Here is a 57,322-nt window from a genome sequence, read left to right on the forward strand (position 1 = left end):
AGGTGCACGGCAGCCAAGAAGTTCCTGGCAAGTTTGTCGTAGCGAGTTGCGACACGCCTGAAATCCTTGAGCCGGCAGAAACAGCGCTCGATAACATTGCGCCCTTTGTAGGCGCGTTTGCTGAAGGTGTGGAGGGTCACCCTGTTGGATTTGTTTGGAATGACGGGCTTTGCGCCGCGATTGGCGATTTCGGCGCGAAAGCCGTCGCCATCGTAGCCTTTGTCCCCAATGAGGGCAGACATGGGCGGCGCGAGTTTCAAAAGGGCCGGCCCTGCGGCAATATCTGCGTCTTGTCCCGGAGTGAGATGAAATGCGCAAGGTCTGCAATCAGGGTCGCTCAGCGCGTGGATTTTCGTGGTCCGCCCACCGCGCGAGCGTCCGATCGCCTGTTCATGCTCCCCCCTTTTCCACCGCTCGCCGAGCGATGCGCCTTGATCGAGGTGGAGTCGATGGACAAGGTCACGCCATCCTTGCCGCAGCGGGCGAGCGCTTCAAAGATCGCCTGCCAATGTCCGCGCTTAGCCCAGCGATTGAAACGATTGTAGATCGTCGTGTAAGGACCATAGTCGGGCGGGCAATCGCGCCAGCGTGCGCCGCACTGAAGCATGTGAATGATACCGCTGATGATGCGTCGATCGTCATCGCGCGCCGGGCCGGTCTGGTTCGTTGGCAGATGCGGCTCGATCTGAGCCCACTGCTTGTCGTTCAGCCAGAACAGCCCTTTGCGCACCGAAGTCCCCCATCCCGAATCAACTTGGTGCGAAGGAATCAGAGATCGCTAATTAGGTACAGACCCTAGTATCTTGGGCGAATGAAAATCTTGAAGCGCCAGAGATGATGGCCATCGCCTTCATTCCAGAAGAACATCGAGATCCAAAAAATCCTGCTAAATACACTGTGGGACCGGGTCCCAAGCTGCGCGAGGCGCTTGCAAAGCTGCCCGCTGAGCCCGATCCAGCTTCAGGGAAGACCTAAGCGATAATCCCTCCAATGGAATGGGCATAGGCATCGAGCGCCTCTCGCTTCTCTTCGGCATACTGGTGCTTGTTGTACCGGCGCTGTAGCCCTTGGGCCATGTGCCCGAGAACGGCGTCGCGGACCTCCTGCGCAAAGCCCAGCGAGGCGAGGCGGGTCTCGCACGTGACGCGGAAATCATGGATGCGGTACGGCGCCTTGACACCCGAAACTTCGTCCAGCTGCGTCTTGGCCTTGCTGAAGCCCGACACCGGCGTCGTCCCGTTCGTCGTGAACAAGTAGCCGTCCCGCTCGGGCAGGGTATCGACAATTGCCATGGTCGCATCGGAAATCGGCACGAGGTGGTCGCGCTTCGACTTATATCGACCGGACGGCACCTCCAGCAGGCGCCTGCCAACGTCAAGCTCGGAACGTTGTGCTGCAGCCCAGTCGCCGCGCCGTTGCCCGGTCAGCATCAGCAGCTGGTAGATCGGCCCGAAGGGATAGCCCATCTCGCCCGCGCCGCGCCAAATCTGCCGCAGCTCGTCGTCCGTAAGCGCCCGGCCCGCCTCGTAGTTGGCGCTTAGGTCGCGTCGCCGCAGCCCGTCTAGCGGGTTGGAGTGCACGAGCTCGCGGTCGATGCACCAGTTAAAGAAGCGGGACAGGTTCTTTCGAACCTCTCGGGCCATGCCATTGCGGCCCTCCTCCACCATCGTGTCAAGCAGCGCATGGATGTCGGTACGGCGGATGCTCTGGAGCGGTCGATTGCCCAGCAGCGGCCGGCAATGTAGGCGGAGGGTGCTCTCGACCGCCTGCCAGTTCTTGATGTTGGGCTTGAGTTCCGCCTCCACGAACCGGTCGCTGGCCCAGGCGAACGTCGTCAGGTTGTTCTCCCGCTGAGCTTGGCGAGGATCGCGGCCCTCGCTGGCAGCCTGGAGCGCCTGCCGCGCTTTGTCGCGGGCCTCTCGCAATGCGATATGCGGCCACGTGCCCAGGGTGATCCGGTGCGCCTTTCCGGTCAGCAGCCTGCCGCTGGGCGACACCCCGCCCTCGCCCGGAACCTTGAAGATGACGCTGAACGACTTAAGGCCGCTCGGCCTAACCCGCAGGAATAGCCCAGGGCAGAGTTCGTCCTCGAAGGCGATGTCACCGCTAGGCGCTGCCTCTCGGCGGTCGTATCGCAGCTGTTCGAGGAAGAGGTCGTTAAAACGCTGGCGGGGCACTGGGCTTACTCCGGGGAAACGAGGGGAAACGAACCCTCTCCCGGATAGCCCAAAACGCGCAACATTACGTCTCGTTTACTGTAAGTTGAGGCTTCCGAAACTCTTCACACGGGAGAGGTCCAAGGTTCGATCCCTTGTGCGCCCACCATCCGTCCTCCTGAACCATCCAGTTTCGGGCAATCCGGACAGCTGGCGTCGCCGTCAGGGCTTGCCGAGAGCGTTCCATCAAAAAATCGAAAAACAACCCCATGCACAGTAGCCGACGTCAGTCGGATCAATGGGTTACGCCTTTTCCGAAATCGGATTTGACTTGTCGGGCAAAACAGGGGCAGGATGGCACGATCAGGTAGGGCTCACCGGGCGACCCGGTCGGTCGTACCTGAACGGGTCACTCGCCATGGCAGACCTTGGCGGTTGGTTGCATCGGCCTGCATTCAACGCTCGCGGAACGCCCGGGCAACCTGGTCCAGGAGTGGCTTGGTGAAATACGACAAGACGCTGCGGTCGTAGGTCTTGGCAAAGACTTCCGCCGGCATGCCGGGCACAAGCTTGACAGTGCCGAGCCGTGCCAGCTCCTCGGGCATTATCGAGACACGTACCGTGTAATAATTCTGACCCGTACGTTGATCCGACGTCACGTCGGCGGAGATACGGCTGACCTTGCCCTCGATCTCCGGCGTCGTCCGCTGGTTGAATGCAGAGAATCGCAGGCTTGCCGATTGGCCGACATACAGCTGGTCGATGTCGGCCGGAGAAACCTTGGCTTCCACCATCAACAGGTCGGCTTCCGGCACGATCAGCATGACGGGATCGGCCGGGCTGACCACGCCGCCGACCGTATGGACATTGAGTTGATGAACCACGCCATCTTGCGGAGCGCGTATGTCAACCCGTCTCAGCTGATCTTCGGCCGTCACCTTGCGCTCGATGAATTCGCCAATCTTGCCGTCAATCTCGCGCAACTCCTTCGCAACCTCGCTGCTGAGGTCTTGGTCGATCTGCAGGATCTGCAGCTCGATTTCGGTGACCTTGCCCTGAACCTGGGCCGTGGAGGCGATCGACTGCGCCAGTTCGCCCTTGAGACGCGCGGCTTCGCGTTCCAAGAGGGTAAGACGGTTTATCTGGACCAGATTCTTCTCCCAGAGGCCGCGCACTCCGATCAGCTCGCGCTGGATCAATTCGATCTCCTCCGCCTTGGCTTGCTGCAAAGCCGCATAGCCGCGGATTTCATCCTCGAGCTGCGCGATCCGCTGGCGAAGCTGGGCTTTCTGGCCGCGACGCGCGGTGGCGCGCAACTCGAACAGCTTGCGTTCGCTGCCGATCGCCGCAACGAATTCCGCAGAAGCGTTGTCGAGCAGTTCCTGCGGGATGACCAGATTGTCGGCGCCGTCTCGCTCGCTGGCAAGACGAGCCTTGCGGGCGCGCATCTCATCCAATCCCTTGGTGTAGATGGCGAGGCCGGCACGCAGGGCGGTTTCGTCGAGCCGCACCAATGTCTCACCGGCACGAACATGGTCGCCTTCGCGAACCATCAGCTCTCCGACGATACCGCCGGTGAGATGCTGGACTTTCTTGACATTGGAATCGACGACCACCGATCCAGCAGCGGTGACCGCTCCCGACAGCTCGGTCGTGGCGGCCCAGCCGCCGATCCCGCCGGTCAGACCCGCCGCCAGAACGACGCCGGCGAGCAGATGATGGCGCATGCTGCGATCTTCGCCATATGTCGCGGTGGTCATGTGGATGCGGCCGGTTGAGGAACGACAACCTTGAACGGAGCGCCAGGCGGCCCGGCTTCCCGCCTTGCCACCAGCGACTGCACTTCCTCCTTGGACCCGAACGCCTGCTGCCTGCCATGGGTCATCGTCATCACGAAGTCCACGGCAACCAGCGCGCTGGAGCGATGCGCGACGATGACGACAACGCCGCCTCGAGCCCGAACGGCGAGAATTGCGCGAGTCAGCGCCTCCTCGCCCTCGATGTCCAGATTGGAATTGGGCTCGTCGAGCACGACCAGGAAAGGATTTCCATACAGCGCGCGCGCGAGCGCCACGCGCTGTCTTTGCCCCGCCGACAATAGCGAGCCCTGCTCGCCAATCTGGGTGTTGTACCCATCGGGCAGGCTGACGACGAGCTGGTGGACGCCGGCGGCTTCGGCAGCGGCAAGGATCTGCTCCATCGAAGCATCAGGTGCAAACCGTGCAATGTTCTCGGCGATGGTCCCCTCGAACAATTCGACGTCCTGAGGCAGGTATCCGATGTGATTTCCAAGTGCGTCAGGCGACCATTGCTCGAGCGATGCACCGTCGAGCCGGATAACACCGCGTGATGGCCGCCATGCGCCGACAAGGGCGCGCACCAGCGAGGATTTTCCCGAGCCACTGGCGCCGACAATGCCAAGCCCGCTGCCTGCCTTCAGGTGAAAGCTGATATCAGCAACCAGGATCTTTTCCGATCCAGGGGCGGCGACGGACAACTTGTCCACGACGAGGAATCGCGTTGGAGGCCGCAGAGGCAGTTTATCGGCGGACACCGGCAACGCCGACATGAGCCCGGTGAGGCGCTGCCAGCTTTGGGCCGCGGCGATGAAATTCTTCCAGTTGCCGATCGTGACATCCACGGGAGCAAGTGCGCGACCCGTCAGGATGGAACTGGCAATGATGATCCCCCCGGATGCCTCCTGTCGAATGACGAGGTAGGCCCCAACCCCCAGCACGGCCGATTGCAGCATCATGCGCAGCATCCGTCCCGTCACCCCGAAGCCTCCCGAGATGTCGTTGGCGATCCTTTGCTGCCTGCGATGAGCATCGCCCAGCTTGCGCCATCGCTCCAGAAACCTGGAGGACATCGACATGGCAATCAGGACTTCCGCATTGCGACGACTGGCTTCCGCAAGGCGGTTGCGTGCAGCGGCATAGCTCGACGCCTTCCGGACGGATTGCCGCGACAGCCGATCGGTGACCAGCGTCAACATCACCAGCATGAGCGCGCCGCCGAGGGCTGTCGCGCCAATCAGCGGATGGAAAGCAAAGCAGATGGCGAGGTAGAATGGCAACCAGGGCAGATCGAACAGGGCAGGAAGACCAGAGCCCGACATCACCGATCGCACCGTGTCGACGTCGCGGACCGGCTGCAGTCCGTCTCCGCCACCGCGTGTGCGAAGCGGAAGGCGAACCACCAGATCGTAGATGCGGTCACTGATCCGCCAGTCGATCTGGTTCCCGATGCGAACCAGCATTCGACCGCGAACCACTTCCAATGTGCCCTGAAAGAAGAACAGCAAGGCCGCGATGATCGTCAGGCCGGCCAGCGTAGATACGCTGCGGCCAGGCAGCACGCGATCATAGACCTCAAGCATGTAGAGGGAGCCGGTCAGGCTGAGGATATTGATCAACCCGCTGAAGGCTGCGATGCCCACCAGGGCCGTGCGGCACGATCGAAGTGCGGCGCGCAGCTCCGATCCTGCATCCGTGGAAACGCCTGCTTGCGTAGCCAACATCACACGCAATGACTCCGCAGCTTACGATGTGGTGATTGTCTCGAACTGATCGCCCCTTCACCGCAGAAAGCGATGAAACGGCTTCTAACTGTCGATGACTCATGACAGACGTTTGACAGCGACAGAGGTGCCGGACTTGGAGTCCGGCACCTCCACAGAGCAATAGCCTCGTCGGGCAACTTGGCGTCAGACGAGATATTGGTGGATCAGTTGCAGCTGGCCGCCTTCGACGAGCTCCCCTCCCACATTGAGGTGAGACTGGGTGTCGATCAGGTAGACGTTTTCCCCGGCATTGCCGAGGATATGCGTGACGTCGATGACGCCTGATGCCTCTTCGTCCTGGGTCAGGAAGTTTGCACCTCCCGTAACGAAGCGGCTTGCGTCGTGCTGGGCAAGCTGTGTGAGCGCGTCGGTCGCAGGATCGTATTGCCACACCTTGCCGAGATGGGCGTTGTTGCCGACGTCCTCGCAAAGAATGACTTTGCCGTGAGAATCGACGGCGACGTTGTCAAGCATCTTCTGGCCTTCGCTGCCGTTGAGCAGCAGCTTGATGGTGCCGCCGAGCTCGGGGTGCGACGCGTCGGTAAAGTCCAGCGCCCACAGCTGGCTTGGCGCGTTGAACGCATTCGTCGTCACGAAGTAGAAGCGGTTGGGATTGAGGGTGTCCCATGCGCCGTCCTCCGGCCGCAGGAAGCTCGTCACACCCGCAGTTTCGCTGTCCGCGTCGATTTGCGCGCCGGTTTTGCCGCTGACGTCGCCGAGGTCAATCATGGTGAAGGCGGACTTCTCGTCGGCACCCAGCGGGCTGGTGCTGCTCGGCGCATTGTTCGCGTAACCCTCGAAGTCGGTCACGTGAACCCCGAGCAGATGGCCGCCAGTCAGCCCGGCCTTCTCGATGGCATTTCCGGTCGACTGTTTGGTGCCGGAATAGAAGTAGACTTGGCCGTTCTGGCCGTCATCCATCATGCCGACGACGGTCTTGTCTCCCGTGTGCGCATTGGCGACCACGTTCTCGTAGGCCATGTTGCCGAGCCAGGCCAGCTCGTAGCTGTTCCCGTCCTGAGGGCCGCCGACAATATGCGCAAAGGCTCGCCCCTCGACGCCACCCTCTTCACCATTGAGATACAGCCTGCCGTCGAAGCCGAGCCCCGTCTGCGCGTTGTAGAACGCGCCCGAATCGGCAAGATCCGCGGAACAGAACCGGTTGAACGATACGGGGCTGTTGCCGGTGCTGTGGTCGACATAGTTGCCGCCCTCGTACATCCAGACGTCATGGATGAGGTCCTTGCCCGACAGGACCTGCAGCGTCGTCTTGTCAATGACCCACTCCGACACGAACGCGCCGGTGCCGCCATGAGCGCGGGCAATGCCCGCCGCCGAGGGAAGTTCATGGTTCATCAGCACGGTGAAGGTGCCATCGCCATTGTCGAACGCGCCGAGGCCGTCCGGAATGCCGGCCATCTTGTAGCCGTTCACGCTGTCGCCGGTCGTCAGCAACGACTCGGTATAAACGTGGGAATCGCTGCTGAGCAGGTAGGGTGTCTGTGAGCTCGACGCGCCCTTCACCTCATCGGAAACAATGAACTGCTCGGCGTGAAGATCAGAAATGCGGGCATGCTCGATGATGAGCGCGTCGCCATTGCCGAGATCGATCTGAACTTTGTGGCCGATCTGGCGCGCGGAATTGATCAGCGCCTGAAAGGACGGAATGTTGAAGTCGCGGACGTCGATGCGATCGCCGGAATCGAGATGCTGGATCGTGTCCACACCCATGCCCTTCCGAAGCAGGAACTTGTCGTTGCCCTGATCTCCGTCCAGTTGGTCTCGGCCTGCGCCGCCAAGGAGCAGATCCCGGCCGCGGCCGCCATGCAGGTCGTCATTGCCGTCGCCGCCGATCAGGACGTCATTGCCGCTTTCGCCGAACAGCGCATCGTTTCCCTTACCGCCGTCGATCCAATCATCGCCGCGACCGCCGAAGACGGTGTCATTGCCGAGGCCGGCATCGATGGTATCATTGCCACGGAAGCCAAGAATGATGTCGCCAAGGTCCGACCCCGCAATGATGTCGTCTCCGTTGGTTCCGAACTTGATTTTCTTGAACGGACCGATGTGGCGATCGCCGTGGTGATGGTGTGACATGCTTTGCTTCCTGGCTTTTGGCTTGGTACTGGCACGAACGCTCCGTTAACCAACGGCTGTGACGTTGACGCGACATCGAGATGACGAGGACGATGCCCGCGTTCGATTCGAATTGTGCCATTCCGCTCTAATGAGCCATCAGGACAGGCAGATCCGCATGCTCCATGATATAGCTGGTCGCCCCGCCGAAGATCATTTGCCGCAGCCGGGTGCGGGTGAAGGCTCCCTTGATCAAGAGATCGCAGCCTTCAGCTCTCGCGGCATCGAGGACCGCCTCTCCGGTCTCGCGGTTCTCCAGTTCAACCCTTCTCACCTGGGCTGCAATGTCATTGTACCGCAGTTGCTGAACGATCTGATCGGCAGACGGTCCTGCTACCCCCTGGCCGCCAATGACGGTTAGCACCGATACCCTTTCGGCCGCACGAAGCAGCGGCATGGCAAATGCGTTTGCCCGAGCCTGCTCGGTACTACCATTCCAGTGGATCATGATGTTCGTCGCGATGCTTCTTGGTGCATTGGATGGCGTCAGGAGCACGGGCCTGCCGCTCTCAAACAGCGCGGATTCAATCGCGCGACGGTGAGGGCCCGCAGCATCGACGTCGGACCGTGCCATCACGATCAGATCGAAAGCGCGCCCATAAGTTCCGACAAAGTCTTCGCCCTCAGGCGCGGTCTCCAGCCAGCCGAAGCATGGTCCACGCGATCCCGCAATGGCTCGAGGAATATCGTGCTTCAACATGAATGCTTCGAAAAAGTTGCGCATGTCGTTCAATTCGGCTTCGGTCTTGACTTGATACGAATCCAAAAGGATGCCGGTGGCCAATTCCGCGGCTACATATTGAGGGATGCCGAACCGGAGCGGAAAGCCCTCGATATAGGCGCCGGAACGTTGTGCGAGACCTACGACGACATCGAGCGTGGATGTCATCATCGGAATGTTTCGAAGCGGGACCAAGAGCGTCTTCATTTTGAACCCCCGGTGTTTGCGGTGAACATTGACGCAAGATGCCTAGTTTCGCTTGGGACGGCGTGCCACGCGTGCTGACGATACAAACTCCGCGAGAAAACGACCGGCGCGCAGATCACGTCGGAACTGCCGGCGGAATGGTGCCTCGACATCGGGTTCATCGTCGACGACATTATTTGACCGCTCAACTGCTGCCTCCGGTCTGCAATGGTGCCGCCAGCGTACGTGGCAGCGTAATGATGAATTCCGTATGATCGCCAGGCTCTGTATCGACCTCGATGCTGCCGCCATGTTGCTTCACAATGACGTCGTGGCAGATTGAAAGGCCAAGCCCGGTACCTTCACCTGCGGGCTTGGTGGTGAAGAATGGATTGAATATTTTCTCCCTCACGTCGGCCGGGATGCCCGTGCCATTATCGCGAATGCGGATTTCGACGGCGCCGCCGAGGTTTGTGGTCGTCGCGCGCAGCCTTGGCTCGAAGCCGTCGCCGGCGGCGTCCTTCTGCTTGCTAGCCGCGTAGAAGCCATTTGAAATGAGGTTGAGGAACACCCGTGTGATTTCCTGCGGATACAGCTCGATCGCCCCCGCACTGGGATCGAGATTCCTTTCGAGCTCGATGTTGAAACCCGCCTTTTCAGCGCGCGCTCCGTGATAGGCAAGGTTGAGACTTTCCTCAACGATGGCGTTGATGTCGGTCGAGCGGCGCTCGCCAGAACCCTCGCGCGAGTGCAGAAGCATATTCTTGACGATGGAATCGGCGCGCTTTCCGTGCTGCACGATTCTCTCCAGATTGCCTTGTAGCATGCGTATCAGCGCGTCGATGTCCTGCCTTGCTGCCTCGCCGAGAGCGGCCGAGCGCAGCCCGTCGCCGAGTTCGTCAATCAGCTCGGAGGAAAGCGCAGCGAAATTGTTGGCGAAATTGAGCGGGTTCTTGATCTCATGTGCAATGCCGGCGGTGAGTTGCCCGAGCGAGGCAAGCTTCTCGGTCTGGATCAACCGATCCTGCGCGTTTCGCAATTCCTCGAGCGATCGCGACAACTCCATAGTGCGCTCGCGCAGTTCATTCAGCAGGCGTGCATTCTCGATCGCGATCACACCCTGGTGCGCGAAATTGGACACGAGCTCGATCTGCTTGTCCGTGAAGGGCTTAACTTCCTGGCGGAAGATCGCGATGGTGCCGATCAGTTCGTCTTCCTTGAGCATGGGCACGATGACGAGGGTCCTTGCGCCAGCAAGGTCGGCAAGCGCGCGAACGTCGGGGTTGCCTTCGATATAGGGCGGCTGCGTCCTGATATCGTCGATATGAACCGTCTGGTGAGTCTTCTCGACGGTGCAGAGCCCGCTCGCGGGATGCGGGCGAATGCTCTGGTGCAGCCGGGTCTCGATATAAGCTGGCGGCGCGTTGTGCAATGCGACCGTACGAAAGCCGCCTTCCTCGTAGAGATTCATGGTGCCGAAGCCGGCGCCGCAGATCCGTGTCGCATTCTCCAGCATCTTGTGGAAGACCGGAGTCAATGAGCCTGATGAAGCGCTTATGATTTCCAGCACCTCCGAGGTTGCGGTCTGCCGCTCCAGCGATTCGTTCAACTGCTCGAACAGGCGCGCATTGCCGATGGCGATAACAGCCTGATCTGCAAAAGTCTGGAGCAGGTTGATCTGCTTCTCGCCGAATGGACGAACCTCCGTGCGACGTAGCACGATCGCTCCCATGGCCTCGCCTTCGCGCAACAGCGGCACACTCAAAACGGTCCGAACGTTGGAGCGAAGCGCATATTCGCGTCCTGTCGGGAATTCCTCCCCTTCGGGCCCAAGCAGATCATGCACGTGAACGGTGCGGCGGTCGATAATGGCCCGGCCGCTGGGCGATTGCGCACTGATCGATCGTCGGCTCCACACGACGGGAACTCGACCATGGTGCGCCTGGACGAGGATATCGTCGCCGTCCCTCAGAACGACGAGCGCATCGTATGCCTCGCAAAGCCCGCATGCGCTTTCCACGATCGCTTTGAGCGCCGGACCGACTTCAGTCGGCGAGGAAGCGATAACCCTCAGGATATTGGCGCTGCCGGTCTGGTACGTCAGCGCCTCGGATAGATCCCGCGTCCTGCTTTGCAATTGTTCGAAGAGCCGTACATTCTCGATGGCGATCACGGCCTGGTCGGCAAACGTGGCGACCAACTCGATCTGCTTTTCCGTGAAGGGCTGCACGCGCTTGCGGGCGATCACGATCGCGCCGATCGGCTCATTCTCGCGCAGGAGGGGAACGCCGAGTGCCGTGCGCTGGCCAGCCATGGTGATGGACTCGTGCAGGCGGTATTCGGGATCTGCAGCGACGTCGAGGATTTGCACGGGACGACGCTCGAGAACGGTCCGACCTGTGACCGTGCTCCTGCCGGGGGCAACCGGGTGAGCCTGCAGAAACGCGATGTATTCCTCGGAAAACCCTACCGCTGCTCCGGCCTGATATTCATCGCCTTCGCGGCGCATGATGAATGCCATCTCCGCTTCGCACAGCCTTGCCGCCGAATCGACCAGCGTGTTGAGTACGGCTTGCAGATCGAAGGTCGAGCGGCTGATCACCTTCAGCACATCGGCAGTCGCGGTTTGCTGCTGGAGCGATTCGGCGAGATCGCGCGTCTTCGCTTGGACCTCATCGAACAGCCGGACGTTCTCTATGGCGATGACGGCCTGGTCGGCGAAGGTCTGCAGAAGTTGCACATGATGCGGAGCGAAGGTACCCGGCTCGGCTCGCGTTACGCTGATCATGCCGATCACCTCGCCGCCGGTCGCGAGCGGAACGAACAACATGCTGCGAAAGCCGCGGGCGCGGGCGATGAACTTGATGTCGTTTGTCAGCGCTTCGGTATCGGGGGTCGGCACCACCTTACCGGTCTGCGTCCTTGCAAAACTCTCGAAATCGGCAATCGGCCGCGGAAACATCTTCTTCAATGCTTCATCGGCGGCGGAATTCGTCGGCGTGAACGCCGCCAAGTGGGCGGAGCCGTCGATGAAGCGGAATACGGTCGTCGAAAAGCCGCCGAGCAAGGCATTGGCGCGCCTCGCGATTGCATCGAATACCGGTTTCACCTCGGATGGCGAGCCGGCAATGATCTTGAGAATGTCCGCGGTGGCGGCCTCGCGATCTTGTGCGGCGCGCAATTCGGCGAGGAGCCGCGCGTTCTCCTGCTGCAAATCCGCCACAACGTCCTGAGGAAGCGCGGCCATGGTGAAAATCCACGTCGCCAGCCGGTTCGCAGCCGACGTCAAAATCCAATCAAGAAAGCATCCGGAATTATTCCACCATCAGGTGCTTCCGACCAGACCTATCGTGAGTTGATTTTCACTCGATTACGCGTCAGTTCGCCTCCGCAATGTGGCGAAGCGGCGAGTTCCGCAAATTGCCGCTGCGGGCCGACTTGTTTTGTGCCGGAGCGGAGCGCGGCGTGATCGTCGGCCTGCTCGCTGCCGCGGTGGCCGTGAACGACGAGCAGTATCGGAAATGACGCGCGGGCGCGATACACTGCGCATAAGAGGTCAGGAGGAGCAGCGCATGGCGACCATATTCATCACGGGCAGCACCGACGGCCTCGGCCGGGCGGCGGCGCAATCACTCCTCGATCAAGGTCACCGCGTGGTGCTGCACGCGCGTTCGGCGGATCGTGCCGTAGCGCTTGGCCAACTCACGTCGCGTGCCGCGGGGGTGGCGGTCGGCGATCTCAGAAGTGCGGCAGAGACGAGGAGCATCGCGGATCAGGTCAACGCGATCGGGCGCATGGATGCGGTCATCCACAATGCCGGCGTCTACACGCGGCCGAGCCGTGGCGCGACGCCGGAAGGCCATGCCGAGACCTTCGCCATCAACACGCTTGCGCCGTACATGCTGACGGCCTTGATCGAGCGGCCGGGCCGATTGGTCTATCTCAGCAGCGGACTGCACCGGGACGGAGAGGGTTCGCTCGGCGATCTCGACTGGAGGAAGCGGACTTGGGATGCGGCCAAGGCCTACGCCGAGAGCAAGCTGCACGTCGTCGCTCTGGCCTTCGCGCTGGCACGACGCTGGCCCGAGGTCCTGAGCAACGCCGTCGATCCCGGATGGGTCCGCACGAAGATGGGCGGCGCGGGCGCTCCGGTCGATATCGACACCGGACAACGAACCCAGACCTGGCTCGCGGTGAGCGAGGATTCCGCTGCCTTGGTCAGCGGACGCTACTGGCATCATCTCGCGCAGCAGCAGCCGGCCAGCGAGGCGGCCGATCGGAAATTTCAGGACCAGCTCATCGGTCAATTGAGCGAGCTGACGGGCGTCGAGCTGCCGGAGGTGTAACGCAGGATGTGATGAACACGAAACGCTGCAATGACGGAGGTGCGCTCCCTCTTCCGCAGGACTATCGCAAATGAGAGCTTTTCCGTGCGGCCATCCTTCGAGACGCCCGCTTGAGGCGGACTCCAATGAGATTGCTCCCGTCGATAGCGCCTTTTGCCGCGCGATCGTCGCCTGGCCCCGCGTCCCTACCCGATCGACAGGATCTCGATCTCCTGCGCGCCTGAGCCCACGACGTCTCCGACCGCCTTTGACATCAGCGACCTCGCAACCGGCGAGACGAACGAGATCGAGCCGGCCTTGGGATCAGCCTCGTCCTCACCGACGATACGGTAGGTCTGCACGCGGCCATCGGGGCGGCTGAAGGTCACGGTGCTGCCGAAGGCGACGATTTCGGTCGAGGTCGGATCGGGCATGACCTGAGCGGTGCGTAAGCGTTCGGTGAGATAGCGGACGTCGCGCAGCGGCACCGCCGACTGCCGGCGCTTCTCGTTGACGTCCTCGATGGCTTGCGCGGCTTCATAGGCCTGGCGCGCTTCGGCAAGCTGCGTCTGCAACGCCTTGAAGCCTGCCTCCGTGACGAGGTTCGGATGCGGTGAGATCGGGCGATCCGGCAACAGCGTCTCGGACGCGGTTTCGGCGCTTTCTTCCTTGGTGAAGGCGACGCTCAATTGAATATCCTGTCGAGCTGGTTGGATGGCGACGCCGTGTGCCGCCGCTGCCCGAGACTATATCTCAAGTTCGACGAAACGGCGGAGCTTGAAGACGAGGTCCGGAATCGCCTGGCGGAACCGGGTTGCGTTCTGGAAACTGGTCGAGAACGGCGCGAAGGTGAGCATGGCGTTCCAATTTCGATAGCCGTAGACCGTGACCGAGACGCCAGAGCTCGGGAAATCTTCCAGCTTGCGCAGCTCGCCGAGCACGAGATCGGCGATCGCCTCCGCCGGCAGCAGGCGCTTGCCGTCCCGCGTGGTCGCGATCTGCACAGGCGGCTCGACCGGTTTCGTGGCAGCCGGCGCGGCATCGGGCGCGTTCTCGGCTTTGGCCGCTGCCGGATCGGAGCTGGATGTCGGCCCCACTGCATCCGCCGGCACGATCGGCGGAACCTCGGCGGGCGGAGGCGGTGCAACACTGTCCGCGCGCTTGTTGCCTCCCAGGATGCTGCTGATCATGGCCACAAGGCCAGCATCCTTCACCTCGTCACTCATCATTCCCCCCGGCTTCGCCCTACTTTAGCACTGCTCTCGCAGACCGCCACCGCGGATGTGGGGCCGGAAGCCGCCCGGCCAAGACCGTCGTCGCACCACCGTCGATCCCGCTACTGCTTATCGAACGGAATGTATCGCTGATACTGCTTGGGCACTGAACTGCGGTAGCGCGCAGGCACGGTGCCGGTGTCGATCGAATGATCGATCTCCTGCTGCCGGGTCATCCTCTTCTTCGCCCGCTTCTTCGACGCGCTCTTCTTGGCGTCGGTCGGCTGGCTGGTATCGGTGGTCGCGCCCGGCGTGGTCGACGCGGCTGGCGCAGGGCTTGTCGCCGCAGGCGCGGTGGTCCCGCCGGCGGACGGAGTGGTCTGCGCCAGCACGAGCGACGATTGTGCAAGAAGCGCCAGCGCTGCGGTCGCACCGAGCAAATATGACCTTTGCATCAGAACCTCCAAATGACCTGACCCGAATGAGCAAAAGCGTAGGCCTCCGGGCATGGCGCGTGCAAGTCCGCAGACGGCAAATCCGTTCACGACAAGTCTGCACGATAGGCCGACAACCCGGTGGCGAACTGTGGCCGAGATCACATTGCTCGCCGCGGTTCGCATCATCATGCATGCGTGTTGAACGCGGCGGCCGCTGCGGACACCAAGACGAGCACGACGAAGTGTCGGACAAGTCCCGGAACACGTAGAATGAGCTGGTGTTCCTCATCCCCCGTTCTCGAAGGAGTCTGAAATGCGTCGCACCATCCTCACCCTGGCATCGCTCGCAGCGCTGATCGCCGTCGCATTGCCGGCGGCCCAGGCGCATCCTGCAAACGATCGATATTGCCTGCAGGGCCGCATGTGGGGCTATCCCGGCAACTGCCAGTTCGCGACCTATCAGCAGTGCCAGGCCTCCGCCTCCGGCACGTCGGCCTATTGCGGCATCAATCCGCGCTACGCGTTCGCGCCGCAGCGCTATTACTGACGTGACTGCGGCGTGCGCGCTGTCGCGCGCGCCGCCACAATCTTCCGGTGAAGACGATCGACCGAAAGCCCGGCGAGTCGTCACCGCATGAAGCTGCTTGCGCGCGGCGATGACGAGAATGTTATCCGTCATCGGTCCGGGAAGATTTTGCAAAGCGCCGCCGCAGCTTGCTCGCACCCCTCCGCTTCGGACAGCATCGACATCGCGCACAGTGTGAAGCGACGGCTTGTCGCACGCCGCAATCCCTGATCTAGCTTCGCCTGTATATTCTATTGCGAACAACTTTAGCTTTATTCGTGCCGTCGTGACTTTTCAGAGGAGGTGTTTTCAATGAGCAGCCGCCACGCAATTGTTCCGCGCGGATTGAACGCAACCCGTTCGCCGCTTTCGCAAGGCCGCTTCGGCCGCATGTTCCGCAAGCTCACCCCGGCAACGTTCGGCGTGAACGACGCCGACAATGTCGCGAACCTTTCGGCGCTCGCCGACAAGATGGTCGGCAAGTTCGACGCGCCCAAGGATGGACCGGACGCGGAGGAGAGCGGCATCCCCGCGCTCTACACCTATTTCGGCCAGTTCGTCGATCACGACATCACCTTCGATCCGGTCAGCTCGCTGACGAGGCAGCAGGATCCCGACGGGCTCGTCGACTTCCGCACGCCGTCCTTCGATCTGGACAACGTCTACGGCCGCGGGCCGAACGACCAGCCCTACATGTATGACGGCAACAAGTTCCGCCTCGGCGAGACGCTGAGCGGCGCGGGCGTGCCTGATGCCAACGACCTGCCGCGCTTCAAGGGCCGCGCGCTGATCGGCGATCCCCGCAACGACGAGAACAGCATCGTCTCGCAGTTCCAGGCCCTGATGCTGCGCTTCCACAACCGCATGGTCGACGACAATGACAGCCTGTCGTTCGAGGACGTGCAGCAGCGCGTCCGCTTCCATTATCAATACGTCGTGCTGAACGACTTCCTGCCGCGCATCGTTCACGCCAGCGTGCTGGACGAATTGAAGACCGCGGGCCGCTACGACCGCAGCAAGCTCGCCCACTACCACTGGAAGACCTATCCGTTCATGCCGGTCGAGTTCTCGGTCGCGGCCTACAGGCTCGGGCACTCCATGATCCGACCCGGCTACCGGCTGAACGATGCGGACAACATGCTGCTGCAAATCTTCCCCGATCCGAACAACCCCGACCAAAACGCGCTGACGGGGTTCCGCGCCATGGGCCCGGGGCGCGCCATCGACTGGGGCCGCTTCATCGATCTCGACACGCGCGCTTACGGCGTCGATGACGACGACACCAATCCCGAGAACAAGCGGCGGCTGCAGTTCGCCTATCGCATCGACGCATCGCTGGTGGACCCGCTGCGCAAGCTGCCGCCGGAGGTCGCATCCAATCCGGCGGCGCTGGCGCTGCGCAATCTCGAGCGCGGCTGGCGGCTCGGCCTGCCCTCGGGGCAAGCCGTCGCCAGGGCGATGAACGTGACGCCGCTGGCCGACGACCAGATCGTCATCGGCAAGGCCGTCGACGAGCCCGGCCCCGACGATCCGCAAACCAAGATCGCAAGCATTGCGAACGGCGTGTTTGCCGGCAATTGCCCGCTCTGGACCTACATCCTGGCCGAGGCGCGGCAGTTCCAAACCGCCGTGGCCATTCCCGCCACCGGCGCGCCGGCGGCCGGAATCAACACACCGCAGCTCGGCCCCGTCGGCGGTCGCATCGTGGCCGAGGTCTTCCTCGGCATGCTGTTCGGCGACAACTCCTCCGTGCTGTCACTTGACCCGCAATGGACGCCGGTGACGGGCCCCGGCTTCGCGTTGAAGGACCTCGTCGCCTACGCGCTCGGCCAGGGCGATCCGTTGCACTGAGCGCGCGTGCACAATGAAAGGCCGCTCGCATCGCGCGGGCGTCCTTTCGGCTGAAACTCATTGAAATGAGATTCGGCGAGCCGTCCCTGGTTCACCTCTCCCCGACGGGGAGAGGTGAAACCGTGCCCCGAGCGCGTATCGATTCAACCAAAACTCAGCGTCTAAAGCGCGATGAGATTTGGATGAATCGTCATCGCGCTTTAGCTTGTTGTTTACGCATGATCTTTCCGGAAAACCGCTTCGCACTTTTCCGGATCATGCTTCAATGCGCAGCCCCAAGACCACTCTCCGCAACCCGCGCTGCGAACCAGAGTGACAGCGGCTGATCGACAATGCCACTCACATAGACCTCCGACATGGTCACATGGTGCCTGTCCAGCACCAGGAGAACACCCATCCAGTAGGGAAACCAGACATGCACATCGGTCAGCGCCCGCAGCTTGTGCTGATCGTGATCGAGCGGCGTGTGATTGCTCGCCTTGCGGATCTCAAGCGCGAGCAGGTTGTTCGGGATCTCGCGCTGATGCACGACGACATCGGGATAGATCGACTTGCCGAGATGATCGTCGGTCGAGATGATGGTGCCGTGCGGCAGGTGCAGCGTGCGCTCGCCGAGCCGGTCGTAGTTGCAGTCGACTGACCAGCCCGGAAACTGCTTTTCCAGATGCACGGCGAAGCGGTGCGTCACTGCACGCTCGCCGGCGTCCTTCTCGAACAGGAAACCCTCGTAGGCGTAGACGTCCCTGAGCGCCGCGATCACCTTGTTCAGCTCGGTCTGCATCGTGCCTCCGGGCTCACGGCGCTCTGTCTGTTGGCGCCCTACATCTGGACTTCGATCAGCCGCGGGCCAGGCTCGGCGACGGCCTCAGCCAACGCCTTGTTGAACTCGTCGGCATTGGTGACGGCTCGGCCGGGCACGCCCATACCTTTGGCCAGCGCCACGAAATCCAGCGTCGGACGATCCAGGCGCAGCATGTCGTTGGCGCGCTGGCCGGGCTCGCCGGCGCCGACATTGTCGAACTCGCCGCGGAGGATCTGGTAGATGCGGTTGGCGAAGACGATGGTGACGATGTCGAGGTTCTCGCGCGCCTGCGTCCACAGCGACTGGATCGTGTACATCGCGCTGCCGTCGCCGACCATCGTGATCACCTTGCGGTCCGGGCAGGCGATCGCCGCGCCGATCGACAGCGGCGTCGAGAAGCCGATCGACCCGCCCATGTTCTGGAGCCAGTCGTGCGGGGCGGCCGCCGCCGTCGGCGGGAAGAAGCCGCGGCCGGTGGTCAGGGATTCGTCGACCATGATCGCATTCTCGGGGATCGCACAGGCAATGGCCTGCGCGATCGAGGCGAAGGTGAGCGCGCCGGTCGGCTTGACCAGCTCCTGCAAAGCCTGCGGCTTGACGTCCTTGGCGCTGGCCTTGACAGCGCCGGCAAGCGCTTCCAGCGCCGCGACCGAATTCTCGCCCCAGGAGGTCATGTGGTGCACTTCGCAGCCCTGGGGCTTGAGCATGCTCGGCTTGTTCGGATAGGCGAAGAACGCCACGGGATCATCGGACTCGACCAGCACGATGTGACGGAACCTGGCCAGCATGGGCAGCGCCTGGTCGATGACATAATGGATCCGGTCGATCGAGAAACGGCCGCGGCCGCGCGCCATCTTCGGACGGAAGGTCGGGCCCATCACGGTGCAACCGGTCTTGCCGGCGATGCGCTCGGCCAGCGCCAGACCCTGCTCGCTCAAGGCGCTGCCGGTCATCAGGAGCAGTGTGCCTTCGCCGTCGCCATGCAGGATTCTTGCGGCTAGGTCGACCGCCTGCGGCGAGTAGCTCGCGCGCTGCCGCTCGGCCGGAACCTCGGCGATGCCGTCGGCCTCGTTCCAGGCAGTGTCCGCGGGCAGGATCAGGGTCGCGATCTGCGGCGGCGCGCTTTTGGCGGCGGCAATGGCCGCGGCGCCGTCGGCGGCGACCGATTTGGCATCCGGCGAGGTGCGGACCCAGGATGACATCGGCCGGGCCAGGCCCTCGATGTCCGAGGTCAGCGGCGCGTTGTAGCCGATGTGGTAGACGGCGTGCTGGCCGACGATATTGACGATGCCGGAATTCGCCTTCTTGGCATTGTGCAGATTGGCAAGGCCGTTGGCGAGGCCGGGGCCGAGATGCAACAGGGTCGAGGCCGGCGCGCCCTTCATGCGGAAATAGCCGTCGGCGGCACCGGTCACCACGCCTTCGAACAGGCCGAGCACGCAGCGCATGCCGGGCACGCGGTCGAGCGCCGCGACAAAATGCATCTCGGAGGTGCCGGGGTTGGTGAAGCAGACGTCGACCCCACCCTTGACCATCGTCCGCACCAGGCTTTCCGCACCGTTCATTCTTTCTGCTCCCGTAACCGGCGATTTCGAGTGATCCATCCGACCAATCATTGTTCGCAGGCCCCGTCAAAGCAATAGCGGCCATCGCGGCCCTGCCCCGCGCGTGGATGAGCTGGTTTGGCTAACGCTTTCCGGCAAATTGGCGCGGTTGCCGATTTGGTAACGCCATTCGTTAAGCATGGCGCCCCTCACGGGGCCGTGGCTTGCGAAACCCTCGCGAATATGGCCTCTGGCCTTTGTTGAAGAGATTTTTTTCGGGGGAAACATGATCCGGTTTTTTGCCGCGCCGATCGCCGCTATCGTACTCTTGACCGCCGCGACCGGCGGCGTGCTCGCCGAGGAGTTCGACTCCCGGGACATCATGGGCGGCGGCCCGAACTTCTTCCGCGGCGGCGCGAGCCCGATCCCCCGTTCCACCGTCATCTATAACGGCAACTATGCGCCCGGCACGATCGTGGTGAACACCGCCGAACGCCGGCTGTATCTGGTGCTCCAGAACGGCCAGGCGCTGCGCTACGGCATCGGCGTCGGCCGCGATGGCTTCCGCTGGGGCGGGGTACACAAGATCACCGCCAAGAAGGAATGGCCGGACTGGACGCCGCCGTCGCAAATGCTGGCCCGCCGGCCCGACTTGCCGCGCCACATGAAGGGGGGCATCGAGAATCCGCTCGGCGCCCGCGCCATGTATCTCGGCTCGACGCTCTATCGCATCCACGGCTCCAACGAGCCGGAGACGATCGGCCAGGCCGTGTCCTCGGGCTGCTTCCGCATGACCAATGACGACGTCACCGACCTCTATAGCCGCGTCTCGGTCGGCACCACCGTGGTGGTGCTGAATAACTAACCGGCAGCCAGTCCGCAGGGTGGGCAAAGCCGGCGGATCGCGCGAACGCGGATCCGCCGTGTGCCCACCACTCTGGCGGCCGCGATTGCGGGCGCGTGTATTTGCGGTCTTGTGTGCGCGTCGCGAATACGGCAGCGTTGCACAACGATGAGCGCATTGGACCCGCCCTCGCCCGGCCTTCGCGTCGCCCTGCTGGCGCTCGCAACGTTCACCTGCGTGCCTGACACCGCTACCATGGCCGCGGGCGAACTGCCCGCGATCGCTTCACGCCAGCGCGCCGAGAAGAAGAGCTTCACCGACAACGAGATCGTCGAGGGTTTTTTCAAGACCGCGTTCGGCGCCGAATACCACCTGGCCGGCCGCGTCGACCGCATCCGCAAGTTCGACGGTCCGGTGCGCGTCTACGCCGAGAGCGACCGCGCCGACCGCAAGGCACAGCTCGCAAAAGTCGTGGCCGATATCGGCAAGCGCGTGCAGCATCTCGACATCGCGATGATCGACACCAATGAAGCGGCGAATGTACGGGTGAAGCTGGTGCGCGACCGTGATCTGTTCCGCACCATCTCGAGCTTCTACGGCGTGGAGAAGGCGCGCGAGATCCGCTCCTCGCTCGATCCGCAATGCCTGTCCGGATTCCGCAAGAACGACAATTTCGAGATCGAGCATTCCGACGTCATCCTCACCGTCGACAACGGCGATTTCGTCTTCCTCGACTGCGCCTATGAGGAGCTCCTGCAATCGCTCGGGCCCATCAACGACACCGCGAGCGTGCCCTGGACCATGTTCAACGACAACGTCTCGATGGGCTATTTCGACGTCTACGACCAGTACCTCCTCAACCTGCTGTACGATCCCCGCATCAAGGCCGGCATGACCGTGGCAGAGGTCAAGGCCGTGCTGCCCGCCGTGCTCACCGACGTGCGCGCGTGGGTGAGGCAGGTGAATGATCTGAAGGAGTGAGGCGCTCTTCCCTCTCCCCTTCTTGTGCCTTCTTGTGGGAGAGGGTGGCTCGCCGCGTAGCGGCGAGACGGCTGAGGGGTTGTCTCCGCAGACTCACTCTCAACTGAATTCGCGGATGGAACCCCTCATCCGGCGCTTCGCGCCACCTTCTCCCAGAAGGGGAGAAGGAAAAGCAGCACCTCTCCGCCCTATTGCACGAGATCCGCGACGGTGGTCGCGGCCTTCAGCCCGGTGCCGGTGAGGACTGCCACTGTGGTCTCGTTCGCCTTGATCAATCCGGCCGCGGACAGCTTTTCCAGCGCCGCGGCCGCGCTCGCGCTGGTCGGCTCGGCGAACAACCCCTGCCGCGCAAGACGGCGCAGGGCGGCGACGATCTCATCCTCGGCGAGCGCGACCGTGCCGCCGCCGCTTTCGCGCAAAGCGGCGATGATCTCGCGCAGGCGCAGGGGGTTCTTGATCGCGGTGCCTTCGGCGATGGTTTTACTGACCTCGCGCGCGACAGGCGTGTCGACGCCGGCCTGAAAACTCGCATCGATCGGCGAGCAGTTGAGCGGCTGCGCCGCGAACAGGCGCGGCAGCTTCGATATCTGCCCGGCTTTCAGGAGCTCGCGGAAGCCGAAGGCGCAGCCGAGCAGGCTGCTGCCGGCGCCGACGGGGACGATGATGTTGTCGGGGGCGCGGAAGCCGAGATCTTCCCAGATCTCGTAGGCGAGCGACTTGGTGCCTTCGAGGAAGAACGGCTGCCAGTTGTGGCTGGCATAAAACGTCTGACTCGACTGGCGGATGGCCTCGGCTTCCGACTCCTCGCGCGGCCCTTCGACGAGTTGCACCGTCGCGCCGTAAGCGCGGACCTGCGCGATCTTGGCCGGCGACGTCGAGGCCGGCGCCAGGATCTTCACGCGCATGCCGCCGGCGGCGCCCAACCCCGCCATCGACGAGCCGCCATTGCCGGATGAATCTTCCAGAATGGCTGAGATGCCGATCTGGCGCAGGAAGGACAGCATCACGGCAGAGCCGCGGTCCTTGAAGCTGCCGGTCGGGTTGAACCATTCGAGCTTGAAGAACGGGCGCAGCTCGCCCCAGCCCTGCTGGACCAGCGGCGTGCAGCCTTCGCCGAGCGTGATCGGCTGCTTGATCGCAACCGGCAGCGCCGCCCGGTAGCGCCAGAGCGAGCGCGTGCGACCTTCGATCTCCTCGCGCGAGATGCCGGTCCCCGGCGTCACCAGCAGTGGCGTGCGCTCGTCCGAGCACCAGCGCGGCTGGTCGAGCGGATAGAGCTGTCCGTTGCGGGGGTCGATATAGCTGGCGGTGGGCATTGGGGTCTCCAGGACAAGGACGAATGCGATTGGGCCAATGAGACCTTTAGTCCGGGATTCGACGCTGGCCGAGCGAAACGATGCATAGCCCCCTTGAAAAGATGAAATATAGAAATATTTCAATTGCTTAAGGCGATCGCGCCGGCAGATCGGCGAGCCCGGCCAGCGCGAGCGCCTGGCGCTGAAGGCGGACTCTGCAGGCCCATTGCTGTCGGGAATTTGGTGGCAAGCGGCCCTGCCCGCCCGGCACGATTAACTTGTCTGTCGTCGCTGGCCGCTACAATATATTGGATTGAGCTTGCGTCGCCGCCATGCTGCGCAAGCGAGCCAGGCCCGTCCGAGCGGCGGGCCGTTGGCTTTTTGGGAGCCTGGACATGAGCCGTGCAAACCGTACCGACCACATCCGCCTGACCTCCCATCCGGAGCCCGGCAGGAAGGCCGCCTTTCCGATCCATTGGGGTGCTGCGGACGCGCGCGCCCGTGGGCCAATCATAGGCACAGTGTCGCGCGCCGGGGATCGCAACGTGATCGGCAGCCATGGCGGGTCCTACGCGATGTACCGCGCGCTCGCCGTCTCCGCCGGCGCGCTCGATCCCATCAGGCGCCCTGACCTGACCAACACTTTTCCGGCCGCAATCATCGGGCCGTTCGAGCAATGGCGCGATCCCACCAAGATCGTTGCGCTCGATCCCTGGGGGCATCTCGTCGCCGAAAACTTCCGCCAGGAGATCGCCGAAGGCGTCGACATCCGCCCCAGCATCGCGGTGACGCGGGCGCGGCTGGACCTGCCGGAGATCCGCGAGGCGCTGACCGCAAAACGGCTGCGCGCCGACGGCGAGGTGGTGCATGCCAATGGCAGCGTGTCGGTGGTGAAGATCGCGATCGATCCGGTCTGGTATCTGCCCGGCCTTGCGGCCCGCTTCGGCACCGGCGAGACCGAGTTGCGCCGCACGCTGTTCGAGCAGACTGCCGGCATGTTCCCCGAGCTCGTGACGCGTCCGGACTTGAAAGTGTTTTTGCCGCCGATCGGCGGCACCACCGTCTACCTGTTCGGCGATGTGACAAAATTGCCGGACCATCGCACCAAGATCACCTGCCGCGTGCATGACGAGTGCAACGGCTCCGACGTGTTCGGCTCCGACATCTGCACCTGCCGTCCCTACCTCATCCACGGCATCGAGGAATCCGCGCGCGGCGCGCAGGAGGGCGGGCTCGGGCTCGTCGTCTACAACCGCAAAGAGGGCCGCGCGCTCGGCGAGGTCACCAAATTCCTGGTCTACAACGCGCGCAAGCGCCAGGAGGACGGTGATGCCGCCGCGGCCTATTTTGAACGCACCGAATGCGTCGCCGGCGTGCAGGATGCGCGCTTCCAGCAATTGATGCCCGACACCATCCACTGGCTGGGCCTGAAGCGCATCGACCGCTTCCTGTCGATGAGCGACATGAAATACGACGCGCTGACCTCGCAAGGTATCGACATCGTCGAGCGCGTGCCGATCCCGCCGGAGCTGATTCCGGCCGACGCCTATGTCGAGATCGCCGCGAAGAAGGCCGCTGGCTACTACTCGACCGACATCGCGCCGGAGAAGGACATCGATGGCGTGGTCGGCCGTTCGCTGGAAAAATACTGATCGCGTGATGGCGGACGCTTTGGAATTGCAGGCACGCTCGCTACTCTCCGCAAACGCGGTGCGCGCGCGGGCGGGGCAGATGCTCGAGCTTGGCCTCGCCGGCGGACTCCAGCATTTCACGATCGACCTCGACCGCATGGATGGCGTCGCGGACGCCGTGCTCGCGGTGACGCGAACAGCCTATCCGACGCTGGACATTCCGTTCCATGCGCGCTGGCGGCACTTTGTGCTCGGCGGCGTCGATCGCTGGGCGCAGCTTGCCGGGGCAGCATCATGGCCCGATCGCGCCGCGCGGGCGCGCTCCGAATTCGATCTTGCGATCGTCAGCGTGCTGCTCGATGCCGGCGCGGGTGCGGCGTGGCGCTATCGCGACGCGCTGACCGGCAAAAGCATCGGCCGCTCCGAGGGGCTCGCCATCGCAAGCCTCGACATGTTTGCAGACGGGCTCTTTTCGCGCGATGCGCGGACGCCGTTCAGGGTCGACGCGGAGGTGCTCGCGAAACTGCCCCTCACCTCACTCACATCCGCTTTCCAAGTGACGGACGCCAATCCATTGCTCGGCCTGGAGGGGCGCACCGATCTGCTGCGTCATCTGGGCAAGCTGGTAGCAGAGCGCGCGGACGTGTTCGGCCTGCACGACACGCCGCGGCCGGGCGGCCTGTTCGATCACATCGCGGCGCAAGCCGTCGGCGGTGCCGTCGCTGCGCCCGCCATTCTGTCGGCGGTGCTGAACCAGCTCGGTCTGATCTGGCCGTCACGGCTCGAGGTCGCGGGCGTCCCGCTCGGCGATTGCTGGCGCCATCCGGCGATCAAGGCGGACGACGAAACGGCCGGGCTCGTGCCGCTGCACAAGCTGTCGCAATGGCTGAGCTATTCGCTGATCGAGCCGCTGCAGCGCGCCGGATTTGCCGTCACCGACATCGACGGGCTGACCGGCCTTGCCGAATACCGCAATGGCGGCCTGTTCGTCGATCACGAGGTGCTACGCCTGCGCGATGCCGCGGATGCCGAGCGTGCGCATACGGTGGATTCATTGCTCGTCGTGGAATGGCGCGCGCTGACGGTTGCGCTGCTGGATCGTCTTGCCGAACTGGTGCGCGCCAAGCTCGGTCGCACCCCTGAAACCTTGCCACTCGCCAGTATTTTGGAAGGCGGCAGCTGGGCCGCGGGCCGCGCCATCGCATTTGCGCGCCGCCCCGATGGTTCGCCGCCGCTCAAGGTGATCAGCGACGGGACTGTGTTTTAAATCTTCTCCCCCTGTGGGAGAGGGTGGCTTCGCGAAAGCGAAGCCGGATGAGGGGTATGTCTCCGGGGGCACATCTCTCATTTGGAGTTCGCGGAAAGATACCCCTCATCCGGCGCTTGCGCGCCGCCTCATCCCACAAGGGGAGAAGGAAGAAAGGCATCTCGATCATGGAAGGCGTCACGATCGTCGATCATCCGCTGGTGCAGCACAAGCTGACGCTGGTGCGCGACAAGTCCATCTCGACCAAGTCGTTTCGAGAGCTGATCAAGGAGATCGGCATGCTCTTGTGCTACGAAGTGACGCGCGACCTGCCGCTCGCCGACACCGTCATCGAGACGCCGCTGTCGACGATGCACTCGGCCAAGATCGCCGGCAAGAAGCTGGTGTTCGTGCCGATGCTGCGCGCCGGCACCACCTTCGTCGACGGCATGATGGACCTAGTGCCGACCGCGCGCGTCGCTCATATCGGACTCTATCGCGAGCCGCACAGCTTTGCCGCGGTGGAGTATTTCTTCAAATCGCCGTCGGATCTCGGCGAGCGTCTCGCCATCGTGGTGACGCCTGTCGTCGCCACGGCCAACACGGCTGTCGCCGCCATCGACCGGCTGAAGGAGCGCGGCGCCAGGGACATTCGCCTGGCCTGCCTGATCGCAGCGCCGGAAGGGCTGGAACGGCTGCGTGGATTGCATCCCGATGTGCCGATCTGGACAGCCGCGGTGGACGAAGGTCTCGACGAGAACGGCTTCATCCTTCCGGGCCTCGGCGACGCCGGCGACCGCGCCTACGGGACGCGATAGCTAAACTTTCCCGCTGCCGCAAATGCCCTTCAGCGCCCGCCACTCCTTGTCAGTCAGCAGCGGCGGGCCGCTGGCGGGCCGATCCTCTCTGCTCATGCGCTTGAGGCGGTCCTCGGTCAGCGGGTGGCTGGCGAGGATCGTCGTGAGCGTGGAGCCGCCTTCCTTACCGGTGATGCGGAACATCAATTCGGCCGCGGGCTTCGGCGAGCGGCCGAGCGCATGCATGATCTCGATCGCAAACGTATCCGCGGCAGCCTCGGCCTCGCGCGAATAGGAGGCCTCGACCAGGCTGCGCGACGCGAAGATCACGGCCGACGAGCCGGTGACGTCGCCGAACAAGAGTCCGATCAGGAACGAGGTGCCGCCGTTGTAGAGCAGGCCGCGCATGTTGTCGTGATGCTTGAGATGTCCGAGCTCGTGGGCGAGGATGCCGGCGAGCTCGTCAGGGCTCTCGGCCTTGTCGAGCAGGCCCTTCAGCACGAACACCTTGCCGCCCGGCAGCGCGAACGCGTTCGGCACCGCGGTCGGCAGCACGCCGGCCGTCATGGAATCGTCGTCGAGGCCGGCCGCATCGCGCAGGCGGTTGACGAGCCTGGTGAAGGCCGCCTTGCCCGCGGGATCTTCGCACACACCGCGGCCGAAGATGGCCTTCATCTGCACTTCGGCGGCGTCGCCGATGCGCCGTTCGACGGGTTTCGGCACCAGCGGAGCGAGACGGTCGGCGGCGAGCGGCACGCCGAACAGCACGACGCAGACGATGGAGACGGCGGCGGCGACCGACCAGCCGACGATCTTTGCAATGCCGCGGCGCGACGTCTGATGTTCGTCGAGACGCATGCAGCGGGCGGTCACGTCGGCGGCGAGGGCGGCGTCGCGGATCTCGAGCCGCGCCAGCGGCGGTGCCGACGTCGAGGCCAGCCGCAAAACGCCAGCCGGGCTATCGGCGCGGCGAATGTTGGCGTAGGCCCAGCGCACGTGCGCTCCGTCCTCCTCGACGATTTCGAGCCCATCAGCCAGGGTCAGCATCACCTGCCGTTTGCGGCTCGACACGCCGTCGAAGAAGATGGTCGGCTTCCTAGATTGTGCCGGCGCCTCGGCAAACACATCCGTCACAGCTCAGAATCCCGCAACATCAAGCCCGTCGGCAAAACCTTCGCCGAGCGCGCTTGCAAGCTGACCGCTGCCGCGCACATCCGCCGCAGCCCCGATATTGTGCACCTCGACGGTTTCCAGAACCTTGGCCCAGAGATCGCGCTGGAGATAGACGCGCATGACGATGTTGGCGCCGAGCGCAAGGGCGAAATAGCCGATAACCGTCACCACCAGCATCGGGATGTTCACCCCAGGCGCGGCGCCCTGCGCCGACGGCGCGAGGTCAAGCTTGACGGTGATCGCGATGGCAGCACCGAGATAGGCGCCGTATATGATCGTCAGCAACAACCACCAGCCGATCACTTTCCAGTACAGGCCGTAGAATGCGTGGTGCGGCAAATCCGAGGACAGGCCGACGTCGCCGATGCGGATGCCGTTGAGCCACCAGCGCCACTCGCGCGCCTTGAACTCGGCATAGAGGAACGGCGCAGCCGGGAAGAAGAGCAGCGCGAGCGGCGTGAGAAGCCACAGCCACCAGCCGCGCTTGAAGAACTCCCAGCCATCGCCGTCGAAATCGCCCTGCAGATCGCCGAAATGCGTGTGCTGCATCTTGTAGCGCTCCAGCGACGCCTCCCGCCAAGGCAGCGCCAGACCGAGCGTGAGGAACATCAGCAGGCCCCAGGCCATCGCGCGGGACGAATAGGCCCAGCCGGAGCCGTCCATCCAGAAACGCACGCCGCGCCAGACCGTGCGCGTCAGCCGATAGCGCCGCGCGCGATAGATCGCGAACTGGCCGAACGCGTAAAACGAGACGAACAGCGGCGTCGAGGCAAAACCCTTCCAGCGCTCGAACTCGATGCCGACGAGGAAATAGACGACGTAGATCGGCACCAGAATCGCGAGCGCGACAAGGAAGCCGAACAGAAGTTCCCTGGCCCGCCCGGTGTATTCGGCGGCGTCGCCGTCGATCGCAGTGTTCGACCACAGATGACGGCGGATGTCGGTGACCAGCCAAAACCGGTAGAAGCCGAAGGTAATGAGCTCCAGCATGGCACCCTTCGTTACCAATTTGCGGAACTCAGAGCGATTGCCGGTGAAATCGACTCGCGTTGGCGGCAGAGGCGGCGGCAACGGTTCGGAGCCGATGGGCACCCATTGCATGTCGTTCACGGCGGCAACCTCGGGATGCGGGCCTGATCCGATCAAACTATAGATCAAAGGTTAGTCGATCCCCAAGATCGTCGGGTTCGATTTGCCTCGATTCCAGTCGATTTCTTGCAGGATTCCTCGGCCAAGGGCGTGCGGGAGATCACGCTGGCGAATCCCCCTGCGGTCCAGGTCGCCTCTCGCAAGGGTTGGGTGTGGCAAAACTCTCCCTTGCTCCGACGCAGGCGACCGGCTGTAATTGCAAATCAAATACCGCAGCGCAGAATTCAAAAATGACGTGCGGAGAACCCAGGGAGAACGGTCATGCATGGGACCATCGAGAGCGCGTCCAAGCTCGACGCACTTCGCGAGCGCGCGTCGACATTGCCGCTGGAGCAATTCGATCCGGGTGACCCCGAATTGTTCAGGACGGATACGTTCTGGCCGTATTTCGATCGCCTGCGCCGCGAAGATCCCGTGCATTACTGCAAGGACTCGATGTTCGGCCCGTACTGGTCGGTGACGCGCTACAACGACATCATGGAGATCGAGACCAACCATGCGGTGTTCTCCTCGGCCTCCGCGCTCGGCGGCATCACCATCCGCGACATCGATCCGGATCTGCGCCGCGAGAGCTTCATCTCGATGGACCCGCCGCGCCATGCGGCGCAGCGCAAGACCGTGGCGCCGATGTTCACGCCGACGCATCTGGACAACCTCGCCATCAACATCCGCAAGCGCTCGGCCGAGTGCCTGGACAACCTGCCCCGCGGCGAGGTGTTCGACTGGGTCGACCGCGTCTCGATCGAGCTCACCACGCAGATGCTCGCGGTGCTGTTCGACTTCCCCTGGGAGGACCGCCGCAAGCTGACGCGCTGGTCGGACATCGCCACCACCATTCCCGGGCCCGAGGGTCTCGTCGCGACCGAGGACGAGCGGCAGGCCGAGCTGACCGAGTGCGCGCAGTATTTCTCGCGTTTGTGGAAGGAGCGCATCGCGCAGCCGCCGAAGAGCGATCTGCTCTCGATGATGGCGCATGGCGCCGCCACGCGTGACATGGACGCGAAGAACTTCCTCGGCAATCTCATCCTCTTGATCGTCGGCGGCAATGACACCACCCGCAACACCATGTCGGGTTCGATTCTCGCGCTGAGCCAGCATCCGGAGCAATACCGCAAGCTGTGCGACAATCCTGATCTGCTCGACAGCTTCGTGCCCGAGGTGATCCGCTGGCAGACGCCGCTGGCGCATATGCGGCGCACGGCGCTCTCCGACTTCGAGTTCCGCGGCAAGCAGATCAAGAAAGGTGACAAGGTCGTGATGTGGTACGTCTCGGGCAACCGCGACGAAGAGGCGATCGAAAAGCCTTACGATTTCATCATCGACCGTGCCCGCCCGCGCACGCATCTCTCCTTCGGCTTCGGCATCCACCGCTGCGTGGGCCTCAGGCTTGCTGAACTCCAGCTCAAGATTGTTTGGGAGGAGATCCTCAAGCGTTTCGACCATATTGATGTGGTCGGCGAGCCCAGGCGGGTCTATTCGAGCTTCGTGAAGGGGCTGGAGGCGTTGCCGGTGAAGATTGCGGCGTGAGAGAACTGAAAACTCCCTCTCCCCGTTCTTACGGGGGAAGGGTCGGGATGAGGGGCTCTTCTCCGCGAATACGCTGAGAGGCGGACTCGCAGAGAGTCCCCCTCACCCGGAGTGCATCTTCGATGGAGCCACGACCATGAACATCCAAGCGCCGGTTAAAGTGGACAAAGCCGAACGCCTGCGCAGGGCGCGCGAAGAGGCCTATGCGACGCCATTGTCGCAATTCCACCCCGGTGCGCCCAGGCTGTTCCAGGACGACACGCTGTGGCCCTGGTTCGAGCGGCTGCGCAAGGAAGAGCCGGTGCATTACTGCACCAACGCGCCGATCGAGCCGTACTGGTCGGTGGTCAAATACAACGACATCATGCATGTCGACACCAATCACGGCATCTTCTCCTCGGACTCGACGCTCGGCGGCATCTCGATCCGCGACGTGCCGGAAGGCTACGACTGGCCGAGCTTCATCGCGATGGACCAGCCCCGGCATTCGGCGCAGCGCAGGACGGTGTCGCCGATGTTCACCCCTCAGCATCTGGACGAGCTGGCAAAACTGATCCGCCAGCGCTCGCAGACCGTGCTGGACAATCTGCCGCGCAACGAGACCTTCAATTTCGTCGAGCGCGTCTCGATCGAGCTGACGACGCAGATGCTGGCCACCCTGTTCGACTTCCCCTGGGAGGAGCGGCGCAAGCTGACGCGCTGGTCCGACGTCTCCACTGCGCTGCCCAAGAGCGGCATCGTCGCCTCGGCCGAGGAACGCCGCCGCGAGATGGACGAGTGCTACGCCTACATGTCGAAGCTGTGGAACGAGCGCGTCAACTCCGAGCCGCGCAACGATCTACTGTCGCTGATGGCGCACAACCCGGCGACGCGCTACATGGATCCCGACAATCTCATGGGCAACATCATCCTGCTCATCGTCGGCGGCAATGACACTACGCGCAACACCATGACCGGCTCGGTGCTGGCGCTGAACGAGAACCCAGAGCAGTATGACAAGCTGCGGGCCAACCCGGCGCTGATCGATTCCATGGTGCCGGAGGTGATCCGCTGGCAGACGCCGCTGGCTCATATGCGGCGCACGGCGTTGCAGGATACCGAGATCGGCGGCAAGCAGATCAAGAAGGGCGACCGCGTCGTGATGTGGTACGTCTCCGGCAACCGCGATGACGAGATGTTCGAGAAGCCGAACGAGTTCATCATCGACCGCCCGCGCCCGCGCACCCACCTCTCCTTCGGCTTCGGCATCCACCGCTGCGTCGGCATGCGGCTCGCCGAACTGCAGCTCCGCATCGTCTGGGAGGAGATGCTGAAGCGGTTCGACCGCATCGAGGTGGTCGGCGAGCCCAAGCGAATCTATTCCAGCTTCATCAAGGGATATGAGGCGCTGCCGGTGAGGATTCCGGGGTAGGCTCCTCATCGGACTGCCTTGGGGCAAACCAGCCTCCTCAACCTCCGCTGTCATGCCCCGCGACGGCGGGGCATCCAGTACGCCGCGGCTTCTCGATTCTGGCCGCGCGGCCTCTGGAATACAGGATTGCCCGCCTTCGCGGGCAATGACGCCGAGGGTGAGATGGCGAGCGCGCTCCGAATGCTCCAGGAACTGGCGTCCCAGCTATAAAATTCCGGCATGTCAGCTCGCGCCAGATGCGAAGGCAAGGCGACGCCCAACTGTTCTACGACACGGCATCTAACTCAACTTGATGTCCCACACGCCGTCCTTGCGGCAGGCGGCGACCTCCTCGCGCAGGAGCGCGGTGATGGCGAGGGACGCCGTCGAGGCCGGGCGGTCGATTGGAGATGCGAAAATGAGCTCGCGCGTCATCGGCTTGGAGACGGGCGCGGTTTCCAGCCGCCCCTCCGCGACCTCGCCGTGGACGGAGGAGGGCGGCAGCAGCGCAAAGCCGAGCCCCTCTTCGACGAGGCTCGTCAGTACGCGGAAGGAGTCCGCCTCGAGCTGGACGTTGAGCTTGATCTTGCGCTGGGCGGCGGCGTGCTCGATCAGGGCGCGGAGGCCGTGGGAATGACTGGGCAACACCAGCCGCTGCCGCAAAAGCCAGCCGATGTCGACGCTCTTCTTGCGCGCAAGGCCGCAGCCGCGCGGGCCGACGGCGACGATGTTGTCGCGGCCCAAGCTCTGCACGGTGAGATGCAGATCAGCCGAGCGGCCGTAGAGGATGGCGAGATCCATTTCGCCGCGATGCAGCCATTCGACGAGATGGCCGCTGTAGCTCTCGACGATGCGCAGCGAGATGCCGGGAAACTTTTCGACGCAGCGCCGCGCAAAGCGCGCCGACAGCACGCAGCTCACGGTTGGAACGAGTCCGAGCACGACTTGCCCGGACGGCGGCCCTTTGGACGACTGGATGTCGTCGCGGATCTGGTCGATCTGCCGCACGATGCCGGAGGTGCGTGCCAGCAGCAGCCGCCCGGCCTCGGTCAGCACCATGCCGCGGCCGTTGCGGGTGAACAATTCGGTGCGCAGCTCGTGTTCCAGCAGCTTGATCTGCCGGCTGAGTGCCGGCTGCGCCACGCGCAGCGTGTCGGAGGCCTTGGACAGGCTGCCGAGCTCCGCCACGCAACTGAAGGTCCTGAGCTGCCGGAAATCCATGCTTGCCAATCCTGGAAGGCTACTCCATACGCTATAACAAATGAGCATAGGGGGCGGGCGTTGTTTTCACAACGCCAGGGGATTGGCCGGCGTTATCTTAACTGCCGCTAAGAATTGGAAACGCCATGAGTCAAGAACACCACACCGAAGATTACGCCGATATTCGCGAGGCCGTCGCAAAGCTCTGCGCGCAGTTTCCCGGCGAATATTGGCGCAAGCTCGATCGCGAGATGGCCTATCCCAAGGCGTTCGTGGATGCGCTGACCGAGGCCGGCTATCTCTCGGTGCTGATTCCGGAAGAGTATGGCGGCGCGGGGCTGAAGCTTTCGGCTGCGGCCGCGATCCTGGAAGAGATCCAGCGCGCCGGCTGCAATGGCGGCGGCTGTCATGCCCAGATGTACACGATGGGCACCGTGCTGCGGCACGGCAGTGCCGAGCAGAAGGCAAAGTACCTGCCGAAGGTCGCAAGCGGCGAATTGCGGCTGCAAGCCTTCGGCGTCACCGAGCCGACCAGCGGCACCGACACCTCCTCGCTCAAGACCTTCGCGCGCAAGGACGGCAACGACAGCTACATCGTCAACGGCCAGAAGATCTGGACCAGCCGCGCCGAGCATTCCGATCTGATGATCCTGCTGGCGCGCACCACGCCGAAGGAACAGGTCAAGAAGCGCACGGACGGCCTATCCGTGTTCATCGTCGACATGCGCGAGGCGAAGAACAATGGCCTCGAGATCCGCCCGATCCGCACCATGATGAACCACGCCACCACGGAGGTGTTCTTCACCGACATGAAGGTGCCGGCGGAGAATTTGATCGGCGAGGAAGGCAAGGGCTTTCGCTACATCCTCTCCGGCATGAATGCCGAGCGCATCCTGATCGCCGCCGAATGCGTCGGCGACGCCAAATGGTTCATCGCCAAGGCGACGAACTACGCCAAGGAGCGCAGCGTTTTCGGCCGGCCGATCGGGCAAAATCAGGGCATCCAGTTCCCGATCGCCAAGGCCTACGCCTCGATGCGCGCGGCCGAGCTGATGGTGAAGGAAGCCACGCGCAAATACGAGGCCGGGCTCGACTGCGGCGCGGAGGCCAACATGGCCAAAATGCTGGCGGCGGACGCGTCCTGGGAGGCGGCGAATGCCTGCATCCAGACCCATGGCGGCTTCGGCTTTGCCGAGGAATACGACGTCGAGCGCAAATTCCGCGAGACGCGGCTCTACCAGGTGGCGCCGATCTCGACCAATCTCGTGCTGTCCTACGTCGCCGAGCATGTGCTCGGCATGCCCCGCTCGTACTGAGGCAACATCATGGGAGCACTTGACGGGATCAGGGTGATTGCGGTCGAGCAGGCCGTGGCGGCACCGTTCTGCTCCTCGCGCCTGGCCGATGCCGGGGCGGAGGTGATGAAGATCGAGCGGCCCGAAGGCGATTTCGCCCGCGGCTATGATGCGGCGGCCAGGGGGCAGAGCAGCTATTTCGTCTGGCTCAACCGGGGCAAGCAGTCGGTCGTGGTCGACCTCACCACGAAGGAAGGCCGCGCCGAGCTGGAGACGCTGATCGCGAGCGCCGACGTGCTGATCCAGAACCTCAAGCCCGGCTCGATGGACAAGCTCGGCTTCTCGCGCGAGCGGCTGCTGAAGGATTATCCCAAGCTGATCTCGTGCACCATCACCGGCTATGGCGACGAGGGCCCCTACGCGCACCGCAAGGCCTATGATCTGTTGATCCAGGCCGAGAGCGGCCTTGCCTCGATTACCGGCAATCCCGACGGAGCCTCGCGCGTCGGCATGTCGATCGTCGACGTCGCAACCGGCGCGACGGCCCATGCGGCGATCCTGGAAGCGCTGATCGCGCGCGGCCGCACCGGCAAGGGCTGCGACATCCGCATCTCCATGTTCGACGTGATGGCGGATTGGTGCACCGTGCCGCTGCTCAATGCGGAGGCCGGCAATCCGCCCAAGCGCATGGGGCTGCGCCATCCCTCGATCGCTCCCTACGGCGTGTTCACCTCGAAGGACGGCAAGGACATTCTGATCTCGATCCAGAGCGAGCGCGAGTGGAAGACGCTATGCACAAAGGTGCTGGATCAGCCCGATTTGCCCGCCGATCCCCGCGTCGCCAACATGGTCGAGCGCGTGCGCAACCGCGACTTCACCGACAAGACCGTCGCCGACATCTTCGGCAGGATGACGCGCGACGAGCTCTTGAAGCGGCTGTCGGACGCCGACATTGCCTTCGCCGAGGTCAACACCATGGCCGACCTCACCAACCATCCGCATCTGCGCCGCATCGAGATCGATACGCCGAACGGCCGTGTCAGCTATCCTGCGCCGGCGCCGATCATCGTCGGCGAGACACGCAGCTATGGCGCCGTGCCCGCGATCGGCGAGAAACCAGCCAAGAAGTAACAGAGCGAGGCGTCATGACCGAAAAGCTCGACATCGATCATTTGCGGCAGTGGATCGGGCGCAGCACCGAGGCCACCGACATCGTCACCGCGCAGCTCGTCAAGGGCCTGCGCGCGACGCTGTTCCAGGACGTCGGCGAGCCCAAGACGGGCGATGCCGCACCCTTCACGGTGCACTGGTGCATGGCGCAGCCGGTGTTTCCGATGTCGATGCTCGGTCCCGACGGCCACCCGACCCGCGGCGGCTTCCTGCCGCCGGTGCCGCTGCCGCGCCGGATGTGGGCCGGCGGCGAGATCGAGTTCTTGCAGCCGCTGCGGGTCGGCGATGAATCGACGCGGACCTCGCGCATCGCCGACGTGCAGGTGAAGACGGGCTCGACCGGCACGCTTTGCTTCGTCTCGGTCGAGCACAGCATCTCCAGCCCACGCGGCATCGCCATCCGCGAGCGGCAGGACATCGTTTATCGCGAGATGACGAGCAGCGCGCCCGCGACGGCCAAGGCGCCGCCTCCGCCGCCCAGGGCACAGCATCGCGAGACCCACGTCTCCGATCCCGTGCTGCTGTTTCGTTATTCCGCGCTGACCTTCAACGGCCACCGCATCCATTACGACCGCGATTACGTCACCAGGGTCGAGGGCTATCCGGGCCTGATCTTCCACGGCCCGCTGCAGGCGGCACTGATCATCGAGATGGCCGCCAAGCTGCGCAGCGGCAGGGCGCCGAAGAAGTTCACCTATCGCGGGCTCCAGCCGCTGTTCGAGGGCACCGAGTTCTCCGTCAACGCCAACGAGACCGCTGATGGCATGGAACTGTGGACCGCGAACGCGGAAGGACAGCCGACGATGAAGGGCACGGCGGTGTGGTGATACGCTGCTGCCTCCTCCTCTATTGCGAGCGCAGCGAAGCAATCCAGAATCTTTCCGCGGTGACAGTCTGGATTGCTTCGTCGCATCAGCGCAAAATTGCAACGCAATCTTGTCGCGAGCTCCTCGCAATGACGGGTGAGGCTGCTACCTTCCATAAACAATAGGGACGGAAACCATGGCCAAGAACGGCAAGACCGGCAGCAAGTCCGTCACCGTGAAGCAGGCGACGCTCGACCTGTTGCGCTCGTTCGGCATCGACAGGGTGTTCGGCAACCCCGGTTCAACCGAGCTGCCGTTCCTCAGCGACTGGCCCGATGACATCGACTACGTGCTGGCGCTTCAGGAAGCCTCCGCGGTCGGCATGGCCGATGGCTACGCGCAGGCGACGCGCAATGCCGGATTCGTCAACCTGCATTCGGCGGCAGGCGTCGGCAACGCGCTCGGCAACATCTACACCGCGCACCGCAACCAGACGCCGCTCGTCATAACCGCAGGCCAGCAGGCTCGCTCGATCCTGCCGCTGCAGGCGTTCCTCTATGCCGAGCGCGCGTCGGAGTTTCCGCGCCCTTACGTCAAATACAGCGTCGAGCCGGCGCGGCCCGAGGACGTGCCGGCCGCGATCGCGCGGGCCTATTACACCGCGATGCAGCCGCCGTGCGGGCCAACCTTCGTGTCGATCCCGATCGACGACTGGGCGCACGCCACAACCCCGATCGAGGCGCGCAAGGTGAGCCGGGAGATCGGACCAGAGCCTGACGCGATGAGGGCGCTGGTCACAGCGCTCGGCTCCGCAAAGCACCCTGCCCTCGTCGTCGGCCCCGGCATCGACCGCGCCGGTGCGGTCGATCTGATGGTGCGTGTGGCCGAGAAGGCCAAGGCCAGCGTCTGGGTCAGCCCGTTCTCGGCGCGCTGTTCGTTCCCGGAGCGGCATCCGCAATTTGCGGGCTTCCTGCACGCTTCGCCGGCGCAGCTGTCCGACGCGCTGCGCGAGCACGACCTCGTCGTCGTGATCGGCGCGCCGGTGTTCACCTTCCATGTCGAGGGCCATGCCGCGATCTTCGACGGCGGTGCGACCATCTTCCAGATCACGGATGACGCGGATGCCGCCGCGGTGACACCGGTCGGCACCAGCATCATCGCCACGATGAAGCCGGCACTTTCGATGCTGCTCGACCTACTGCCGGAGAGCAAACGCGCGGCGCCAAAAGGCCGCACGCTGCCGCCGGCGCCGCAGGCTGCCGATCCGCTGCCGGTCGAATTCCTCTTGCACTCGCTGTCGTTGGCGATGCCGAAAGACGCATCACTCGTCGAGGAAGTGCCCTCGCACCGGCCGGCAATGCAAAAATTCCTGCCGATGCGCGGCCAGGACAGTTTCTACACCATGTCGAGCGGCGGGCTCGGCTATAGCCTGCCCGCTGCCGTCGGCATGGCGCTGGGCAAGCCGAAGCAGCGCACCGTCTGCCTGATCGGCGACGGCTCGGCGATGTATTCCATCCAGGCGCTGTGGACCGCCGTGCAACGAAAACTGCCGCTGACCGTCGTCGTCATCAACAATTCCGGCTACGGCGCGATGCGCTCGTTCAGCCAGGTGATGCAGGTGCGGGGCGTGCCAGGGCTGGAACTGCCGGGAATCGATTTCGTGCGGCTTGCCGAAGGCATGGGCTGCGATGCGGTGCGGGTGACGAAGGCTGCAGAGCTCGGCGAGGCGCTGAAGCGCGGCATGGCGTTCGAGGGCACGAGCCTTGTCGAGGTCGTCGTGGATTCCGCGGTGCCGGTGCTGTACGGGCAAAAGCACTGAGTTGTCATCCCGGCGAACGCCGGGACCCGTACCGCGTGATCTATCGATTCAGCGCAGGTATCAGTACCGTGGGACAGAACAACTATCTGTCTTCGCAAAATTACGTCCTGTGGTTATGGGTCCTGGCGTTCGCCGGGACGACATCGAGTTTGCCGTGCCACCGACCAACATACTACGACGCCAAAAATCCCCCGTCCGCCGCCAGAACGTGGCCGACCACATACGACGACGCATCCGACGACAGCCACACCACGGCTTCCGCGACTTCCTCCGGGCGGCCCATCCGCCGCAGCGGCAGGCCGGCGCCGACCGTTGCGACATCGCCGACGCCGGCGCGCAGCATCATGTCGGTGACGACGCGGCCGGGCGCGATCGCATTGATGCGGATGCCGCGCGGAGCGTTCTCCATCGCGGCCGAACGCGTCAGCGAGATCGCAGCGGCCTTGGAGGCCGAATAGAGCGAGAAGCCGGGATTGGGATTGCGCATGCCGCTGACCGAGGCGTTGACGACGATGCTGCCTCGGCCTTTCGCCAGCATCGCCGGCAATTGATGCCGCAAGCACAGGAACAGCGCGCGGACATTGGTGTCGAACACGCTGTCGTAGATATCGGTCCCCTGCTCTTCCAGCGGCGCGCGGCGCTCCTGGAACCCGGCATTGTTGAAGGCGACGTCGAGCCGGCCGCAGCGCTCGACGGCCGCGCGCACCAGCCGTGCGACGTCATCCTCCTGCGTGATATCGGTCTTGACCGGGACGGCCTCCACGCCGCGCTCGCGGCATGCTGAGGCGGTGGCGTCGATCTCGGCTTCGCGCCGGCCGGCGACGAAAATCGCTTCGGCTCCCTCGGCCGCCATCCTGAGCGCCGTGGCGCGGCCGATGCCGCTGCCGCCGCCCGTGACCAGGCAGACCTTGCCTGTCATCCGCATCCCGGTTGGCAACGTTCCGCTCATCGTCCACTCCAAAACGCTTGCGCGCGGCGTTGCGCGCATATAGTTGTATGATACAACTATATGCCGGGAGTCAAGGGATGGCCGAGCTTTCGCTGATCGACGACATCCGCACCGCCTCGCGCCTGATGGTGCGCGAGCTCGGTTTCATGGACGCGACGGTGGCGGCATCGGACTATCCGCCCTCGGCGGTCCACACCATCCTGGAGCTCGGCATCCGCGGCCCGATGACTTCGGGCGAACTCGGCGACTGCCTGCGCCTGGAGAAATCCAGCGTCAGCCGCCTGGTGCGCAAGCTGATCGATTGCGGCGAGCTGCGGGAGACCACAAATGAGCTTGATGCCCGCAGCAAGCTGCTATCGCTGACGGCGAAGGGCCGTCGCACGCTGGAGGCGCTGCACGCCTTCGGCCGTCAGCAGGTGCGCGGCGCACTGGCGGCGCTGACGCCAGCCGAGCAGCGCACCGTGCGCGAAGGCATGATGCTCTATGCGCGGGCGCTGCGGGCGAGCCGGATGGAGGATGAGGTCGTGGGCTAGCCACACTCTCCGTGCCATCGCCCGGCTTCCGGGCGATCTCGTACTCCGAGGCGTCAACGTTTCAATCGATAGGTCGCGGCGTACTGGATGGCCCCCTTGCCGCCTTCGCTAAAGCTTCGGCGCCCCTGGGCCTCAACGCCGGCGAAGCCTTGGCGTAGCCGGGTCGCGGAGCATGACAACGTCAGGTGTGGCGGTCACTTGCCGAATTCCTCTCGCATCTTGGCCTGGATCTTGGCCATGCCGCCAATCCAGCGGTCGTAGTTCTCGGTCTTCTTGCGCATGTAGCCGAGCACCTGAGGGTGCGGCAGGATCAGGAATGTCTCCTGCTCGAGCCCGGCGAGCACGTCTTTCGCCACTTGCTCGGGCGTGAGATCGCCGTCGCCGGATTGCGGGCCCTTGGGGATGGAGCGCAGCATGTTGGTGTCGACGCCCTGCGGGCAGAGGATCGAGACCTTGATGTTGTGGGCCTTGTGCGAGATCGCGAGATTCTCGGCAAAGCCGACCGCGGCATGCTTGGTCGTCGAGTAAGCCGGGCTGCCGACCTGCGACAAGAGGCCCGCGGCCGAGATGGTATTGAGGAAATAGCCGCCGCCGCGGGCCCTCATACGGGGGACGAGATGCCGCGCCGCATAGACATGCGCCATGACGTGGATCGCCCAGCTGCGCTGCCAGGGTTCATCCGAGGCGCCCCCGGCATTTTCCGACATCGGATCGAAGCCGCCGCCGATGCCGGCGTTGGAGCAGAACAGTTCGATAGGGCCGAACTGCCGCTCGGTCTCCTCGATGACGTGGGCGATGTCCTTTTCCTGCGCGACGTCGCATTTGAAGGCGGCGCCATCGACCATGGCCGCGACCGCCCTCGCATTGGCGGCGTCCATGTCTGCGACGACGACCTTGGCCGCGCCCGCATTGTGAAAGGCCTCGCACAGCGCCTTGCCGATGCCATTTGCGCCGCCCGTGACGACCACGACCTTGCCGGTCACCTGCATGCGACGTCTCCTCTTGTCTTGTACCGCTTTGTATCGCGCCGCTCATTCCGCGTCGCGGGTCCTCGTCAGCTCAACACGAGGTCGAGCACCGCGGTATAATGGCATGCCGCGCCGGCCAAGACAAAGCCGTGCCAGATCGCATTCTGGAAGCGCAGCCGGCGCCAGGCGTGGAAGATCACGCCAAAGCTGTAGAGCAGGCCGCCCGCAAAGATGAAGCCGAGCGCCAGCGCAGGGAGAGCCCTGACCACGGCGTCGTAGAGCATGATGCCGCTCCAGCCCATCGCGAGGTAGATGCCGACCGCGACTCGGTCGAACCGGCCGGGATAGCGCAGCTTCAGCACGATCCCTGATATCGCCGCGCACCAGACGCCGGCGAGCAGCACCAGCGCGAACGCGCTGTCCTTGAGCTCCAGGATGAATGGCGTGTAGGTCGCCGCGATCAGCAGGTAGATCGCGGAATGGTCGAACCGCCGCAGCAGCCACTTGGCCGGCGACACCGGCCAGAGATTATAGGTCGCCGACAGCACCAGCATCGAGAGCAGACCAGCGACATAGATCGACACGCCGACGATGTCGGTGACATCGGAATAGACCGCCGCCAGCACCACCAGGACGGTCGCGGCGATGATGCCGGAGAGCACGCCGATCGCATGGATGATGCCGTCGGCGATCAGCTCGGCGCGGTCGTAGTTCCAGCCGATCGCGTCGGCTGCAGCGTGGACAGAATCGGACGCGAACTGTTTCATTTGGAAGACGGTCATGGCAATCCGCAAAGCGTGGCAATGCCCTCTTGCATGGGTCTTTCGGGATCGGCGTATCGTTCAAACGGCTGATTTGCCGACAAAGGCGGTGGAAGTATGAAAGCTTGATTTTCCTCAGGCAATTGCCACTTTTGTGACTAATCCGTTCTGCGTATCCCTCGCCCGAGATCCCCTCACGTTCATATGGCATTCAGTTTCCAGGATATGGTCGAGGAGGCGCGGCTGTCGGCGCGGGCGCTGATCGACTATGGCGAGCACTTCTTCAATCCGACGGTGCGGCTTGGTGTCACCGGCCTGTCGCGCGCCGGTAAGACCGTATTCATCACCGCGCTGATCCATGGGCTGACGCGCGGCGGCCGGTTTCCGGTGTTCGAAGCCTATGACTCGGGTCGGATCGCGCGGGCGCATCTGGCGCCGCAGCCTGATGATGCCGTGCCGCGCTTTGCCTATGAGAACCATCTGCGCGCGCTGGTCGAGGAACGGCGCTGGCCGAACTCGACCGTGGACATCAGCGAGCTCAGGCTCGTTATCAACTACCAGCGCCCGACCGGCGCCGATCGCACGCTGACGCTCGACATCGTCGACTATCCCGGCGAATGGCTGCTGGACCTGCCGCTGCTCCAGAAGAGCTACGAGCAATGGTCCGCCGAAAGCCTGGCGCTGTCGCGCGAAGCGCCGCGCGCGCATCTCGCGACCGAATGGCACACCCATCTCGCAACGCTCAAGCCCCAAGCGCGCGAGGACGAGCAGGCGACGCTGACGGCCGCAAAGCTCTTCACCGATTATCTGCGCGCCTGCCGCGACGAGCGGTTTGCGATGAGCCTGTTGCCGCCCGGCCGCTTCCTGATGCCCGGCAATCTCGCAGGCTCACCCGCGCTGACCTTTGCGCCGCTCGATGCGCCCGCCGGCGGGCAGGCGCCTGAGGGATCGCTATGGGCGATGATGGTGCGGCGCTTCGAAGCCTACAAGGACGTCGTGGTGCGGCCGTTCTTCCGCGATCATTTCGCGCGGCTCGATCGCCAGATCGTGCTGGCCGACGCGCTCGCCGCCTTCAACTCCGGCCCCGAGGCGCTGCACGACCTCGAGGCCGCGCTCGCCGGCATTCTCGACTGCTTCAACATCGGCCGCAGCACCTTGCTCTCCAGCCTGTTCCGGCCGCGCATCGACCGCATCCTGTTCGCGGCGACCAAGGCTGATCATCTGCATCATTCCAGTCACGACCGGCTCGAGGCCGTGCTGCGCCGCGCGGTCACCCGTGCCGTTGCGCGGGCGGAAAACACCGGCGCGGCGATCGACGTGGTGGCGCTCGCCGCCGTGCGTGCCACGCGCGAGGCGCAGGTGGCGCGTGGCCGGGATAAACTGCCGTCGATCCTGGGAACGCCGGCCGCGGGCGAAAGTGCCGGCGGCGAGTTCTTCGACGGCAACACGGAGGTTGCGACCTTTCCGGGTGATCTGCCCGACGATCCCGAGCCGCTGTTCCGCGGCACCGATGCGTTCCGCGGGCTCGCGACAGAGGCCGCCGAGAGGAGCGATTTCCGTTTCCTGCGCTTCCGCCCGCCGAAGCTCGAACGCGCGGGCAACGACGAGCCCGTGTTGCCACACATCCGCCTCGACCGTGCCTTGCAGTTCCTGATCGGAGACAAGCTCGCATGAACGACCGATCCCAGCCGCGGCGGCCGGCGACGTTCCGGCTCGACGATCCCGGCGTCCTCGTCACCGAGGCCGATGAAGCGGGACGGATCGGTCGCGACACGATCCAGATCACGCCGGAACCAGATCTCATGGCGCTGCCGGTGCCGGTTGAAGCTGCGCTGCCGGCGCGGCGCGGCGTTCCCTGGGGCACGCTGTTCTGGTCCGGCCTCGCAGGGCTGACGTTGCTCGGCACCGGGCTTGGCGTGATCCGTCTGATCGAGGATCTGTTTGCGCGCAGCGAAAGCCTCGGCTTCATCGGCCTTGCCTTCGCCTTCGTCACTGCGCTGGCGCTCGCCGTAGTGATCGGGCGCGAGGCGTTCGGGCTGGCCCGCCTCGCGACCATCGAGAAGCTGCATCAGCGCGCCGCCGCGGTGCTGGCCAGCGACGACCGGAAAGAGAGCCGCGTCATCGTGCAGGACCTGCTCAAGATCGCGCACCAGAACCCGCAGCTGGCGCGCGCCCGCGCCACGCTGGAAAGCCATGCCGGCGAGATCATCGACGGCGCCGACATGATCCGCCTCGCGGAGCGCGAGTTGATGTCATCGCTGGATGCCGAGGCGCGGCGGCTGGTCTCGTCAGCGGCACAAAAGGTCTCGATCGTCACGGCGGTCTCGCCCCGCGCCGCGATCGACGTGCTGTTCGTGTTCGTCGCCGCGCTGCGCCTGATCCGCCAACTCGCCTATCTCTATGGCGGTCGTCCCGGCGCACTCGGCATGATCCGCCTGCTCCGCCACGTCATCGCCCATCTCGCCATCACCGGCGGCATGGCCGCGAGCGACAGCCTGGTGCAGCAGATGCTCGGCCACGGCATCGCGGCGAAGCTGTCGCAGCGACTGGGTGAAGGCGTGCTGAACGGGCTGCTGACGGCGCGGCTGGGATTGGCCGCGATCGACGTGACGCGGCCGCTGCCGTTCGCGGCCTTGCCGCCGCCGAAACTGTCGGATCTGGCAACGGATCTCTTGCGGAAGAAGGACGGGGAAGAGTAGTTTCTTCGCGGCACGTGCTGGCTGCACCCTCTCCCCTTGCAAGAGGAGAAGGAAGTTCGGAGCATGCCGCGCTAAAGCATGATCCGGAAAAGTGCGAAGCGGTTTTCCGGAAAGATCATGCGTAAACAACAAGCTAAAGCGCGATGACGATTCATCCAAATCTCATCGCGCTTTAGGCGCGCTCCCGCTTTTCGGTTTCTCCCGCCAGCACCTTCCACTGGAATAGCGGCGAGTCCTTCGGCGGCGAGAGCTCCGGGGTCCAGCCGGTCAGCTTCTCCAGCACATAAGTGTCCATCACGAGGCCGCGCCAACGGCGCTCGACCTCGCCAAGTTGCTCGCGTTTCGCCGGGATACGCTCCCACAGCGACGAACGATCGTCCGGTTCGCGCCCGACATAGATCCCCGCATGTCCCCTGATCTTGTCCATGCCGGGATCGCGGAAATCCTGGAAGCGGCCGCGCTCGTTGAGCTCGATCACGGGCACACGGCCCCGGAACAACCAGCGCATCATGGCATAGGTGCGATAGTCGGTGGTCGCGATCCAGGTGGCGCCGGTCTCGTCGAGTGCAGCCTGCGCGCGCGCGGCGACCTGCTCGTAGCCGGCCTCGGCGCCGATCGGATCAATCTTGCCGAGCAGATTCCAGGGCGCGACGACGTAATAGAGAAACACGAGAACGACGAAAGCGATGCCCGAGACGATCGCCGTGTTGACCCAGACCAGTGTCGATTTGAGCATTCGGGCCGACCAGCCCTCTTTCGTCATCGTGGCGAGGTTCACCGCGGCGGCCGCAAAGCCCACCGGCCACATGAACATCGGCCAGGTGTCGCCGACGCGAAGTGTCAGCGATTTCACGAGGAAATAGAGAAACGGCACCAGCACCGCGGTGGACAAGAGGATCGCGACCGGCTCGCGCATGCGATAGCCGCGCCGCGCCGTCAACACCAGGCCCGTCAGCACCACCGGCAGCATGACAAAGCCGACCAGGCCGAATTGCAGGCCGATGTAGTCGCCGATCGTGCGCAGCGAGATGCCGTAACTGGCGGTGGCGCGCACGCCCTGGAAACGGAACGAGGCCCAGTCGTGCTGTGCATTCCAGATCAGCACCGGCGAGAACGCGGCGATCGCGACCAGCATGGCGAGGTAAGGGTAGGGACTGCGCAACCAACGCCAGCGCCAGTCCGGCACCAGCAGGAAGGCAGCCACTGCGGGTGCGAACATGATCGCGGTGAATTTCGACAGCACCGAGAGGCCCGCGAACAGGCCGGCCGCGAGCCACCAGCGGCCATCGCCGCTCTGCGCCAGCCGCACCAGCGACCAAACCATCGCCATTGCACACGGAATCATCGCAACATCGGGCGCGACCTTGGCCATCAACAGGCCGTAATAGAGCGCAGCCTCCGGCATCAGCACGGCGACCACAATCGCACGCGTATCATGCGTGAGGCGGCGGACGAGGTCGCCGAGCAGCAGCTGCATCACCAGCATCGCGACGATGCCGCCGAAGCGAACGCCGAGAGTGGTGTCGCCAAAGATCGCGGTTCCGAAACGGATCAGCCAGGCGATTCCCGGGGGATGATCGAGGAAGCTGAGCGCAGCCTCCTTTGACCAGGTCCAGTAATAGGCTTCATCGGTGCGCAGCTCGATCGCGCAGGCATAGACGATGCGGAGCACGGTCATCGCGGCGATGATCACTGCCGCCATGACTAGAGGTCGGCGCGCGCCGCCGCGGAGGGGCTTGATGATGTCAGAGGCTGTCGTCACGGCCGCGCTTTTCGCCAACCTGGGAGGGGGAGTCAATGCGGGGAGCCCATTCGCGCTGTCGTCCCGGACAAGCGCGCGGAGCGAGCGCTTATCCGGGCCCCATAACCACAGCGAGGAGTTTGGCGAAGGCTCGCGGTTGCCAGCTCGCGCGCAAGCCGATCCTGTGGTTATGGGTCCTGGGTCGGCACGCGCCTGGGGCCCTCTTGTCCGGGACGACGGTGGCGGCTTGCCGCGCATGTGATCGGGCGAGCTGTCCGCGGGGGGAATTAAACGCTACGCTGGCTGTTCTTCTCGATGAACTGATACAACCGAATCATGGCCACCGCTCCCGTCCATATGCCCGAACTCGTCCGCGCGACCAGCGCGCGGCAGGTGCGGCTCATCTGCGGCATCATCCTGTTCTGTTATGTGGTCAGCCATTTCCTCAACCATGCGCTCGGCAACATCTCGGTCGATGCCATGGAGATCGGGGTCTACTACCACACCCTGTTCTGGCAGTTCCTGCCGGTCGCGATCGTGTTCTACACGGCCGCGCTGACCCATATGGGGCTCGGGATTTACGCGCTGTATCAGCGCCGGCAGTTCCGCTGGCGGACGATCGAGCCGCTGCAGCTCGTGCTGGGACTGAGCATTCCGGCTCTCGTGATGGCGCATGTGATCGGCGTGCGCCTCGGCCAGACGCTGTACGGACACCAGAAGCTCTATCCGCAGGAGCTCTACCTGTTCTTCGTCGCGGCGCCGGGCCGGCTCTGGCAGATGACGATCCTGCTTCTCATCGCCTGGGTGCACGGCTGCATCGGCATCTATTTCTGGCTTCGCCTCAAGCCGTTCTTCACGCGCGCGGCGCCCTATCTGCTCGCGGCCGCCGTGCTGATCCCGACGTTGTCGTTGCTCGGCATCTACCAGGGCGGCCGTAGCGTCGAACTCGAGGCCGACGACGGCGAATGGCGCACGCACAACCTCGCACGTCGCCAGGTCGGCAGCGTCGCGGAGGCCGACACGCTCGACCGCATCACCGGCGGCCTCACCGTCGGATATTTCGGGTTGCTGGGACTGGCGCTGGCGGCGCGCGGCGTGCGCGCCTGGCGCGAACGGCGCGGTGGCACGATTGTCCTGTCCTACGGCAATGGCAAGACGGTGCGCGTGCCAAAGGGTCTCTCCGTGCTGGAGGCGAGTCTGCGCCACAACGTGCCACATGCCAGCGTCTGCGGCGGCCGCGCCCGTTGCTCGACCTGCCGCATCCGCATCATCGGCGACCATGGCGCCCTGCCCCAGCCATCGCAGCGCGAGGCCTTCGTGCTCGCTCGCGTCGGCACCGCCGATCCGTCGATCCGACTTGCGTGCCAGCTGCGTCCGGACTGCGACCTCTCTTTCTTCCAGCTCTTCACGCCCCACACGCATGCGGCGGATGGACAGGCCTCGACGCCGGCGCGCATCGGCCAGGAACGCTATCTCGTCAGCCTGTTCGTGGACATGCGCGGCTCGACGCAGCTCGCCGAGAAGCGGCTGCCGTTCGACACGGTCTTCATCGTCAACCGCTTCCTCGGCGCGGTCTCGCAGGCCGTGATAGAGAGCGGCGGGCAGCCGAACCAGTTCGTCGGCGACGGCATGCTGGCGCTTTTCGGGCTGTCGGCCGATCCGCCGACCGCCTGCCGGCAGGCGCTGAAGGCTGCCAGCAGCATCGCGATGCATATCGACGAGCTCAACGCGCTCTTGAGCCACGATCTGCGCCAGCCGATCCGCTTCGGCATCGGCATCCATGGCGGCGAGGTCATCATCGGCGACATCGGCTATCGCGATCACATCGTCTTCACCGCGCTCGGCGATGCCGTCAACGTCGCCGCCCGCCTGCAGGACATGACCAAGACGCTGGCCTGCGAGGCCATCGTCTCGGAGGAGGTCCGCCGCACCGCGGACCTTGCAGGGGACGCCCTGCCGCAGCAGGAGGTCGCAATCCGCGGCCGCGACGAGCCGATGGCCGTCCGCGTGATCGCTGATGTGAGGGAGCTGGGGGCGCTGGTCGATGGACGCGAGCGCGTTGCGGCGTGAGGCGCGAGCCAAGCGACAGGTGCGCTCTGTCCCCCGCTTGCGGGGGAAGGTTGGGGAGAGGGTCTCTCCGCGACGGGACAATCCCCTAGAGGAAAGAGCCCTCACCCGGCGCTTTGCGCCGACCTCTCCCGCAAGCAGAAGAGGGCGAGCGCACCGCCGCTGCCGCCACGACTCGCCACTCTCTCCTCGCGCCGCGTAACACCGGCCTGCTGCAACGCAGCGGCATGGGCTTGCTGCGAAAGCACGAATTGACATCATCCAAATCGTTGCGACAGATGAGCACGGGTCTTACGGTGATGACCGCTGGTCCAACGAAAAGCTCCGGGAGGAGACCAGAATGTTCGATCGACGCGACCTGCTCAAAGGAGCGGGGCTTGCCGCGCTTGCGGCCACACTGAATTCCACCAAGGCGCTGGCACTCGACACCGTCACCCTGCCCTTCGCCAATGGCGAACGGCCGCTGGTGAAATATCCGCAGAAGCGGCCAATGATCGGCCTCACCAGCCGGCCGCCACAGCTCGAGACGCCGTTTGCGGTGTTCAATGACGGCCCGATCACGCCGAACAACGCGTTCTTCGTGCGCTATCACCTCTCCGACCTGCCCTACAATCTCGACCCCGACAAGTTCACGCTCGAGGTCAAGGGCAAGGTCGACAAGCCGCTGAAATTGTCGCTGAAAGACATCAGGAAGATGAAGGCGACGGAGATCGTCGCCGTCAACCAGTGCTCGGGCAACAGCCGCGGCTTCTTCGAGCCGCGCGTCGCCGGCGGCCAGCTCGCCAATGGCGCGATGGGCTGTGCGCGCTGGCGCGGCGTGCCGCTGAAGGCGGTGCTGGAGTTGGCGGGCGTTCAGACCGGCGCCAAGCAGGTGACGTTCAACGGCATGGACGGGCCGGTCAACGACAAGACGCCGGACTTCATCAAGGCCCTCGACATCGATCACGCCACCGACGGCGAGGTGATGCTGGCCTATGGCATGAACGGCGAGGACCTGCCGTTCCTCAACGGCTTCCCGCTGCGCCTGATCGTGCCCGGTTATTACGGCACCTACTGGGTCAAGCACCTCAACGAGATCACCGTCATCGACAACGTCTATGACGGCTTCTGGATGAAGTCGGCCTATCGCATCCCTGACACGCCCAACAACGCGGTCGAGCCGGGCACCGCGCCGAAGGCAACGATCCCGATCAACCGCTTCACCATCCGCTCCTTCATCACCAGCGTCCCCGATGGCGCCAAGCTGAAGGCGGGAGCGACCACCCTGCGCGGCATCGCCTTCGACGGCGGCAAGGGCATCAAGGAGGTCCAGGTCTCCACCGACGGCGGGCAGACTTGGGTGAGCGCAAAGCTCGGCAGGGACCTCGGCAAGTACGCCTTCCGCGAATGGAAGCTGCCGGTGAAGCTCGCGGCAGGCAGCCATGAGCTCAAGGTCCGCGCCACCGGCAATGGCGGCGAGACACAGCCGGATACGCCGCGCTGGAACCCGGCGGGTTATTTGCGCAATGTCGTCGAAACCGTCCGCGTGACGGTGGCCTGAAGGAGACTGATCATGCAGCGCACCGTTCTCCTCGCCATCGCGCTCACCCTCGCCGCGGCAGTGGGTTCAACGTTTGCCGCGCCGGTCAATTACAAGACCCCCGACGAGATCGCGGCGTTCAAGCCGGGGCCCAATCTCGAGGTCGTGCAGGGCAATTGCAGCGCCTGCCACTCGTCCGACTACATCGCCACGCAGCCGCCGATGAAGGACAAGAAGGGCTTCTGGCAGGCCGAGGTGACCAAGATGATCAAGGTCTATGGCGCACCGATCGACGATGCCGATGTCGGCAAGATCGTCGATTATCTGGCAGCGACGTATTGACGGTTGGTGAGACGCGTCTGGGCCATTTGACCGCGAAACGGGCAAAACCGGCAAAAACGCCGCGAAGTTGAGCGGAATTCGGCGAAATGCCGATGTGGTTTGAGCTACCAAGCCTGCCACATTCCGCGTATCCTGCTATGACCGAACCGGCTGGTTGGCGGGGACTGGCGGTTCGAGATCTCGGAGGAAGACCCGCGGAGAAGTCGTGATGGCTAAAGGTACGGTCAAGTGGTTCAACCCGACGAAGGGTTATGGATTTATCCAGCCTGCGTCGGGTGGCAAGGATGTGTTCGTGCATATCTCGGCGGTGCAGAAAGCCGGTCTGTCCACCCTCAACGAGGGACAGACGGTGGAATACGAAGAGATCGCAAACCGGGGCAAGACCTCCGCGGAGAACCTCAAAGTATAAGCCCGCGCAGCCTTTGCTGCCTCCCGGATCTGTCCGGGAGCGGGCCAAAAAATTTAAGAAGACGGCCGGTGCATTCGACGACAGGCGTTGCGATTGCACGAGGATGACTATTTTTCCTGCAAAGACCGCCTTTCCGACTACAGCAATGACAATCGCGACAGCACTGCGCTAACCCACCGGCAATGGTGCGTCGCGCTTGATCTCCTCCATCACCGCATAGGTCCGCGTCTCGCGCACGCCCGGCATCGACAGCAGGGTCTCGCCGAGAAAGCGTCGATAGGCGGTCATGTCCGCAAGCCGCGCCTTCACAAGATAGTCGAAGCCGCCGGCAACCATGTGACACTCCAGCACCTCGGGCGCGAGCTTCACCGCGCGCGCAAAGCGCTCGAAATTGTCGGGTGTGGTCTTGTCGAGCAGCACCTCGACGAACACGAGCAAGCCGAGGCCGAGCCGGTGCGGATTGAGCCGCGCGCCATAGCCCTCGACGAACCCCTCGCGCTGCAAGCGCTTCAGCCGCTCGCCGATCGAGGTCGGCGAGAGGCCAATGCGCTCGGCGAGCTCGACATTGGCGATGCGCCCGTCCTCTTGCAAAATCGAGAGGATTCTCCGGTCGATGCGATCAAGTTCCATATCTTACGAGGCTTAATGGTGAATGATCTTCATTTTCTAAGGCAAATCGACTAAATTGTCTATCGAACTACGGTCATGCGGGCTTTATCCTGAATTTCAGCCACAGGACACGCCATGCCGAACATCCCGCCGCCCTTCACTGCTCCCTACGCCCCTGACGACGCCGACATTGCTGCGCGCCTGTTGCCATCGGCCCATCTGAGCCCTCCGCAGGATGCGCGGATCGACCGCGCCGCGACGCGGTTGATCGAGGCGATCCGCAAGCGCGACGACCGCCTCGGCGGGATCGAGGATATGCTGCGGGAGTTCGCGCTCTCGACCAAGGAGGGGCTCGCGCTGATGGTGCTGGCGGAAGCGCTGCTGCGCGTGCCCGATGCCCGGACCGCCGACCAGTTCATCGAGGACAAGCTCGGCGAGGGCGACTTCATCCACCACGAGACCAAGTCCACCGCGTTCCTGGTCAACGCCTCGGCCTGGGCGCTCGGCCTGTCGGCGCGGGTGATCCAGCCCGGCGAGACGCCCGACGGCACCATAGGCCGGCTGGTGAAGCGTCTGGGCGCACCGGCGGTGCGCACCGCCACGCGCCAGGCGATGCGGCTGATGGGCAATCATTTCGTGCTGGGCGAAACCATCGAGCAGGCGCTGGAGCGGGCCCGGCCGCGCTCGGGCCAGAAGCCGCGCTATTCCTTCGACATGCTTGGCGAAGGCGCGCGCACGGCGGCGGACGCCAGGCGCTATTTCGACGCCTATGCCAGTGCCATCGAGACGATCGGCAAAGCGGCTGGCAACCATCCCCTGCCCGACCGACCCGGGATCTCGGTAAAACTTTCGGCGCTGCATCCGCGCTTCGAGGCGATCAGCCGCGCGCGCGTAATGGCCGAACTGGTGCCGCAACTGCTGGACCTCGCGCAGCGCGCCAAAGCCCACGACCTCAACTTCACCGTCGACGCTGAGGAGGCCGACCGGCTGGAGCTGTCGCTCGACGTGATCGCAGCGACGCTCGCCGATGCCTCACTTGCCGGCTGGGACGGATTTGGCCTGGCGATCCAAGCCTATCAGAAGCGCGCCAGCGCGATGATCGACTATGTCGATGCGCTGGCGCGTGCGCATGACCGCAAGCTGATGGTCCGGCTGGTCAAGGGCGCCTATTGGGATACCGAGATCAAGCGCGCGCAGGAGCGCGGCCTCGACGGCTATCCCGTGTTCACGCGCAAGGCGATGACGGATCTCAACTACGTCGCCTGCGCCTCGAAACTCTTGAGCCTGCGGCCGCGCATCTTCCCGCAATTCGCCACCCACAATGCGCTGACGGTCGCGACCGTGCTGGAGCTTGCCGCTGACAGCGGCGGATTCGAATTCCAGCGCCTGCACGGCATGGGCGAAGCGCTCTACGAGCAGCTTGCCGAGGATCACCCAGACATCGCCTACCGCACCTATGCGCCCGTGGGCAGCCATCGCGACCTGCTCGCCTATCTGGTGCGACGGCTGCTGGAGAACGGCGCCAACTCCTCGTTCGTGGCGCAGGCCGCCGATTATCGCGTGCCGGTTTCGGCGCTGCTGCAGCGCCCGGCGGATGCCGTCGGCCGACCGCAACAGGCCGCTCATCCCAGGATTCCGTTGCCGGCAGATCTGTTCGCGCCGGAGCGGCGCAATTCGCGCGGCATCGAATTCGGTGAGCGTGCCGCGCTCGACCGGCTGCTGGCCGACGTCAAGGCGGAAGCAGCCGATCTCAAGTCCGTCACCAACGCGACGCCGGATCAGGCCAACGCGGCGGTAGCCGCTGCGCGCGCGGGCTTCGCCAGTTGGAGCCGGGCGCCGGCGGGCGCACGCGCGGCAGCGCTGGAGCAGGCCGCGCATCTGTTGGAGTGCCGGGGTGCCCGTTTCATCACGCTGTTGCAAAGCGAGGGCGGCAAGACGCTGGACGACGCGCTGTCGGAGCTGCGCGAGGCCGCGGACTTCTGCCGCTACTACGCCGCGCAGGGCCGCAAGCTGTTCGGGAACGATGCCGCCATGCCGGGCCCGACCGGCGAGAGCAACGCGCTTAGCCTGCGCGGCCGCGGCGTGTTCGTGGCGATCTCGCCGTGGAACTTTCCACTGGCGATCTTCCTCGGCCAGGTCACGGCGGCGCTGATGGCCGGCAACAGCGTGGTCGCAAAACCCGCCGAGCAGACCCCGCGCATCGCACATGAGGCCGTCGCGCTGCTGCACGAGGCCGGCATCCCCAGGAGCGCGCTGCATCTCGTCACCGGCGACGGCCGTATCGGGGCGGTGCTGACCGCACACCAGGACATCGCCGGCGTCGTCTTCACCGGTTCGACCGAGGTCGCCCGCAGCATCAATCGGACGCTCGCGGGCAAGGACGGGCCGATCGTGCCGCTGATCGCAGAGACCGGCGGCATCAACGCCATGATCGCGGACGCGACCGCACTGCCCGAGCAGGTCGCCGACGATGTCGTCACCTCCGCGTTCCGCTCCGCCGGCCAGCGCTGCTCGGCGCTGCGGCTCTTGTTCGTGCAGGAGGATGTCGCCGACCGCATGATCGAGATGATCGCGGGCGCCGCGCGCGAGCTCAAGATCGGCGATCCCTCTGACGTCGCGACGCATGTCGGGCCGGTGATCGACACGGAGGCAAAGCAGCGCCTCGATGCGCATATCGCGCGGATGAAGCGCGAGGCGCGGCTGCACTTTGCAGGCCAGGCGCCGGAGGGCTGCTTCGTCGCGCCGCACATCTTCGAGCTCAAGGAGGCCGGTCAGCTCACCGAGGAGGTCTTCGGGCCGATCCTGCATGTCGTGCGCTATCGCGCCGAGAACCTCGCGCGCGTGTTGCAGGCCATCGAGCGCACCGGCTACGGGCTCACCCTCGGCGTGCACTCCCGCATCGACGATACGGTCGAGGCCATCATCGACCGCGTCCACGTCGGCAACATCTACGTCAACCGCAACATGATCGGCGCCGTGGTCGGCGTGCAGCCGTTCGGCGGCAACGGACTGTCCGGAACCGGCCCCAAGGCCGGCGGCCCGCACTACCTCGCGCGCTTCGCCACCGAGCAGACGGTGACGATCAACACGGCTGCAGCGGGCGGCAATGCGGCACTGCTTGCGGGGGAGGAGTGAGGCCCTGCGCCCGGCGCCGTTGCATCCCGTCGAAACATCGGTCTAATGCTCCCATCACTGGCCTGCGCCAATTCCAGCGCGCGGGAAACAACAGGAGCGAGGGAGCAACGCCGCGATGGACAAGGGCATTTTTGCGGGGCTGAAGGTTCTGGACTGCGCGAGCTTCATCGCAGCGCCCGCGGCCGCGACCGTGCTGTCGGATTTCGGCGCCGATGTCATCAAGATCGAGCCGCCCGGCACCGGCGACCCCTACCGCAATCTGCCCAACCTGCCGGGTTATCCGACCGGCGAGCACAATTTCGCCTGGCTCTTGGAGGCTCGCAACAAGAAGAGCATCGCGCTCGACCTCGCAAAACCCCAGGCGCAGGCCGTGCTCTACAAGCTGGTGGCGGAAGCCGACGTCTTCATCACCAACATGCCGCCGCCGGTGCGCGCCAAGCTCGGCATCACCTACGACCATCTCGCCCATCTCAACGATCGGCTGATCTATGCCTCCTTCACCGGCTATGGCGAGAAGGGCGAGGAAGCCAACAAGCCCGGCTTCGACAGCAACGCCTATTGGGCGCGCTCCGGCCTGATGGACCTCGTCCGCGCCGACACCGACACCACGCCGGCGCGCTCGGTCGCCGGCATGGGCGATCATCCCTGCGCCATGGCCTTCTACGGGGCCATCGTCACTGCGCTCTATCAGCGCGAGAAGACCGGCAAGGGTTCACACGTCGCCTCCAACCTGATGGCGAACGGGGTGTGGGCGGCAAGCGTGCTGGCCCAGGCAAAGCTCTGCGGCTCCAAGTTCGGCGAGCGACGACCGCGCGAGCGCGCGCTCAATGCGGTCGCCAATCACTATCAGTGCAAGGACGGCCGCTGGCTGATCCTGTCGCTGCTGAACGAGGAGAAGCAGTTTCCGACGCTGGCGCGCTGCCTCGGGCGCGAGGATCTGATCGACGATCCCCGCTTCGCCACCAAGGCCGACCGCCACGCCCGCTCGGTCGAGCTGATCAAGATCCTGGACGAGACCTTCGCCACCAGGGATCTCGCCGAATGGCGCAAGATTCTCGACGGCAATGGCCTCGTGTTCGGTGTCGTCGCCATTCTGGACGACATCCCGAACGACAAGCAGATGCTCGACAACGAGGTGCTGGTGCCGTTCGAGAACGACACCATGCTGACCATCAACAGCCCGATCTGGATCGACGGCGCCAAGAAGGTGCAGCCGCGCAAGCCGCCCGCCGTCGGCGAGCACAGTGACGAGATCTTGCGCGAGGCGGGATACGACGAGGCGACGATCAAGACGCTGAGGTCGTCGGGGGCGGTTGGTTAGGAGCGCGTCGCTCCAACCCCGTCATTGCGAGCGCAGCGAAGCAAATCCAGAGTGTCTCCGCGGACGCATTGCTGGATTGCTTCGCTGCGCTCGCAATGACGGTGAGGGACTATCTCGCTATAACAATCGGCAACACACCGATGCCGCGAGGTCCCATGCCCAGCTACCGCCTGCACTACTTCCCTGAATCCGGCAACAGCTACAAGCTGGCGCTGATGCTCACGCTTTGCGGCGAGACGTTCGAGCCGGTCTGGACCGATTTCGCCGGCGGCGTTACGCGCACGGCGGAGTGGCGCCGGAACGTGAACGAGATGGGCGAGATTCCCGTGCTCAAGATCGACGGCGCGAAGATGACGCAGACCGCGCCGCTGCTGCTGAGACTGGCCGAGCAATACGGCCGCTTCGGCGCCGAGACGGAGGACGAGAAGTTCGAGCTGCTGCGCTGGCTGTTCTGGGACAACCACAAGCTCACCGGCTACATGGCGACCTATCGCTTCATGCGCGCCTTCACCGAAAAGAGCGATTCTCAGGTGCTGAAGCATTTTCGCCGGCGACTCGAGGATTTCCTCGGCATCCTCGACGGGCACCTCCAGCACAATGAATTCGCGATCGGTGCGAAGCCGACGGTCGCCGACATCTCGATGATGGCCTATCTGCACTATCCGAGCGACGAGCACGGCTTTGATTTCGCGCAGAGCCATCCGGCCGTTCATGCCTGGCTCGGCCGCATGGCCGCGCTGCCAGGCTGGAAGCCGGCCTATGAGCTATTGCCGGGCAAACGGATGACGAATTACGCGAAGTGAGGCTTCCTCTTTCCCCTCTCCCCGCATGCGGGCAGAGGCGAAGAAAAGCTACCTCAGCGACAGCCAGCCGAGCGTGAACAGGATCCCGCCGACGATGACGGCCAGCGCAACCGCCCAGGTGCTGACGCGGATGCTGCCGGTGATCTGCTTGGCTTCTTCATTCCGCGCAATCTCGCGATTGCGCTCCTTGTTGGCTTGCCTCGTATCCGCCATGAATCATCCGAATCGCTTCTTGCGCGTGATCTTTTCGGAAAACCGCTACACACTTTGCACTGGCGCGACCCTCCGGGTCCGGATCACGCGCTAACGCGTCTTGATGAAGCACATGCCGATGCGGCGCGAGGCCGCGGCAGCCTGACAGGTGAGACCGTTAGCACAGCTCCATGACGTAAAACTCTCATCCTGCGTTCCCGATCCCGCGTCTTGCAGGGAACAATGCGCGCCCCAGCCGTCCTGATATTCGGTGCCGGCGAGCTCGCTTCCGCCGCGGGTCTGCGGCCGGCTGGCAAATCCGCGTGAGAAATCGGGGTGTTTTCCGGCCGCGAACGCGGTCAGGATGTCGCGGCGGCGGAGCTGATCGCCGAAGAAATGCGGCGAGGCCGGCACGATGGTGGAATTCGATGGCTTGTCAGCAAGCCAATCGACGCCCGGAAAATGGAATCCGCCGATGCCGCGGGTCTGATGGCAGCCGGCGCAGGTGACGTCGTTGAGACGGCGCTGGAAGCCTGCGACCGAGCGGACATTCTGCATGTCGACGCCGCGTGCCGCCGCCTGCTTCAGCGCGCTGACCACGTCATTGTCGGTGAAGACGCCATCGCCTTTGCCCTCTCCTTGCATCATGCCGAACTCCGGCTGCAAGGCCGAGGCATCGAGGCCGGCGGGGGTCGGTACCACCGCAGCCTTGGCCAGGAATTTCTCCGGGATCAGCACGGTGCCACGATCGAACTCGCGAAGATGATCGGGCGCGAGCAGCCAGGTCTTGAAGTCGCGCCGCAGCACGTCGTCAGCAAGAATCCGGTCGCGGTCGATCTGGTTCTCCAGTGTCGATTCCTCGAAGGTCTTGCTGGCAGCGTCGTACTTGAACACCTTGAGCAGATAGTCGGAGCGGAAATCGTGCAGCGCCGATTTCGGTGCGACCGAGACCTGAATGTTGGTCTCGATGCGGTCGAGCATGGCGTCGTGAGGCGGGAGGCGGCTGCCGATCAAATCTTGCCAGTCGGCATTGTCGAGCCAGCGCCGCGCGACATCGGCGCAGCTGATCGACTTGCCGTTCCCGTCCGTCTGGCGCACATCGCGCGCCTTCATCACGAGGTTGAACGTCATCGGCAGGCGCGTTGCGGTCTTGCCGCCATCGGGCCCGCTGTCGAAACGCGTCAGACGATAGATCAGCCGGATCTCGCCGCAGGACCCTTCAGAGACATAGGCACGGTCCATGCGATTGACGATCCCGGCCAGCACGAAGCGCGTGTCGTGCGATCTCAGATTGGCGAGGTCGAACAGTTGCGCATCAAAACCCTCGCCGACGCCGATGGTCTCGCCCGGATATGTCACCTTGTACCGCGCGATGTAGCGCTCGAACTCCGCATCGATAGCCGGCACGATCTCCTTCAGCTGCGGCAGAGACACGAACATCAGCTCGGTCGT

48 protein-coding genes and 3 pseudogenes (2 of these 51 only partly in view) are annotated in these 57,322 nt (G+C 64.2%); 26 read left to right on the top strand and 25 right to left on the bottom strand.

All coding sequences use genetic code 11. The features are described 5' to 3' along the window. A pseudogene (locus P6U28_RS26345) lies at positions 1 to 730 on the bottom strand (IS5 family transposase); it reaches 31 nt to the left of the window's first position. A 104-nt stretch (positions 731 to 834) separates the two neighbouring features. Here P6U28_RS26345 and P6U28_RS26350 point away from each other — a divergent pair. Beyond that, complete coding sequence (locus tag P6U28_RS26350) at positions 835 to 975, top strand: hypothetical protein (RefSeq protein ID WP_407120239.1); 141 nt, start codon at positions 835 to 837, stop codon at positions 973 to 975. On the opposite strand, the gene P6U28_RS26355 is transcribed toward P6U28_RS26350, so the two are convergent. The 8 genes and pseudogenes from P6U28_RS26355 to P6U28_RS26390 all read right to left on the bottom strand — a co-directional run bounded on the left by P6U28_RS26355 (position 972) and on the right by P6U28_RS26390 (position 12,008). After that, positions 972 to 2,177 carry a tyrosine-type recombinase/integrase gene (locus tag P6U28_RS26355; protein ID WP_407120240.1) on the bottom strand — a complete coding sequence of 402 codons (1,206 nt, stop codon included), beginning with the start codon at positions 2,175 to 2,177 and terminating at the stop codon, positions 972 to 974. The genes P6U28_RS26350 and P6U28_RS26355 overlap by 4 nt on opposite strands. Before the next feature lie 434 nt (positions 2,178 to 2,611). Continuing rightward, on the bottom strand, positions 2,612 to 3,916 hold the full coding sequence (locus P6U28_RS26360) for an HlyD family type I secretion periplasmic adaptor subunit (RefSeq protein ID WP_122401172.1): 1,305 nt from the start codon (positions 3,914 to 3,916) through the stop codon (positions 2,612 to 2,614). After that, complete coding sequence (locus P6U28_RS26365; RefSeq protein WP_129142400.1) at positions 3,913 to 5,676, bottom strand: type I secretion system permease/ATPase; 1,764 nt, start codon at positions 5,674 to 5,676, stop codon at positions 3,913 to 3,915. The genes P6U28_RS26360 and P6U28_RS26365 overlap by 4 nt, the downstream gene beginning before the upstream one ends. A 186-nt stretch (positions 5,677 to 5,862) precedes the next feature. After that, positions 5,863 to 7,173 (bottom strand): hypothetical protein, encoded by a 1,311-nt coding sequence (locus tag P6U28_RS26370; RefSeq protein WP_407123209.1) that lies wholly within the window; start codon positions 7,171 to 7,173, stop codon positions 5,863 to 5,865. 345 nt (positions 7,174 to 7,518) lie between these two features. Beyond that, positions 7,519 to 7,815, bottom strand: a pseudogene (locus tag P6U28_RS26375) (calcium-binding protein); the annotation flags it as partial. A gap of 127 nt (positions 7,816 to 7,942) precedes the next feature. Then, a complete protein-coding gene (locus P6U28_RS26380; protein ID WP_129142402.1) occupies positions 7,943 to 8,782 on the bottom strand; it encodes a universal stress protein in 840 nt (279 codons plus the stop codon). 63 nt (positions 8,783 to 8,845) lie between these two features. Further along, a pseudogene (locus P6U28_RS26385) lies at positions 8,846 to 8,953 on the bottom strand (response regulator); the annotation flags it as partial. Positions 8,954 to 8,966: 13 nt separating this feature from the next. Continuing rightward, positions 8,967 to 12,008, bottom strand: a complete 3,042-nt coding sequence (locus P6U28_RS26390; protein WP_407120241.1) for a GAF domain-containing protein — start codon at positions 12,006 to 12,008, stop codon at positions 8,967 to 8,969. 325 nt (positions 12,009 to 12,333) lie between these two features. On the opposite strand from P6U28_RS26390, the gene P6U28_RS26395 reads away from it, so the two are divergent. Next, on the top strand, positions 12,334 to 13,107 hold the full coding sequence (locus P6U28_RS26395; protein WP_129142404.1) for an SDR family NAD(P)-dependent oxidoreductase: 774 nt from the start codon (positions 12,334 to 12,336) through the stop codon (positions 13,105 to 13,107). Between the two features lie 185 nt (positions 13,108 to 13,292). Here P6U28_RS26395 and greA read toward each other — a convergent pair whose 3' ends face one another. From greA to P6U28_RS26410, 3 genes are all read right to left on the bottom strand, one after another. After that, positions 13,293 to 13,775, bottom strand: a complete 483-nt coding sequence (gene greA / locus P6U28_RS26400; RefSeq protein ID WP_129142405.1) for a transcription elongation factor GreA — start codon at positions 13,773 to 13,775, stop codon at positions 13,293 to 13,295. A gap of 57 nt (positions 13,776 to 13,832) precedes the next feature. Next, positions 13,833 to 14,312, bottom strand: a complete 480-nt coding sequence (locus tag P6U28_RS26405; protein ID WP_129142406.1) for a hypothetical protein — start codon at positions 14,310 to 14,312, stop codon at positions 13,833 to 13,835. 110 nt (positions 14,313 to 14,422) lie between these two features. Beyond that, positions 14,423 to 14,755: a hypothetical protein gene (locus P6U28_RS26410; RefSeq protein ID WP_129142407.1), complete on the bottom strand. Its 333-nt coding sequence runs from the start codon at positions 14,753 to 14,755 to the stop codon at positions 14,423 to 14,425. A 295-nt stretch (positions 14,756 to 15,050) separates the two neighbouring features. On the opposite strand from P6U28_RS26410, the gene P6U28_RS26415 reads away from it, so the two are divergent. The 3 genes from P6U28_RS26415 to P6U28_RS26425 all read left to right on the top strand — a co-directional run bounded on the left by P6U28_RS26415 (position 15,051) and on the right by P6U28_RS26425 (position 17,153). Continuing rightward, on the top strand, positions 15,051 to 15,284 hold the full coding sequence (locus tag P6U28_RS26415) for a DUF3551 domain-containing protein (RefSeq protein WP_129142408.1): 234 nt from the start codon (positions 15,051 to 15,053) through the stop codon (positions 15,282 to 15,284). An 87-nt stretch (positions 15,285 to 15,371) separates the two neighbouring features. Beyond that, entirely contained in the window at positions 15,372 to 15,533 is a 162-nt protein-coding gene (locus P6U28_RS26420) for a hypothetical protein (RefSeq protein WP_164936728.1), read from the top strand. Between the two features lie 81 nt (positions 15,534 to 15,614). Next, complete coding sequence (locus P6U28_RS26425; protein ID WP_407120242.1) at positions 15,615 to 17,153, top strand: peroxidase family protein; 1,539 nt, start codon at positions 15,615 to 15,617, stop codon at positions 17,151 to 17,153. Positions 17,154 to 17,415: 262 nt separating this feature from the next. Here the strand turns inward: P6U28_RS26425 and P6U28_RS26430 are convergent, their stop codons facing one another. Both P6U28_RS26430 and P6U28_RS26435 read right to left on the bottom strand, forming a co-directional pair. Then, the gene (locus P6U28_RS26430) at positions 17,416 to 17,934 is read right to left on the bottom strand and encodes a hypothetical protein (protein WP_129142410.1); all 519 of its coding nucleotides are present in this window, start codon (positions 17,932 to 17,934) and stop codon (positions 17,416 to 17,418) included. A 38-nt stretch (positions 17,935 to 17,972) separates the two neighbouring features. Further along, positions 17,973 to 19,520, bottom strand: coding sequence for an acetolactate synthase large subunit (locus P6U28_RS26435; protein WP_164936729.1), 1,548 nt, complete (start codon positions 19,518 to 19,520; stop codon positions 17,973 to 17,975). A gap of 265 nt (positions 19,521 to 19,785) precedes the next feature. On the opposite strand from P6U28_RS26435, the gene P6U28_RS26440 reads away from it, so the two are divergent. Then, a complete protein-coding gene (locus tag P6U28_RS26440) occupies positions 19,786 to 20,364 on the top strand; it encodes a L,D-transpeptidase (RefSeq protein WP_162500139.1) in 579 nt (192 codons plus the stop codon). Positions 20,365 to 20,511: 147 nt separating this feature from the next. Then, on the top strand, positions 20,512 to 21,324 hold the full coding sequence (locus tag P6U28_RS26445) for a DUF2927 domain-containing protein (RefSeq protein ID WP_164936730.1): 813 nt from the start codon (positions 20,512 to 20,514) through the stop codon (positions 21,322 to 21,324). A 188-nt stretch (positions 21,325 to 21,512) separates the two neighbouring features. Here the strand turns inward: P6U28_RS26445 and P6U28_RS26450 are convergent, their stop codons facing one another. Next, positions 21,513 to 22,640, bottom strand: a complete 1,128-nt coding sequence (locus P6U28_RS26450; RefSeq protein ID WP_129142412.1) for a threonine synthase — start codon at positions 22,638 to 22,640, stop codon at positions 21,513 to 21,515. Positions 22,641 to 23,014: 374 nt separating this feature from the next. On the opposite strand from P6U28_RS26450, the gene P6U28_RS26455 reads away from it, so the two are divergent. The 3 genes from P6U28_RS26455 (at position 23,015) to upp (ending at position 26,314) form a co-directional block, all read left to right on the top strand. Next, complete coding sequence (locus P6U28_RS26455; RefSeq protein WP_122401158.1) at positions 23,015 to 24,271, top strand: GTP cyclohydrolase II; 1,257 nt, start codon at positions 23,015 to 23,017, stop codon at positions 24,269 to 24,271. A 7-nt stretch (positions 24,272 to 24,278) separates the two neighbouring features. After that, positions 24,279 to 25,517 (top strand): URC4/urg3 family protein, encoded by a 1,239-nt coding sequence (locus tag P6U28_RS26460; protein WP_129142414.1) that lies wholly within the window; start codon positions 24,279 to 24,281, stop codon positions 25,515 to 25,517. Positions 25,518 to 25,684: 167 nt separating this feature from the next. Then, positions 25,685 to 26,314, top strand: coding sequence for a uracil phosphoribosyltransferase (upp, locus tag P6U28_RS26465; protein WP_122401156.1), 630 nt, complete (start codon positions 25,685 to 25,687; stop codon positions 26,312 to 26,314). Here upp and P6U28_RS26470 read toward each other — a convergent pair whose 3' ends face one another. Both P6U28_RS26470 and P6U28_RS26475 read right to left on the bottom strand, forming a co-directional pair. Continuing rightward, positions 26,315 to 27,427 (bottom strand): M48 family metallopeptidase, encoded by a 1,113-nt coding sequence (locus tag P6U28_RS26470; RefSeq protein ID WP_122401155.1) that lies wholly within the window; start codon positions 27,425 to 27,427, stop codon positions 26,315 to 26,317. It lies immediately after the preceding gene. A gap of 3 nt (positions 27,428 to 27,430) precedes the next feature. Then, a complete protein-coding gene (locus P6U28_RS26475; RefSeq protein WP_174221627.1) occupies positions 27,431 to 28,567 on the bottom strand; it encodes a YjgN family protein in 1,137 nt (378 codons plus the stop codon). A gap of 309 nt (positions 28,568 to 28,876) precedes the next feature. Here P6U28_RS26475 and P6U28_RS26480 point away from each other — a divergent pair, with 309 nt between their 5' ends. Beyond that, positions 28,877 to 30,142, top strand: a complete 1,266-nt coding sequence (locus P6U28_RS26480; protein WP_122401154.1) for a cytochrome P450 — start codon at positions 28,877 to 28,879, stop codon at positions 30,140 to 30,142. A gap of 136 nt (positions 30,143 to 30,278) precedes the next feature. Continuing rightward, positions 30,279 to 31,553, top strand: a complete 1,275-nt coding sequence (locus tag P6U28_RS26485; RefSeq protein WP_122401153.1) for a cytochrome P450 — start codon at positions 30,279 to 30,281, stop codon at positions 31,551 to 31,553. Positions 31,554 to 31,832: 279 nt separating this feature from the next. On the opposite strand, the gene P6U28_RS26490 is transcribed toward P6U28_RS26485, so the two are convergent. Further along, a complete protein-coding gene (locus tag P6U28_RS26490; protein WP_122401151.1) occupies positions 31,833 to 32,753 on the bottom strand; it encodes a LysR substrate-binding domain-containing protein in 921 nt (306 codons plus the stop codon). A 125-nt stretch (positions 32,754 to 32,878) separates the two neighbouring features. Between P6U28_RS26490 and P6U28_RS26495 the strand changes: the two genes are divergently transcribed. The 4 genes from P6U28_RS26495 to mdlC all read left to right on the top strand — a co-directional run bounded on the left by P6U28_RS26495 (position 32,879) and on the right by mdlC (position 37,822). Further along, entirely contained in the window at positions 32,879 to 34,048 is a 1,170-nt protein-coding gene (locus tag P6U28_RS26495) for an acyl-CoA dehydrogenase family protein (RefSeq protein WP_122401150.1), read from the top strand. 9 nt (positions 34,049 to 34,057) lie between these two features. Beyond that, complete coding sequence (locus P6U28_RS26500) at positions 34,058 to 35,158, top strand: CaiB/BaiF CoA transferase family protein (protein WP_407120243.1); 1,101 nt, start codon at positions 34,058 to 34,060, stop codon at positions 35,156 to 35,158. Positions 35,159 to 35,172: 14 nt separating this feature from the next. Then, on the top strand, positions 35,173 to 36,024 hold the full coding sequence (locus P6U28_RS26505; protein WP_122401148.1) for a MaoC family dehydratase N-terminal domain-containing protein: 852 nt from the start codon (positions 35,173 to 35,175) through the stop codon (positions 36,022 to 36,024). Positions 36,025 to 36,199: 175 nt separating this feature from the next. Continuing rightward, a complete protein-coding gene (mdlC, locus tag P6U28_RS26510) occupies positions 36,200 to 37,822 on the top strand; it encodes a benzoylformate decarboxylase (RefSeq protein ID WP_122401147.1) in 1,623 nt (540 codons plus the stop codon). Between the two features lie 172 nt (positions 37,823 to 37,994). On the opposite strand, the gene P6U28_RS26515 is transcribed toward mdlC, so the two are convergent. Continuing rightward, positions 37,995 to 38,771: an SDR family NAD(P)-dependent oxidoreductase gene (locus tag P6U28_RS26515; protein WP_122401146.1), complete on the bottom strand. Its 777-nt coding sequence runs from the start codon at positions 38,769 to 38,771 to the stop codon at positions 37,995 to 37,997. A gap of 77 nt (positions 38,772 to 38,848) precedes the next feature. Between P6U28_RS26515 and P6U28_RS26520 the strand changes: the two genes are divergently transcribed. Further along, entirely contained in the window at positions 38,849 to 39,304 is a 456-nt protein-coding gene (locus P6U28_RS26520; protein WP_122401145.1) for a MarR family winged helix-turn-helix transcriptional regulator, read from the top strand. 194 nt (positions 39,305 to 39,498) lie between these two features. Here the strand turns inward: P6U28_RS26520 and P6U28_RS26525 are convergent, their stop codons facing one another. Together P6U28_RS26525 and P6U28_RS26530 are read right to left on the bottom strand one after the other, a co-directional pair. Beyond that, positions 39,499 to 40,293: an SDR family oxidoreductase gene (locus P6U28_RS26525; RefSeq protein WP_122401144.1), complete on the bottom strand. Its 795-nt coding sequence runs from the start codon at positions 40,291 to 40,293 to the stop codon at positions 39,499 to 39,501. A 65-nt stretch (positions 40,294 to 40,358) separates the two neighbouring features. After that, positions 40,359 to 41,054, bottom strand: coding sequence for a hemolysin III family protein (locus tag P6U28_RS26530; RefSeq protein WP_122401143.1), 696 nt, complete (start codon positions 41,052 to 41,054; stop codon positions 40,359 to 40,361). A 183-nt stretch (positions 41,055 to 41,237) separates the two neighbouring features. On the opposite strand from P6U28_RS26530, the gene P6U28_RS26535 reads away from it, so the two are divergent. Further along, complete coding sequence (locus P6U28_RS26535; protein WP_122401142.1) at positions 41,238 to 42,707, top strand: YcjX family protein; 1,470 nt, start codon at positions 41,238 to 41,240, stop codon at positions 42,705 to 42,707. After that, on the top strand, positions 42,704 to 43,732 hold the full coding sequence (locus P6U28_RS26540) for a YcjF family protein (protein WP_122401141.1): 1,029 nt from the start codon (positions 42,704 to 42,706) through the stop codon (positions 43,730 to 43,732). The genes P6U28_RS26535 and P6U28_RS26540 overlap by 4 nt, the downstream gene beginning before the upstream one ends. Before the next feature lie 172 nt (positions 43,733 to 43,904). On the opposite strand, the gene P6U28_RS26545 is transcribed toward P6U28_RS26540, so the two are convergent. Then, positions 43,905 to 45,434, bottom strand: a complete 1,530-nt coding sequence (locus P6U28_RS26545; RefSeq protein ID WP_162500137.1) for a glycosyltransferase family 39 protein — start codon at positions 45,432 to 45,434, stop codon at positions 43,905 to 43,907. A 375-nt stretch (positions 45,435 to 45,809) separates the two neighbouring features. Between P6U28_RS26545 and P6U28_RS26550 the strand changes: the two genes are divergently transcribed. The 4 genes from P6U28_RS26550 (at position 45,810) to P6U28_RS26565 (ending at position 49,810) form a co-directional block, all read left to right on the top strand. Continuing rightward, positions 45,810 to 47,543: an adenylate/guanylate cyclase domain-containing protein gene (locus tag P6U28_RS26550; RefSeq protein ID WP_122401139.1), complete on the top strand. Its 1,734-nt coding sequence runs from the start codon at positions 45,810 to 45,812 to the stop codon at positions 47,541 to 47,543. 337 nt (positions 47,544 to 47,880) lie between these two features. Then, the gene (locus P6U28_RS26555) at positions 47,881 to 49,080 is read left to right on the top strand and encodes a molybdopterin-dependent oxidoreductase (protein WP_122401138.1); all 1,200 of its coding nucleotides are present in this window, start codon (positions 47,881 to 47,883) and stop codon (positions 49,078 to 49,080) included. Positions 49,081 to 49,092: 12 nt separating this feature from the next. Then, on the top strand, positions 49,093 to 49,401 hold the full coding sequence (locus P6U28_RS26560; protein ID WP_162500136.1) for a cytochrome c: 309 nt from the start codon (positions 49,093 to 49,095) through the stop codon (positions 49,399 to 49,401). Between the two features lie 208 nt (positions 49,402 to 49,609). Next, positions 49,610 to 49,810: a cold-shock protein gene (locus P6U28_RS26565; protein WP_008563500.1), complete on the top strand. Its 201-nt coding sequence runs from the start codon at positions 49,610 to 49,612 to the stop codon at positions 49,808 to 49,810. A gap of 168 nt (positions 49,811 to 49,978) precedes the next feature. On the opposite strand, the gene P6U28_RS26570 is transcribed toward P6U28_RS26565, so the two are convergent. After that, positions 49,979 to 50,440 (bottom strand): Lrp/AsnC ligand binding domain-containing protein, encoded by a 462-nt coding sequence (locus tag P6U28_RS26570; protein ID WP_122401136.1) that lies wholly within the window; start codon positions 50,438 to 50,440, stop codon positions 49,979 to 49,981. Between the two features lie 114 nt (positions 50,441 to 50,554). Between P6U28_RS26570 and putA the strand changes: the two genes are divergently transcribed. The 3 genes from putA (at position 50,555) to P6U28_RS26585 (ending at position 55,678) form a co-directional block, all read left to right on the top strand. Then, a complete protein-coding gene (gene putA / locus P6U28_RS26575) occupies positions 50,555 to 53,554 on the top strand; it encodes a bifunctional proline dehydrogenase/L-glutamate gamma-semialdehyde dehydrogenase PutA (protein WP_122401135.1) in 3,000 nt (999 codons plus the stop codon). Positions 53,555 to 53,669: 115 nt separating this feature from the next. Further along, positions 53,670 to 54,875: a CaiB/BaiF CoA-transferase family protein gene (locus P6U28_RS26580; RefSeq protein ID WP_122401134.1), complete on the top strand. Its 1,206-nt coding sequence runs from the start codon at positions 53,670 to 53,672 to the stop codon at positions 54,873 to 54,875. Between the two features lie 155 nt (positions 54,876 to 55,030). Continuing rightward, positions 55,031 to 55,678: a glutathione S-transferase family protein gene (locus tag P6U28_RS26585; protein WP_407120244.1), complete on the top strand. Its 648-nt coding sequence runs from the start codon at positions 55,031 to 55,033 to the stop codon at positions 55,676 to 55,678. A gap of 48 nt (positions 55,679 to 55,726) precedes the next feature. Here P6U28_RS26585 and P6U28_RS26590 read toward each other — a convergent pair whose 3' ends face one another. Continuing rightward, positions 55,727 to 55,891, bottom strand: a complete 165-nt coding sequence (locus P6U28_RS26590) for a hypothetical protein (RefSeq protein ID WP_164936731.1) — start codon at positions 55,889 to 55,891, stop codon at positions 55,727 to 55,729. A 90-nt stretch (positions 55,892 to 55,981) separates the two neighbouring features. Further along, a protein-coding gene (locus P6U28_RS26595; RefSeq protein ID WP_129142418.1) for a hypothetical protein crosses the window boundary here: on the bottom strand, positions 55,982 to 57,322 show its 3' portion. It continues 198 nt past the right edge of the window; only the last 1,341 of its 1,539 coding nucleotides appear in the window; its start codon lies beyond the right edge, outside the window; its stop codon occupies positions 55,982 to 55,984.

The sequence above is a fragment of the Bradyrhizobium sp. STM 3561 genome (genome assembly GCF_045571455.1).
Taxonomy (GTDB): domain Bacteria; phylum Pseudomonadota; class Alphaproteobacteria; order Rhizobiales; family Xanthobacteraceae; genus Bradyrhizobium; species Bradyrhizobium vignae.

Bases quoted from the DNA above. Each gene is read 5' to 3' on its own strand.
- P6U28_RS26505 (WP_122401148.1), top strand. From the start codon at position 35,173: ATGACCGAAAAGCTCGACATCGATCATTTGCGGCAGTGGATCGGGCGC.
- P6U28_RS26450 (WP_129142412.1), bottom strand. From the start codon at position 22,640: ATGCCCACCGCCAGCTATATCGACCCCCGCAACGGACAGCTCTATCCG.
- P6U28_RS26475 (WP_174221627.1), bottom strand. From the start codon at position 28,567: ATGCAATGGGTGCCCATCGGCTCCGAACCGTTGCCGCCGCCTCTGCCG.
- P6U28_RS26395 (WP_129142404.1), top strand. From the start codon at position 12,334: ATGGCGACCATATTCATCACGGGCAGCACCGACGGCCTCGGCCGGGCG.
- P6U28_RS26425 (WP_407120242.1), top strand. From the start codon at position 15,615: ATGAGCAGCCGCCACGCAATTGTTCCGCGCGGATTGAACGCAACCCGT.
- P6U28_RS26490 (WP_122401151.1), bottom strand. From the start codon at position 32,753: ATGGATTTCCGGCAGCTCAGGACCTTCAGTTGCGTGGCGGAGCTCGGC.
- P6U28_RS26520 (WP_122401145.1), top strand. From the start codon at position 38,849: ATGGCCGAGCTTTCGCTGATCGACGACATCCGCACCGCCTCGCGCCTG.
- P6U28_RS26535 (WP_122401142.1), top strand. From the start codon at position 41,238: ATGGCATTCAGTTTCCAGGATATGGTCGAGGAGGCGCGGCTGTCGGCG.
- P6U28_RS26405 (WP_129142406.1), bottom strand. From the start codon at position 14,312: ATGAGTGACGAGGTGAAGGATGCTGGCCTTGTGGCCATGATCAGCAGC.
- P6U28_RS26560 (WP_162500136.1), top strand. From the start codon at position 49,093: ATGCAGCGCACCGTTCTCCTCGCCATCGCGCTCACCCTCGCCGCGGCA.
- P6U28_RS26555 (WP_122401138.1), top strand. From the start codon at position 47,881: ATGTTCGATCGACGCGACCTGCTCAAAGGAGCGGGGCTTGCCGCGCTT.
- P6U28_RS26410 (WP_129142407.1), bottom strand. From the start codon at position 14,755: ATGCAAAGGTCATATTTGCTCGGTGCGACCGCAGCGCTGGCGCTTCTT.
- P6U28_RS26590 (WP_164936731.1), bottom strand. From the start codon at position 55,891: ATGGCGGATACGAGGCAAGCCAACAAGGAGCGCAATCGCGAGATTGCG.
- mdlC (WP_122401147.1), top strand. From the start codon at position 36,200: ATGGCCAAGAACGGCAAGACCGGCAGCAAGTCCGTCACCGTGAAGCAG.
- P6U28_RS26460 (WP_129142414.1), top strand. From the start codon at position 24,279: ATGGCGGACGCTTTGGAATTGCAGGCACGCTCGCTACTCTCCGCAAAC.
- P6U28_RS26515 (WP_122401146.1), bottom strand. From the start codon at position 38,771: ATGAGCGGAACGTTGCCAACCGGGATGCGGATGACAGGCAAGGTCTGC.
- upp (WP_122401156.1), top strand. From the start codon at position 25,685: ATGGAAGGCGTCACGATCGTCGATCATCCGCTGGTGCAGCACAAGCTG.
- P6U28_RS26485 (WP_122401153.1), top strand. From the start codon at position 30,279: ATGAACATCCAAGCGCCGGTTAAAGTGGACAAAGCCGAACGCCTGCGC.
- P6U28_RS26495 (WP_122401150.1), top strand. From the start codon at position 32,879: ATGAGTCAAGAACACCACACCGAAGATTACGCCGATATTCGCGAGGCC.
- P6U28_RS26380 (WP_129142402.1), bottom strand. From the start codon at position 8,782: ATGAAGACGCTCTTGGTCCCGCTTCGAAACATTCCGATGATGACATCC.
- P6U28_RS26455 (WP_122401158.1), top strand. From the start codon at position 23,015: ATGAGCCGTGCAAACCGTACCGACCACATCCGCCTGACCTCCCATCCG.
- P6U28_RS26525 (WP_122401144.1), bottom strand. From the start codon at position 40,293: ATGCAGGTGACCGGCAAGGTCGTGGTCGTCACGGGCGGCGCAAATGGC.
- P6U28_RS26435 (WP_164936729.1), bottom strand. From the start codon at position 19,520: ATGAACGGTGCGGAAAGCCTGGTGCGGACGATGGTCAAGGGTGGGGTC.
- P6U28_RS26350 (WP_407120239.1), top strand. From the start codon at position 835: ATGATGGCCATCGCCTTCATTCCAGAAGAACATCGAGATCCAAAAAAT.
- P6U28_RS26585 (WP_407120244.1), top strand. From the start codon at position 55,031: ATGCCCAGCTACCGCCTGCACTACTTCCCTGAATCCGGCAACAGCTAC.
- P6U28_RS26565 (WP_008563500.1), top strand. From the start codon at position 49,610: ATGGCTAAAGGTACGGTCAAGTGGTTCAACCCGACGAAGGGTTATGGA.
- P6U28_RS26545 (WP_162500137.1), bottom strand. From the start codon at position 45,434: ATGGCGGCAGTGATCATCGCCGCGATGACCGTGCTCCGCATCGTCTAT.
- P6U28_RS26415 (WP_129142408.1), top strand. From the start codon at position 15,051: ATGCGTCGCACCATCCTCACCCTGGCATCGCTCGCAGCGCTGATCGCC.
- putA (WP_122401135.1), top strand. From the start codon at position 50,555: ATGCCGAACATCCCGCCGCCCTTCACTGCTCCCTACGCCCCTGACGAC.
- P6U28_RS26365 (WP_129142400.1), bottom strand. From the start codon at position 5,676: ATGTTGGCTACGCAAGCAGGCGTTTCCACGGATGCAGGATCGGAGCTG.
- P6U28_RS26360 (WP_122401172.1), bottom strand. From the start codon at position 3,916: ATGACCACCGCGACATATGGCGAAGATCGCAGCATGCGCCATCATCTG.
- P6U28_RS26430 (WP_129142410.1), bottom strand. From the start codon at position 17,934: ATGCAGACCGAGCTGAACAAGGTGATCGCGGCGCTCAGGGACGTCTAC.
- P6U28_RS26540 (WP_122401141.1), top strand. From the start codon at position 42,704: ATGAACGACCGATCCCAGCCGCGGCGGCCGGCGACGTTCCGGCTCGAC.
- P6U28_RS26550 (WP_122401139.1), top strand. From the start codon at position 45,810: ATGGCCACCGCTCCCGTCCATATGCCCGAACTCGTCCGCGCGACCAGC.
- P6U28_RS26580 (WP_122401134.1), top strand. From the start codon at position 53,670: ATGGACAAGGGCATTTTTGCGGGGCTGAAGGTTCTGGACTGCGCGAGC.
- P6U28_RS26420 (WP_164936728.1), top strand. From the start codon at position 15,372: ATGAAGCTGCTTGCGCGCGGCGATGACGAGAATGTTATCCGTCATCGG.
- P6U28_RS26445 (WP_164936730.1), top strand. From the start codon at position 20,512: ATGAGCGCATTGGACCCGCCCTCGCCCGGCCTTCGCGTCGCCCTGCTG.
- P6U28_RS26480 (WP_122401154.1), top strand. From the start codon at position 28,877: ATGCATGGGACCATCGAGAGCGCGTCCAAGCTCGACGCACTTCGCGAG.
- P6U28_RS26530 (WP_122401143.1), bottom strand. From the start codon at position 41,054: ATGACCGTCTTCCAAATGAAACAGTTCGCGTCCGATTCTGTCCACGCT.
- P6U28_RS26570 (WP_122401136.1), bottom strand. From the start codon at position 50,440: ATGGAACTTGATCGCATCGACCGGAGAATCCTCTCGATTTTGCAAGAG.
- P6U28_RS26390 (WP_407120241.1), bottom strand. From the start codon at position 12,008: ATGGCCGCGCTTCCTCAGGACGTTGTGGCGGATTTGCAGCAGGAGAAC.
- P6U28_RS26500 (WP_407120243.1), top strand. From the start codon at position 34,058: ATGGGAGCACTTGACGGGATCAGGGTGATTGCGGTCGAGCAGGCCGTG.
- P6U28_RS26440 (WP_162500139.1), top strand. From the start codon at position 19,786: ATGATCCGGTTTTTTGCCGCGCCGATCGCCGCTATCGTACTCTTGACC.